A 56,951-nucleotide genomic window follows, 5' to 3' on the forward strand; every position below is an offset into this window, starting at 1 on the left:
TGGTCACCTCGATCAGCACCAATGTGGCCCGCGCCCATGAGGTGCCGCCAGCGTTCCTAAACCATGCGGAGGTTTACTGCGATTACCGCGCCACAACACCTGTGACCGCCGGTGAAATGGTGATCGCGGCTGAACAGGGCTGGGACGCCGGCGCCATTCGCGGTGATCTGGCGGAGCTGCAGTGTGAGCAATGCCCAAACCCCAGCGGCGACAGGCCGGTGTTTTTCCGTTCCATTGGCCTGGGGCTGGAGGATATCTTTATGGCCGAGGCGGTCTATCAGGCCGCCCGCAGCGCCGAGTGAACAACGACAGATAACAAACGACAGATAAGAAAAGGCAGAGATCAGATGGATATCAAACCCTTCGGTGTTGAGATGTGGATGAATGAGTTCGAAACCAAATGCGAACTCAATCTGGCGGAAACCTGCGTGGAATCGATCACGCTGGGCGAACTGGCCGATCTGTCGGGTACGGGCGCGGCGCTGTGGCAGGCGCTGGCCGATATGAAAATGACCTATGGCGCCATCGAAGGCTCGGATCGGCTGCGCGATGCAATTGCAGCGCTGTATGAAAAGCAGAACCGTGAAAACATCCTGACCACCCATGGCACAATCGGGGCAAACTCCCTCGTGCATCAGACGCTGGTCAGCCGCGGCGACCATGTCATTTCGGTCATCCCGACCTATCAACAGCACTATTCCATTCCCGAAAGCCTTGGCGCGGAGATTGAGCTGTTGCATCTGACGCCAGAGCTGGGCTTCCAGCCGGATCTGGATCAGCTGCGCCAGATGGTGCGGCCGGACACCAAGTTGATTGCAATCAATAACCCCAACAACCCTACCGGCGCCTTGATGGACCGTGCTTGCCTTGAAGCGATTGTGGAGATTGCGCGCGGCTGTGGCGCCTGGCTGCTGTGTGATGAGGTCTATCGCGGCACCGATCAGGTGGGGGATGGCATGACGGTTTCCGTGGCGGATCTTTATGAAAAGGGCATCAGCACCGCTGGCATGTCCAAGGCCTATTCGCTGGCCGGGTTGCGTCTGGGCTGGATTGCGGGGCCCGAGGAGCTGTTGCATCAGGTGATGATCCACCGTGATTACAACACAATCTCGGTGGGTATGGTGGATGAGTTTCTGGCCGCCATCTCGCTGGAGCATAAGGACAAGATCCTTGCACGCTCGCGCCAGATCACCCGGGACAATCTGCAGATTCTGGCAGACTGGGTGGATCAGGAACCGCTGATCAGTTGGATCAAACCGCGATCCGGCACAACGGCGCTGCTGCGCTATGATCTTCCGATCACCTCACGTGAGTTCTGTGTCACGCTGCTGCAGGAAGAGGGCGTGATGCTGACGCCTGGAAGCGCGATGGAAATGGAGGGGTGGCTGCGCATCGGCTACACCAATCCGCAAGCCGACCTGAAGGCAGGGCTAAAACGCCTGTCAGCCTTCCTCAACCGCCGCAGCTAAAGCAGGACGCGACGGGGCGGGCTATTGGCCCGCCTCCGCTTCAACCTTGATCGGCTCCGGCGGGTAAAGCCAATGCATGAACGGGCGTTTGTACCCTTCGCGCTGGGCCTCCTTGCGTCCGGGCCAGAGGCCGTATTCGCGACGGAAGTGTTCGATGCAGGCATTGTCCGCGGCAAGGCGCCCGTGATCGCGGTAGACAAATTTGCCCAGACGGTGAGTGTGATGGGCCCCGTAAGGTTTGCGCAGGATGCTGGCTGGCTGAACCAACCAGATCGGAATGCCGCGACGTGCCAGATGCCCAGACAGCCAGGGATCGTCCACCGTCCACAAAATGTCTGGAATATCAAAGACCGCAGCATCGAAAAACGAAGGTTTGACCATCACGCCACGATAGCCCTCCAGAATGTCGACATAGCCGCTTTGGATGTAGGGCTGGGGCTTGTAGGTGAAGAGCGACGCCAGACGTGAGAGCCGGTAGGCGAAACCCTTTTGCCGCCGCTCGGCCCGGGGCTGTTGTTCAAAATCGCGCAGATACCGGTGGCCGACGGGGCGGTCATCCAGATCATAGCCTTTGCCGACCAGACATTTATCCGGGTGGTCCTGACGAGCGGCCAGAAACTTGGCGGCCCAATCCGGTTCGTATTTCTGGTCATCATCGCAGAACAGGATATCGATATCCTGACCTTGCAGGTCTTTCACGGTGGGTAGGATTTTGGTTGCGGGGCCCAGATCCTCATCGCACCAATGAGCCGTGATGCCGTCCGGCAGGTGGCTGGTGTCAATTTTAGCCCCCGGAAACCGGCGGTAACTGTGGCAGAGGTTCAGCCGGATTTCTGTCGGTTTGGCTGTTTGCTTCAATAGATCCCGCAATGTCGGGGCGATCTTGTTGATCCGCGGCGGGGTGGTGGTCAAACTAATAATATAAGGCGTCATGGTAAAATAATCTGTGTAACTGGTTTGTAATGGAGCCTCCTATAACGGCGTGGCTTTGTGATCTCTTTTGTTTTCGGCGCGCAAGACTGATCATAGCGCTGGCTGTGGCAGCATAGCAGCATATTCGCTCTCTGCGTGTGGCGCTTTCGCGTATGGGGGGTGCTCTGTGGGGTTAACCCCTTTTCAGCCAGTCGATTAGTCGCGTCAAAGCTTCGCTCTGGTCGCCGGTTTTGGGCCAGACGAGGTAATAGGTGCCATCGGCCTCGGTGACGTCACCGCAGGCGGGCACAACGCGCCCGCGTGAGATTTCCGCCTCGGCCAGGTATTGCGGCAGCAAGGCCGCGCCGAAACCAGCGGCTACCGCTTCGGACATATTGGCGAATTGATCAAACAGCATGCCGCGCAGGCGGCTGGCGGTGAGGCCCTGTTGTGCAAACCAACCTTCCCAGGCGCCGGGGCGACTTTCGAGATGCAGCAATGGCATTTCCAGCAGCGCCTCTGGTGTCAGCGGCAGTTTGGGTGCAAAACCCGGGGCACAAACGGCCATCACCCGTTCCGTGGCCAGCGGCAGATAGTTTACGCCCGGCCAGTTCTGACTGCCAAAATGCAGCGCCGCGTCAAAGGGATCCTGCTGAAAATCAAACGGCAAAACGCGGGTCGATTGGTTGATCAGAATGCCCGGGTGTGCCTCATAAAACCCGCGCAATCGGGGTGTCAGCCAATACATCCCAAAAGACGGCAAAACCGCCAGGTTGAGGCTGCTGCGCGATCCGGTAGCCTTTACCTTGAGGCTGGCCTGGGCGAGGTTTTTCAGCACCTCACGGACTGACTTTGCATAGGTTTCCCCGGCCAATGTCAGCTTCAGCCCTTTGCCGTCGCGTACAAACAGTGAGACGCCGATCTGTTCCTCCAGAACCTTCAACTGGCGGCTGACGGCCGAATGCGTAAGCGACAGATCCTGCGCCGCTGCAGTGGCGCTGCCAAGGCGGTCCACGGCCTCCAGCGCGGTCAGGGAATTGATCGAAGGAAGAAAGCGGCGCGAGGCGATCATGTGAGTTTTTCTCCAAGGTGTGCGATTTCTTACCGTTATTCATTCTGGATACGAAGTGTTAATTGCACAAAAACGACAAACAGCAAGGGACGTGCCGATGTCCGCATCTGCCCAAGGTTTTCGCCGCGCCAGCCGGATTTCAGCCATTCAGCTGTCAGAAATTGCGCAGTTGAGTGAGCGCGCCGCAGCCCTGCGCGCCGCCGGCAAAGATGTGGTGGCCCTGTCCACCGGGGAGCCTGATTTTCCAACCCCACCCCATGTAGTTGAGGCCGCGCATCAGGCGGCGCTGGCGGGGCAGACGGGCTACACCGCCACCCTGGGCACCCCGGCCCTGCGCGCGGCCATCGCGGCAGAGGCGGGCGTGTCCCCGGCTGAGGTCATCGTGTCCACCGGTGCAAAGCAGGTGCTGGCAAATGCGATGCTGGCCAGCCTTGATCCCGGGGATGAGGTCATCATGCCCGCGCCGTACTGGACTAGCTATTCCGATATTGTTGCAATGGCCGGCGGCAGCCCGGTGGTGGTGCCCTGTGACATGGCGCAGGGATTTAAACTGACGCCCGGCCAGCTTCAGGCGGCGATAACCCCGCGCAGCCGTTGGGTGATGCTGAACGCGCCCTCCAATCCCAGCGGCGCGATCTACACCCCGGCAGAGCAAGCAGCGCTGGCCGAGGTGCTGCGCGCCCATCCGCAGGTGATGGTTCTGGTTGATGAGATCTATGCCCATCTGAGCTACCAGCCTTTCACCTCTTTTGCGGAGGCGGCACCGGATCTGAAGGATCGGATGCTGATCGTAAACGGCGTGTCCAAAGCCTATGCGATGACGGGCTGGCGGATTGGGTGGGGGATTGGCCCTGCCGATATGATCCGTGCGATGGGGGCAGTGCAGGGGCAGGTGACCTCTGGCGCCTGTTCTGTTTCGCAGGCGGCGGCATTGGCGGCTTTGACTGGCGATCAGGCGCTGTTGATCACACGGCTGGAGGAAATGCGCCAGAGGCGAGACCGCGTCGTCGCAGCGCTCAATGCGATTGAGGGTATCCGCTGTCCGGCGCCGGATGGGGCGTTCTACGTCTTCCCGGATATCCGTGGGGCTATGGCCAAAGGTGGTTTTGACACGGATGCTGATTTCTGCGCCGCCTTGCTGGATCAGCAGGGGCTGGCGATTGTGCCGGGGCGTGCCTTTGGCCTGCCGGGGCATGCACGGCTATCCTTCGCCTATGCCAAGGAAGAGATCGAAGCGGGCCTTGCCCGTATCGCAGCCTTTGTGGCGGCGTTCTGAGCCAGCCCACTGCGACAAGACATTTAGGAGAAGACCATGGATCGCGCCGCGATTGTGCATAAGAACTTCATCACCCGGGTGGCCGCGGCGGATCTGCCTGAGGGCAATGCGCCCAGCGGGCCATTGGCGGCGCCGGAAGCGGTTTCGATTTTCCGCTCGGGCTGTCTGTCGCGGGCGATGGATCTGAAAAGCCGCGCGATGCAGAAGGCGGGGCAAGGGTTTTACACCATCGGCTCCTCCGGGCATGAAGGTCTGGCGGCGGTTGCGGCGGCGCTGCGGCCCACTGACATGGCATTTCTGCATTACCGGGATGCGGCGTTTCAGATCCAGCGCGGTGAACAGGTGCCAGGCCAGACCATTGCGCGCGACATGATGCTGAGCTTTGCCTGCTCCAGCGAAGATCCCATTTCCGGCGGTCGCCATAAGGTGCTGGGCTCCAAAGCGCTGAACATTCCGCCGCAGACTTCAACCATTGCCAGTCACCTGCCGAAAGCTGTGGGCGCGGCCTACTCCATTGGTGCCGCCAAACGGCACCGTCCGGAACATGCGGTGTTGCCGGATGATGCCATTGTCTACTGCAGCTTTGGCGATGCCTCGGCCAACCACTCCACCGCGCAGGGGGCGTTCAATACCGCCGGTTGGACTGCGTTCCAGTCGGTGCCCATGCCGCTGTTGTTCTGTTGTGAGGACAACGGGATCGGCATTTCGACCAAAACCCCGAGAGGCTGGATCACGGCCAATTTTCAGAACCGTCCCGGCATCAAGTATTTCGCCTGCGATGGTCTGGACATCTATGACACCTATGCCACCGCGCAAGAGGCCGCGCGCTATGTGCGGGAACGCAAGAAACCGGCCTTCCTGCATGTGCGCACCGTGCGGCTCTACGGTCACGCAGGGGCGGATGTGGCCACCAGCTATCTGCCCAAGGCTGAGGTTGAGCAGGATGAGGCCAATGATCCGCTGCTGCATTCGGTCCGTCTGATGCAACAGGCGGGCGCGCTGCAACCGGCTGAGGCGCTGAAGATCTACCAGGATACAATGGACCGGGTCGAACGGATCGGGGATGAGGCCGCGACGCGCCCACATCTGGAAACGGCCAGCGATGTGATGGCCTCCCTGATCCCGCCGAAACGGACCTGCGCGCCCAGCAATGGCCCCTCGGCCACCGCGCGGCAGGCGGCGTTTGGCTCTGATCTGCGCGCGATGGAGGAACCGCAGATCATGTCACGTCTGATCAACTGGGCGCTGACAGATCTGATGTTGGAGCATGGTGAGATCGTCATGATGGGCGAAGACGTTGGCCTGAAGGGCGGCGTTTACGGCGTGACGCAAAAACTGCGCCAGCGCTTTGTTCCGGATCGGATGATCGATACGCTGTTGGATGAACAATCCATTCTGGGGCTTGCCATCGGTATGGCGCAGAACGGCTATACTCCGATGCCGGAAATCCAGTTCCTGGCCTATCTGCATAATGCTGAGGATCAGATCCGCGGTGAGGCGGCGACGTTGTCGTTCTTCTCAGAAGGGCAATACACCAATCCGATGGTGATGCGGATTGCTGGCCTTGGTTACCAGAAGGGGTTCGGTGGCCATTTCCACAATGATAACTCGGTCGCCGTTCTGCGCGACATTCCCGGTGTCATCCTGGCCTGTCCGTCTAACGGTGCAGATGCCGCGATGATGTTGCGGGAATCTGTGCGTCTTGCGCGGGAAGAACAGCGCGTTGTCGCCTTCCTTGAGCCGATTGCGCTTTACCCGATGCGGGACCTGCACGCGTCCAAAGATGGCGGCTGGATGCAGCGCTACCCGGACCCGTCTCAGACCATCGCGTTGGGCGAGGTGGGCGTGCATGGCGCAGGAAAGGAACTGGCGATCGTGACCTTCGGCAATGGCACCTACCTTAGTCAGCAGGCCCTGCCCGCGATTGAGGCCGCAGGGATCAAGACGCGCATCATCGATATGCGCTGGCTGTCGCCGCTGCCGAAAGACGCGCTGACCAAGGCGGTCGCGGGCTGTGACAACATTCTGGTGGTGGATGAAACCCGCCATTCCGGCGGTGTGGCCGAAGCCTTGATGGCGCATTTCCATGAGGTGTCAGAGGCCAAGCTGACCCGGCTGACCGCCGAGGACAGTTTTATCGCCACCGGCCCGGCCTATGCGGCCACCATGCCGTCCAAGGACAGCATCACTGCTGCGGCCCTGAACCTTGTGGGGAAACCATCATGAGCAGCAAGAAAACAGCCGTAGTCATCTGCCCCGGTCGGGGCACTTACAATGCAGCGGAGCTGGGCTATCTCAGCCGCCACTTCCGCGATGCAGACCTGATGGCGCGCTTTGACGCGGAACGCACCCGTATGGGGCAGGACAGTCTGGCGGCGCTGGATGGCGCTGAACGGTTTTCGCTGGCCCGTCACAGCCGGGGCGATAATGCCTCGGCCCTGATCTATGCCGCCACGCTGGGCGATTTCATGGCGATTAACCGCGATGAGGTTGAGGTGGTTGCGGTCACCGGCAACTCGATGGGTTGGTATTCAGCGCTGGCCTGCGGCGGTGCGCTCAGTGCGGAGGAGGGCTTCAAGGTTTCCAACACCATGGGTAGCCTGATGCAGGCGGCGCTGATTGGTGGGCAGGTGATTTACCCTTGGGTCGATGAGGATTGGCGCCCGCAGCCCACCCGCCGCGCCGCCCTGCTGTCGGTTGTAGATGAGATCAACGCGCGCGCCGGTCATGTGCTGACCCTGTCCATTGATCTGGGCGGCATGCTGGTCTTGGCGGGGGATGAACCCGGTCTGGCCGCCTTTGAGGCTGCGGTGGAACCAACACAGGGACGCTTCCCGATGCGGCTGGGCAATCACGCGGCGTTCCACAGCCATCTGCAGGCGCCTGTTGCCCAGCAGGGGCGCGATCAATTGCCCGCCAGCCTGTTTCAGCAGCCGGATCTGCCAATGATCGACGGGCGCGGCGCCATCTGGTGGCCGGGCGCCTGCGATCTGGGGGCACTCTGGTCCTATACGCTGGGCCATCAGGTCACGGAAACCTATGACTTCACCCATGCCATCACAGTGGCGGCGCGTGAGTTTGCCCCGGATATGTTCATCGTCACCGGCCCCGGCACCACGCTGGGCGGCGCGGTGGCGCAATCGCTGATCCGCGCGGGGTGGCGCGGCATCGAAGATAAGTCCTCTTTCAAACAACAACAGGACCAGCATCCGCGCCTGATCTCCATGGGGAGAGAAGACCAGCGCGCTGTGGTGTCCAAGTAACCTCACACCAACACTCAGTAGGAAGATAAGATGTCTCATTCCGAAATCCTGGCCGCTTCGGGCCTGACCGAGGCCGAGCTGACCGGCGGAACGCTGGCGGTACACACCCCCGTTGATGGCTCCGAGATTGCGCGCCTTGCCATGCACAGCGTGGCAGAGGCGGACGAGATGATTGCCACCGCGCATGAGGCGTTTTTGCAGTGGCGGACGGTGCCCGCGCCGCGCCGGGGCGAATTTGTGCGCCTGCTGGGTGAAGAGCTGCGCCGCGAGAAAGAGGCGCTGGGCGCGCTGGTGACGCTGGAATGCGGCAAGATCTATCAGGAAGGTCTGGGCGAAGTGCAGGAGATGATCGACATCTGCGATTTCGCTGTGGGTCTGTCGCGTCAGCTTTATGGTCTGACCATTGCCTCGGAACGCCCCGGTCATGCGATGCGGGAAACTTGGCACCCGATGGGCGTCTGCGGCGTCATCACCGCCTTCAACTTCCCGGTCGCCCCCTGGTGCTGGAACGCGGCGCTGGCGCTGGTTTGCGGTGATCCGGTTATCTGGAAACCGTCTGAAAAGACCCCGCTAACCGCCCTTGCCGTGCAGAAAATCTGTGACCGGGTGTGCGAACAGTTTGGCGACGATGCCCCGAAAGGGCTGACACAGGTTCTGATCGGGGAACGCGATCTGGGTGAGGCGCTGACCGCCAACCCCAAGGTGGCGCTGATCTCGGCCACCGGATCGGTCCCGATGGGCCGCGCTGTTGCTGCGGATATGTCGAAACGTCTGGGCCGCACCATTCTGGAACTGGGCGGCAACAACGCGATGATCGTGGCGCCCTCGGCGGATCTAGAAATGGCGCTGCGGGCGATTGTCTTCTCAGCTGTTGGCACCGCCGGTCAGCGCTGCACCACCCTGCGCCGCCTGATTGTGCACGAAGATGTCTATGACGCGCTGGTGCCGCGTCTGGTCAAGGCCTACGCCGGCCTGCCGATTGGCGATCCCCTGGCCGAGGGCACGCTGGTTGGACCGCTGATCGATCAGGACGCCCTGTCGGCAATGGACAAGGCGCTGGTTCAGGCGCAGGCCGAAGGGGGCACCGTCCATGGCGGCGGGCAGGCTTTGGCCGAAAGCCATGGCGCAGCGGCCTATGTGAACCCGGCGATTGTGGAAATGCCCGGTCAAAGCGCGATCATGCATCATGAAACCTTCGCGCCGATCCTCTATGTGGTGAAATATCAATCGCTTGAACAGGCGATCGACATGCAAAACGCAGTGCCTCAGGGCCTCTCCTCTTGCATCTTCTCGACAGACGTGCGTGAAACCGAGCTGTTCTTGTCGGCGGCGGGGTCCGATTGCGGGATCGCCAATGTCAACATCGGCCCTTCGGGGGCTGAGATTGGCGGGGCCTTCGGCGGTGAGAAAGAGACCGGCGGCGGACGTGAAAGCGGATCGGATGCGTGGAAAGGCTACATGCGGCGCCAGACCAACACCGTGAACTACTCGCGTGAGCTGCCTCTGGCGCAGGGGATCAAGTTTGACATCTAAACAGGCACAGAGTGATCTGTCGCGCGGCCTTTGGGCCGCCAGTCTGAAACAGCGGGCCGACTGTGGCCCGCTGACCCAGGAAATCAGCGTCGATCTGGCGGTGATCGGCGGCGGCTTCACCGGCTGTTCAGCCGCTTACGATGCGGCACGCAGCGGTGCCTCCGTCGCCCTGCTGGAGGCCCATGACATCGGCGAAGGCGGATCAGGCCGCAACGTCGGGCTGGTCAATGCCGGTCTATGGCTGCCCCCTGATGTGATCCTGACCCAAATGGGTGAGGCACCGGGGCGTCATCTGATCGATGTGCTGGGCCGCGCGCCCGATCTGGTCTTTGACCTCATCAACCACGAAGGCATTGAGTGCGAAGCCACCCGCGCCGGCACGCTGCATCTGGCCCATGCGGCCAGCGGTCTGAAAGATCTGCAAAACCGGCACCGTCAGGGCAATCAGTTTGGGGCCTCGCTGCAATTGCTGGACGCTGCCGAAACCCAACGACGCACAGGCAGTGATGCGTTTCACGGGGCGCTGCTTAACCCCGCGGCAGGCACGGTGCAGCCGCTGGCTTATTGTCACGGGCTGGCGCAGGCGGCGCAACGCGCCGGGGCGCAGCTGTTTGCCAATTCACCGGTGGAGGCACTGCGCCATGAGGCGGGGCAATGGCAGTTGATGACGCCGCAGGGCATCGTGCGGGCCGGGGCGCTCCTGGTGGCGACAAACGCCTATGCGGAGGCTGCGGCCCTGCCAGACCGCCCGCAATATGTGACGGTGAACTACTGCCAGTTTGCCACCATCCCCATGTCGACGGAGCAGCAGGCGCGGATCCTGCCCGCGGGGGAAGGCTGCTGGGATACGGCGCAGGTGATGTCCTCGATCCGCCGGGATGCGGCGGGGCGGATGATTGTGGGTGGCATGGGCAACAGCCGTGGTCTGGGCGCGGCGCTGCACGCGGGCTGGGCCCGGCACAAGCTGAGGTCGCTCTACCCGGAACTGGGGGATCTGCCGTTTGAACATCACTGGTCGGGCCGCATTGCGATGACCAGCGATCATATCCCCAAGGTGCAGATCTTTGGACCCAACGCCTATGCGATTTTTGGCTATTCGGGGCGTGGCATTGCGCCGGGCACTGTTTTTGGCACCGCAGCGGCCAAGACCCTGTTGAGTGGCGACGACAGCTATCTGCCGCTGCCAGTGGTTGAAGCCTATGCCGAACGGTTCACCGCCGCCAAAGGCGCGTTTTTTGAATTTGGCGCCACCATGGTCCACACCCTGAATCGGCTGCCGTTCACCGCCCGTTAAGGGCTGGCAGCCGTGTTCGGGCGGGGCGGATTACCCCTCAGCCAGACCATAGGCGATGCCGGCGGCCAGTCCGCGCAGTTCTGCCAGGCCCCGCAGGCGCCCCACCAGCGGATAACCGGGGTGGGCATCGCCGCCGATGTCGCTGACCAATTCATGGCCATGATCCGGGCGCACCGGGATCGCGGCATCGCTGCGCCCTTCGGCGCGGCGACGGGCCTCTTCGCGCAGGATCACCGCCATCAGTGCCGCCATATCGGTGTCACCCGCCAGATGGGCATCTTCCTGAAACGAACCATCCGCCTCTTTGCGCACATTGCGCAGATGGGCAAAGTGGATCCGGTCGGCAAAGCGTTTGGCGATGGCCGGAACGTCATTGATCGGGTTCGCTCCCAGAGACCCTGAGCAGAGCGTCAGACCATTGGCCGGGCTGTCCACAGCCCCCAGGATGAAGGCGATGTCCGCCTCATTTGACACGATGCGCGGCAGGCCCAGCAAGGGGCGCGGCGGATCGTCGGGATGCACACAAAGGCGCATGCCCAGATCTTCGGCGGCAGGCACAACCTCTTCCAAGAAACGTTTGAAATTGGCCCGCAGATCCTCCGCAGTGAAGCCCTGCCAGGGGGCAAGGGCAGCGCGCAGGCTGTTCACGTCATAGCGAGCATAGGCCCCGGGCAGGCCGGACATGATGGATTTCACCAGCTCCACCTGCTGCGCCTCGCTGGAACTTGCATACCAGTCTTTGGCTTGGGCGACGACATCCGCCGGGAAGTCATCTGCAGCGCCATCCCGGCCCAGCATGAAGACGTCAAAAGCCGCCATTTCAACAGCGTCATAGCGCAGTGCATTGCCCCCTTCGGGCAGCGGCGCGTGCAGGCTGGTGCGGGTCCAGTCCAGCAGCGGCATGAAGTTGTAACAGATCGTCTGCACACCCTCGGCTGCCAGATTGGCCATCGATTGACGGTAGTTGGCAAAGAGCTGTGTCAGATCGCCAGCGCCGCGTTTGATGTCTTCGTGTACCGGCAGGCTTTCGACCACGGCCCAGTGCATGTTGCCGGGCGCGGCCTCGATCATGGCTTTGCGTTCGGCGATAACCTCGCGCGGCCAGACCTCACCGTAGGGGAGTTCGTGCAGGGCCGTCACCACACCCGTGGCCCCGGTCTGGGCAACCTCGGGCAGGGTGATGTGGTCAAGTGGGCCGAACCATCTCCAACTTTCGATCATGCGTCGGTCCTTTCTGCCGTGGTCAATCTGGCGACCATGGCGCGGGCGCCATATTGGCAAAGGCCTTGGTAGGCCTCGGTCACGGCCTGTGAAACCCTCGGATTGCAGGCCAGCGCGCTTGGAAAGACCTCCTCTATGCTGAGGAGGTCGGCCACCTTGACAGCAGGGGCCTTGGCACTGTCAGAGGCTGCGCGCAGGCGCTCAGCCAGTGGATCGCGCACATCGATCGCGTTGCCTGCCTCATCCACGCCACCGACGTAGCGCATCCACCCCGCAACCGCGAGGGCAAGGCCATCGATGCGGCCACCCCGCGCCAGTTGATCGGCGATCGTGCCCAGCAGGCGCTGCGGTAGTTTCTGACTGCCATCCATCGCGATTTGCCAGGTGCGGTGGCGGATCGCCGGGTTGCGATAGCGCGCCAGCAAGGCATCGGCATAGGCTGGCAGGTCTTCACCTTCGGGGCGGATCAGGGTCGGCTGGATCTCATCACGCCACAGATGCTGGCACAGCGCAGCAAAGGGGGCATCCGCTATGGTCTCGGCAATTGTTTCGTGTCCGGCCAGATAGCCCAGATAGGCCAGCGTTGAATGGGTGCCATTGAGGCAGCGCAGCTTCATCAACTCATGCGCTTCGACAGATTTGACCAGCTGCGCCCCTGCCGTTTCCCAAGCCGGGCGGTCGCCGTTGACGAAGTCATCTTCGATGACCCACTGGCGGAAGGGCTCATGCATCACCGCACCGGGATCATAGTAGCCCGTGGTGGCTTGCAGCTGTGCCACATCGGCTTCAGTCGTTGCGGGGGTGATCCGGTCGACCATGGTCGAGGGGAAACGTCCCTTGGCCGCGATCCAATCGGCCAGATCCGCATCGCGGGCGCAGGCAAACTCCAGCACAAAGCCCCGCGCCAGAACGCCGTTGGACGGCAGGTTGTCACAGGACAGAACGGTAAAGGGCGGCAGCCCAGCGGCGCGACGGCGTGCCAGCGCTTCAACGATGAAGCCAGGGGCAGTTTGCGGCGCGGCCGGGTTGGCAAGATCGGCCTTGATGCCCGGATCATCCAGCCGCAACTGCCCTGTCGCGGGTTCATGGCAGTATCCCTTTTCGGTGATCGTCAGTGACACGATCTTGACCGCGGGGTCAGCCATTGCGGTGAGCACCGCTTCGGGGTCTTCGGGGGCGACAAGAACGTCGCGGATTGCCGTGATGACCTGGGTCTCTGGCCCCTCTGGGGACAGGGTGACGGAGGTGTAAGCGCCGCCCTGCGGTTGCAGCTGATCCCGCGCCGCCGTGCTGCGCAGGCTGACCGCCAGAATGCCCCAATCACCGCCTTGGGCGGCAAGGGCCTCATGCGTGTAAACGGCATTGAACGCACGGAAAAACGCGCCGGGGCCAAGATGGACGATGCCAACCTTGGGGGCGGGGCCGTCTGGGCGGGTTAAGCGGGGGGCTTTATCGGGCAAGCCAACCTCCATCAACGTTGATCACCGCACCATGAATGTAGCGCGCGGCGGGGGAGCATAGGAAAGCGGCGGTGCCGCCGATGTCTTGGGGATCGCCCCAGCGGCCGGCTGGGATGCGGTCCAAAATCGCTTGGTTCCGGTCCGGGTCAGCGCGCAGGGCGTCGGTGTTGTTGGTGGCGATATAACCCGGTGCGATGGCATTCACATTGATGCCACGGGCGGCCCATTCATTGGCCAGGATCTTGGTCAGACCCGCCACGCCGTGTTTTGACGCGGTGTAGGATGGCACCCGGATGCCGCCCTGAAACGACAGCAGTGAGGCGATGTTGACAACATTGGCCTCTGTGCCGGTCGCCAGTGCTTCTTTGGCAAAGGCCTGCGTGGTGAAAAACAGCGCCTTCAGGTTCACATCCATCACTGCGTCCCAATCCGCCTCGGAGAAGGAGGCGGAGTCTTCGCGGCGGATGATGCCGGCGTTGTTGATCAGGATCGAATAGCCCGCACCGGCAAAGCTATCCTGCGCGGCCATCGGATCGGCAAAATCCAACAGCAGTGTCTCGGCCTGACCACCTGCGGCTTCAATCTCGGCAACGGTATCGTCACAGGCGCGCCGGCCTGCGCAGGTGACCTGTGCCCCCTGCGCGGCCAGCGCTACCGCAATGGCACGGCCAATGCCGGTGTTCGCGCCAGTGACCAGCGCGCGCCGCCCGTTGAGGGAAAAGGTGGTCATTTCATCTCTCCGGGTTGGATGAAGTCCATGTCGGTGTAATCGACGTTGTCTCCGGCCATCGCCCAGATGAACGTGTAAGACCCGATGCCGGCACCGGAATGGATCGACCACGGCGGGCTGATCGCCGCCTCTTCATTGGCGATGACCATATGGCGGGTTTCCTGCGGCTCCCCCATCAGGTGCAACACGCGCGATGCCTCATCCATGCCCCAGTAGAGGTAAGCCTCCATCCGGCGGTCATGGATGTGGCTGGGCATGGTGTTCCAGACCGATCCTTCCAACAGTTGCGTATAGCCCAGCACCAACTGGCAGCTTTCCATTACCAGAGGGTGGATAAACTGATAGATCGCCCGTTTGTTTGAGGTCGCAGCTTCCCCCATTTCAACTTTCTTTGCATTTTCAATTTTGACCAGCTTGTTCGGGAAGGTCTGATGCGCGGGGGCAGAGGTGATATAAAACCGCCCTTGACCGCCGAAGGTCACAGCGCCGGTTCCTTTCCCAAGATAGAGCACATCGCCGCGGGCCAGCTCATAGGTCGTATCGCCAGTGCTGACCGTGCCTGCGTCGCCGATGTTGACGATGCCCATTTCGCGCCGTTCCAAAAAGGTTTCGGTGCGGGTCTCTTTCACGTGATCCAGCGTCAGGGGATTGCCGTTTGGTACGGCAGCGCCCAGCACGAACCGGTCGTAGTGCGTATAAATAAGCCGGATTTCCCCTGCAGCAAACAGGCCTTCCCCTAGGAAGTGCTGGCGCAGGGTGTCCGTGTCCATGCCTTTGGCATGTTCGGGGTGAATGGCGTGGCGGGTTTCTACGGTCAGCATCGGAACCTCATTGGGGTTACAAAATTGGGATTACAGGAAATCGTCGCGGCGGGGGGTGAAACAGTCGATCAGCTCACCCGCCTCAAGGCAGACACAGCCGTGTTCGATGCCCGATGGGATCAGGAAGCTGTCACCCGCTTTGATGTCGAAAGTGTCACTGCCCAACGTGAAACGAAAGCGGCCGCTGCGGCAGTGGGTGGATTGCACATGGGGGTGGCTGTGCAGGGCCCCCTCCGCCCCGGTATCGAAGCGGAAGGAGACCATCATCATCTCAGGGAGCTCGGCCAGCACCTGGCGGGTGACACCTTGGTCAGGCTGTGCAAGCGGCAGGCCGGGGCTGTTGATTGGGTTGTTTGCTGGCATGGTCGCGACCTCAGTGGAACAGGGATGGCAGCCAGAGCGACAGCGCAGGCACATAGGTGACCAGCATCAGCGTCGCGACAGCGGCGAAGTAAAATGGCCAGATCGAGCGCACAACATCCCAAATCGGCACGCGGCCCACGGCGCAGCCGACAAACAGCACGGCCCCAACGGGCGGTGTGCACAGGCCAATTCCAAGGTTCAGCACCAGGATGACCCCGAACTGCACCGGATCGATGCCATAGGCCGTGGCCACCGGCAGGAAGATCGGCGTGGTGATCACGATCAGCGGCGACATGTCCATGAAGGTGCCCAAGAGAAGCAGCGCCACGTTGATCAACAGGATGATCACAAAGGGGTTGTCCGAGAGCGACTTCAGAAAATCCACCACATTGGCGGGCACCTTGAGGAAGGCCAGCAGCCAGCCAAATGCAGCGGCGGAGCCGATCACCATCAGAACCATGGCCGTGGTGCGCACGGCGCCTTTGGTGGCGGCAACAAATTCGCTGAAGCTGAGGGTGCGATAGACCAGCAGGGTCACAAACAGCGCATAGACCACCGCGATGTTGGAGCTTTCCGAGGCGGTGAAAATGCCGGAACGCACGCCGCCGAAAATGATCGCAACCAGAATGAGGCCAGGCACGGCTGAAGCAAAGAGCACCCCCAGCATTTTGCGACCCGGGAAAGCCTCCACCGGGTAGCCGCGGCGGCTGGCGACGATATAGGCGGTGATCATCAGCGCAAGCGCCAGCATGAAGCCGGGGATGATGCCCGCAGTGAACAGATCCGCGATGGAGATTTTGCCGCCTGCTGAGATCGAATAGATGATCATGTTGTGGCTGGGCGGCAGCATCAGCGCGATGATGGAGGAGACGACGGTGATATTGACCGCATAGTCGGTGCCATAGCCGCGTTCCTTCATCTGCGGCACCATCAGACCACCCACGGCCGAGGCATCTGCCGCAGCGGAGCCTGAGACGCCGCCAAACATGACGGAGGCCAGAATGTTGACCTGCCCCAGCCCACCTTTGAAATGGCCCACCATGGCGCCTGCCAGGGCGACAAGGCGACGGGCAATGTCACCCCGTACCATCAGGTCACCGGCGTAGATGAAGAAGGGGATCGCCATCAGCGCATAGACCGACACGCCCGAGTTCAGGCGCTGGAACACCACCACGGGCGGCAGGCCCAGATAGGCAACCGTCGCAAAGGACGAGGCGCCAAGGCAGAAGGCGACGGGTGTGCCGATCAGCAGCAAGAAGCTGAAGGTGCCAAAGAGAATCCAGAGTTCCATTATTGTGCCTCCACCGGGCGCATCGCGCCGGGGCCTCCGTTCGGGTCGTCGTCGGTGCCGAAACGCGCTGTGGGCAGGCCCGCGGCACGGCGCAGCAGCCGTTCAAGTGAGAAGAGAATGATCAGCGCGCCACCCACGACCAGCGGGGCAAAGTCAAAGGCGCCTGAAACACCAAGGGAGGGCAGTTTGTTGCCCGCAGTTTTGACCGCCAGTTGGATGCCGTACCAGACCATGCCCCCGGCAAAGGCCATGACCACAAGGTCCGAGATTGAGAAGAACACCAGCTTCAGCCGCTCCGGGATGAAGTAGAGCACCACGTCAAAGGCCAGATGGTAGCCTTCGCGCACGCCCACGGCCGCGCCAAGGAAGATGAACCAGCCCATGACCATGACGGCCCCCGGTTCTGTCCAGGGCAGGGATGAGTTCAGCACGTAGCGTACAAAAACCTGCAAAAAGATGATGATAGTCATAAAGACCACACCCAACCCCGCCAGCCACAGTGCTGTCTGGCCGATCAGGTTGGTGAAATGCGCCGCGCGCATCAGGAAGCGTTGCATCCTGCCCCTCCGCCTTGATGGTGGGTCGCGCGGGATGGCCCGCACGACCCGATCTGCTTATTCTACCGCTTGAATGCGGGCGACCAGTGACTGCAGGGCCGGGTCGGTGACGTATTTGTCATAAACCGGCTGCATCGCGGCCACGAAGGGGGCTTTGTCGATGTCGGTGATGATCTCATTGCCGGCAGCGCGCACCTTCTCCTCAGAGGCGGCTTCGCGGGCGGCCCAAAGTTCACGGTTGACCGGGGTCGAATCCTTGGCGGCCTGCAGGATGATCGCCTGATCCTCCGCCGACAGTTTGTCGAAGGACATTTTCGACATCACCAGAACCTCTGGCACCATCAGGTGCTGGTCCAGGGTGTAGTAGCCGGCAACCTCAAAATGGCCCGAGCTTTCGTAGGACGGCCAGTTGTTTTCCGCACCGTCGATCACGCCGGTTTGGATGGAGCTGTAGACCTCACCATAGGGCATCGGGGTTGCGTTGGCGCCCAGTGCGGCGACCATGTCCACAAACAGATCCGACTGCATTACGCGGAACTTCATGCCGGCCAGATCGTCCATCGAAGTGATCGGCTTCTGGCTGTTGTAGAAGCTGCGCGAGCCCGCATCATAATAGGTCAGGCCAACCAGATCATGGTTGCTGAATGCGGCCAGAATGTCGGCGCCAACATCACCGTCCAGCACCTTGTGCATATGGTCGGTTGAGCGGAAAATATAGGGCAGCGAGGGCACCTGAGTTTCCGGAATGATGTTGTTGAACGGGCCCATCGAGACGCGGTTGAGGTCGATCACCCCGAATTGTGTCTGTTCGATGGTGTCTTTCTCTTCGCCCAGCTGCGCCGAGTGGAACACCTCAATACAGATGCGCCCGCCCGAGCGTTCTTTGACCAGATCGCCCATGTGGTTCACAGCGGCGACGGTTGGATAGCCGTCGGCATGTGTGTCCGACGAGCGCAGCGTGATTTCACATTCTGCCAAAGCACTGCCGGCCATGGCCACCGTGCAGGCGGCTGCGGCAAAGGACATAGTTCCCAGTTTCATGTCTTCCTCCCAGTTTGTTGACCGGATCAGAGGCGATAGCCCTCTTTCACCAGACGATATGTAAGGTCGTAAGCGACCTCGGTTGCCTCACCTTCACTCAGGCGGCCTGTGCCGACCAGTTGGGCAAGAAATGCACAATCGGACCGCCGCGACACATCGTGCCGGGCAGGGATCGAGCAAAAGGCGCGGGTGTCGTCGTTGAAGCCGACGGTGTTGTAGAACCCGCATGTTTCGGTTGTTGTTTCGCGGAAGCGGCGAATGCCTTCGGCGCTATCAAAGAACCACCAAGGCGGGCCGAGGCGCAGGGCGGGGTAGGCGCCCGCCAATGGTGCCAGTTCGCGTCCGTATGTGGTTTCATCCAATGTAAACAGGATGATTGTCAGGTCTTTCTCCATCCCGACGGCATCCAGCATCGGTTTCAGCGCTGCGACGTAATCGGTGCGGCCGGGGATATCGAAGCCTTTGTCACGGCCATAACCGGCAAAGACTTGCGCCGAATGGTTGCGGCGGGAACCGGGGTGGATTTGCAGAACCAGCCCGTCCTCAAGGCTCATCCGGGCCATTTCGGTCAGCATCTGGCCACGAAACGCCTCAGCCTCCTCAGCGGTGGCCTGACCGGTGCGCACCATCTGAAAAAGGGCGGCCGCTTCCAGCTGGGGCAGGTTTTCGGTGCGGGCGGTGGGGTGGCCGTGATCGCTGGCGGTGGCGCCGAAGTCTTTGAAATAGGCACGGCGCTTGCGGTGGGCGTTCAGATAGCCCTCCCAGGTGGTGATATCCTCGCCGGTCAATGCGCCGAACGCCTCAAGGTTTTCAAGGAAACCTTCAAAATCGGGGTCCACCACGGCATCAGGGCGGTAAGTGGTGATGACGCGTCCCTGCCAGTCACTGTCCCGAATGGCGCGGTGCCATTGCAGATCATCCAAGGCGCCTTCGGTGGTGGCCAGCGCTTCGATGTTGAACTGGTCAAACAGCGCGCGGGGACGGAAGGCCGGTTCCGCCAGCTTGGCGTCAATATGATCGTAATAGGCATCCGCTGTGTCCGCGTTCAGCGGCTCTGTCAGGCCAAAGACGGTTTCAAAAGCGTGGTTCAGCCAGATCGCAGAAGGCGTGCCGCGGAACAGATGCATATGCGCGGCAAACCGGCGCCAGATGGCACGTGGATCGGTTTCGACTGCGCCACCATCACTGCGCGGCACACCCAGATCCGCCAGATCTACCCCTTGGGACACTAACATGCGGAACACATAGTGGTCGGGCACCACAAACAGCTCCGCCGGGTTGGGGAACCGCGTGTTTTCGGCAAACCAGCGGGGATCACAATGCCCGTGCGGGCTGACAATCGGCAGGTCGCGCACCCCGTCATAAAGGTGTTGCGCGATGGCGCGAAGGCCCGGTTCAGCAGGGAAAAGGCGGTTGGGATCAAGCAGGCCCATAGGAATCCTTGTGGTGATTCGTTGCTGTTCTGGTAAACTAATATGCTAGATTAGTAGTTGAGTCAAAATCCAGATTGCGCCATAGTGACTCGGGAGAATTTACTGGCCTTACAAAAGGGGCATGGATGACACCCGCATGGCCAAAGTGACGGACGTTTAGAATGACCGAATTGCCTTTCGCGGCGCTGCAATCGCGGCCCGCTACCACCACCACGGATCTGGTGTATCGCAAGCTGCATGACGCGATTGTTGCGCTGGAGCTGCCACCGGGCACCAAAATGTCTGAGGCGGATGTTGCCCGGCAGCTGGATGTGTCACGCCAGCCGGTGCGCGATGCTTTCTTTCGGCTCAGCGAGCGGGGCTTCCTGCTGATCCGGCCGCAGCGTGCCACCTTGGTTTCCAAAATCTCAGAGGTTGCAGTGCACCAGGCAGCCTTTGTTCGGACCGCGCTGGAACTGGCCTGCCTGCGGGAAGCGATTAAACGGGCAACAGACAGCGATCTGGCTGCGTTGGATGATCTGCTGGACCGGCAGAAAGGTGCGATTGAGCGCGATGCCTCGGCTGAGTTCCACGATCTGGACGACGCGTTTCACCGCAAGATTTGCGAAATTTCGGGCCAGGGCTTTGCCTGGTCGCTGATCCGCGAGCAAAAGGCCCATATGGACCGGGTTCGCCGTCTGTCGTTGCCGGCCAATGGTCCACGCGCCTATGGCGAACATTTGGACATTATGGCCGCCTTTCGCAAAGGGGATGTGGTCAGCGCTGAGGAACATCTGACCCGCCATCTGAGCCATGTGTTTGAAATGGTAGGCATCATTCGCGGCCGCCATCCTGAGCTGTTCGAGGATGCCGGCGCATGACCATGACAGAACGGATGACGGCTGTGCGTCGCTGCATTGCGATTGGCGAATGCATGGTTGAGCTGGCCCCGGCGCAGGATGGCCTCTACCGGTTGGGCTATGCTGGCGATACGTTCAACACGGCGTGGTATCTGCAGGCGTCTTTGGCTGCGGGCGAGGTGTGTTATGCCTCCGCCATCGGAAGTGATGCGGCCTCAGCCAAATTGCGCAGTTTTGTGGCGGACAGCGGCATCACGCCCGCCCTGCAAGAGGTGGCTGAAACTAGTGTTGGCCTTTACCTGATCGAAACCAAGGACGGCGAACGTTCGTTTTCCTATTGGCGCAGCGCCTCGGCGGCGCGGCAGCTGGCAGCGGATCCTGATCGCCTGCCGGTGGCAGGGCAGGGCGATCTGTTGTTTTTCAGCGGCATCACAATGGCGATCCTGTTGGGGCAGGGGCGGCAGAACCTGCTGGAGTATCTGAGTGCAGCCCGTGATCGGGGTGCGATTGTGGTGTTTGACCCGAACCTGCGGCCGCGCCTGTGGCAGAGCGGCGATGACATGCGCCAATGGATCACCGAAGCGGCGCGGGTCAGCGATGTGGTGCTGCCCTCCCACGAAGATGAGGCCGAGCACTTTGGTGACGCGGACCCGGCTGCCACAGGGGCACGTTATCAGGCCCAGGGCTGCGCGGTGGTGATCGTCAAGGACGGGCCCGGCGCGGTACGGATCCTGACGCCGGAAGGGGTGGAAGAGGTGAGCCCGCAGAAGGTGACGCATTTGGTCGACACAACAGCAGCAGGTGATGCCTTCAACGCGGGGATGCTGGCGGCGTGGATCGGGGGGGCGGATCTGGCGGCATCGGTTTCGGCAGGCTGTGCCCTGTCGGCCCGGGTGATCCAGGCGCCGGGCGCTTTGGTTCAGCTGTAATCACGGCAAGGAAAAGGCCCGCTGGGATGGCGGGCCTTGCATCGATCTTATCCGACGATCAGCTGTTTCAGCTGCAGCGCCTCATGTTCCAGAGATCGCAGGCGATATTGGATCACGTCACCGATGGTGATCATCCCGCAAAGCTTGCCATGATCGATCACCGGCATGTGGCGGAACCGCCCGTCTGTCATGCGGCGCAGCACCGAGATCAGCGCATCCTCCGGCGCGCAGGTCTGCACCTCACGGGTCATGTTTTCGGCCACTTGCTGGGGCAGGGTCTGGCCCGGCGTTTCGGCCAGTTTACGCACGATGTCGCGTTCGGACAGGATGCCGCGCAGGTCACCGGCATCATCCGTGACAACCAAAGCACCGATCCGCTTCTCGCTCAGGATCTCCACCGCCTGACGCAGCGTGTCTTCGGGGCGCACTGAAATCACATCGGTGTTCTTATCGGCCAGCAGCTGACCTACAGTTGCAATATCTTCAGAGGTGTTGCTCGTTAGGGTCTGGCTTGCCGTGCGTTGACTGTCACTGCTGTCGCCGCGGGTTGGTGGCTGGTATGATGTTGGCATCTTTCCTCTCCTCCAGGCTTGATTGCACCCGTTGTGTTATGTCAGTGAAGCCCAGCTGAGACCCATCGTGCAAGGAAAATCAAATTGTTGCCCCTGAATGACCTGTCTTTGACACCGGCGATTGCGACCGTTTTGTTCTTTGTCGCGGTGGTGGCTGGCTATCGCTATCGGCGTACATGGAAGGCTGAGGGGCCGCGCTGGCAGCTGTGGCTGTTTGGGGTGATTGCCGCTGTGTGCCTGTTGATCCTGGGGTTCACGCCGATGGCCAACTGATCGAAGGGCGGAACGCCAGACATGAAAAAACGCGGCACCTGAGGGGCCGCGTTTTTCGCATGAACTGTAGGAAGCTTTCGCTTACTGGCCGTCTTCGGCATCCATCTGCTCCAGCATCTTGCGGGCGCGTGGGCAGGCCAGGCGTTCGCGCAGCGGGCTGTCAGGATCGATCTCTTTCTTGCAGACCAGACATTGATCCGCATCCGAGATTGCATTCAACCCACCGCAGCTGCCCTTGATCCGCTTGCCCATCAGCATGACGCCCAGCGACATGCCGAGCATAACCACGCAGAAAAAACCAAAGGTGAACAGGAATGTTTCCACGGTGTTCGGTCCTGATTAGGCTTGCAACGCGTCGAAACGCGGGCTCGCAGTGGTGACGAAGTCGTTGGTGCCGCGTTCAATGAAGAGAACGGCAAGGTTCTGTTCTTTGGCGATTTCCATGCCGCGGTCCTTGCCCAGAACCAGCATCGCAGTGGCCCAAGCGTCTGCCAGCATGGCGTTTTCTGCCAGCACGGTAGCCGAGGTGGTGCGGTGGGTCACGGGACGGCCGGTTTTGGCGTCCAGAATATGCGAGAAGCGCTTACCGTCCTGCTCAAAGTAGTTGCGGTAGTCACCCGAGGTGGCCAGACCCATGTTCGACAGACCTACAACCTGCTGCAGCGCGGGCGATGCGGCCAGCGGGGTCTCAACACCGATGCGCCAGTCCATGCCATCTGGGTTTTTGCCAGCGGTGACGATGTCGCCGCCGACTTCGACCATGTAGTCTTGCAGACCTAGTGCCGCCAGCGCTTTGCCTGCGGCGTCTACACCGAAGCCTTTGCCGATCGCAGAGAGATACACAGTCGCATCCGCGTTGCGTTTTGCGACTTGATTTCCGCGAATCTCCAGCACGTTTTTCTGACCGGTCGCGGCTGCGATGCGGGTGATTTCCGCCTCAGCAGGGGCTGCGTTGGTTGCGCCATTGGCCCCAAAGCCCCACAGATCGATCAGCGGACCGAGAGTGACGTCAAATTGGCCGTCGCTCAGCGCGTTGATGTCCTGGGCGGCGTTCAAAACCTCGGCCAGCTCAGCCGAAACGGTCATCGGCGCGGTGCTGTTCGAAGCGTTCAGGCGCGACACTTCCGAGCCGGAATCCCAGTTGGACATCAGGGTGTTAACACGGGCGAAGGCCATGTTGACGGCATCCTGAGCCTGAGCTTCGGTTACGGCGTTTTTGTGGTCAACTGCGGTAATCTTATACGTCGTGCCCATGGTTACACCCGACAGCTCAATCACGCGCGAGCGCGATTGGCAGGCGGCCAGCGCCAGGGGGAGCCACAGAACGGTACGGCGGGAGAATTTGATGCTTTGGGTCACGAGGAGACTCTCTTGTTTGCTGGGCAGACGTATACGCACCCGCGCGGGCAGTGACTTGCGACATATTGACGCAATCTGTGTTTGGCCCGTGTTTACCCCTTTGACATCGACTATCCGGTGCCCCGAAATGGGCGGCGAACCCCCTCGCGCGCCCGTGTCAGCGAAAGCGTAGTGGACGTGCAGCAGTTTATACTGAAAAAAGGCCTCGCCCTCCCTGTGACCGGAGCACCGGATCAGGGGGATGTTACCCCAATCGATGTGAAGAACGTCGCCGTGCTTGGCGCCGACTACATCGGTCTCAAACCTCGTTTGGCAGTGCAGGAAGGCGACGTTGTTGCCACTGGCGCGCCAATCTTTGCCCATAAGGACACGCCTGACGTCAAAGTCGTGGCACCGGTGTCTGGTCGGGTGAAGGCGGTCAACCGTGGCGCCCGCCGCGCCCTGATCAGCGTTGAGATCGAAGTGGACGCCGATGCGGCCGCGCCGGTGGACTTCTCCGCCGTTGGTGACATCGCAACCGCAGAGGGGCTGGCTGAACGGCTCTGTGCTGCGGGTCTGTGGACGTCCTTCCGCACCCGGCCCTATTCCAAGGTGCCTGATCCGGCGTCGCGTCCGGCTGCCCTTTATGTGACGGCAATGGATTCGGAACCGCTGGCGGGGGATGCTGCCAAGATCATCGCGCTGGCACCGGATGCGTTCCGCAAAGGTCTGGAGGCGATCGCGGGTCTGAGCGAAGGCAAAACCTACCTCTGTCAGGAAATCGGGGCCGATGTGCCCGGTGGTGATCTGAACGGGGTTGAGGCCGTTGGCTTTTCTGGGCCGCACCCGGCGGGACTTGCAGGTACACACATGCACTTCCTTGAGCCGCCGACTGCTGCAAAAACCGTTTGGACCATTGGCTATCAGGATGTGATTGCCATCGGCCGCCTGCTGGAAACCGGCACCTATGACGCGACCCGCGTTGTGGCGCTGACCGGCCCGCTGATGAAACAGCCCCGTCTGGTGCAGACCGTTGCCGGTGCATCCATGGTTGAGCTGCTGGCCGAGGATCTGGAAACCGACGTGCCCGTGCGCATGATTTCGGGGTCGATCCTGTCAGGCCGCGCCGGCGAAGGCCCCAGCGCCTATCTGGGCCGCTATGCGCGCCAGATCACCCTGATCGAAGAAGACCAGAAACAGATCCCGATGGGTTGGATCCGCCCGATGGCGTCGAAATACGCGGTGCAGCCGGTTCTGGGCTCTGCCTTCTCGAAGAAGCTTTACGCTTTGACCTCTAACCTGAACGGTGGCCGCCGCGCCATGGTGCCGCTGGGCACCTTCGAAGAGCTGATGCCGCAGGACTTCCTGCCAACGCAGCTGGTGCGCTCCATGCTGATCATGGACACCGACCAGGCACAGGCCCTCGGGGCCCTGGAACTCGACGAAGAGGATCTGGGTCTCATTGGGTTTGCCTGTCCCGCGAAATATGAATACGGCGATGCGCTCCGCGATTGCCTCACCAAGATCGAGAAGGAGGGCTAACGCTTGGGCGTCCGTAGTTTCTTTGATCGCATCGAGCCCCATTTCGTAAAGGGTGGCCGCTATGAGCGGTACTTCCCCATGTACGAGATGGTCGAGAGCTTTCTTTTCACCCCGAAAACTGTCACCACCGCTGCCCCGCATGCGCGCTCCTACGTCGATATGAAGCGGATCATGACCTATGTGGTCATCGCGACGATCCCTTGTATCCTGATGGGCCTTTACAATGTGGGTCTGCAGGCCAACACGGCGCTGGCTGATTTCCCGGCCACCGGCTGGCGTGCAGCCATCATCGAGTTTTTCGGCATCGGCTTTAACCCGCAGAACCCGCTGGCAAACTTCATGCACGGGTTGCTGTACTTCCTGCCGATCTACATCACCACGCTGGTTGTGGGCGGTATCTGGGAAGTGCTGTTCGCCACCGTGCGTCGTCACGAAGTGAACGAAGGTTTCCTGGTTTCTTCGATGCTTTATGCATTGATCTTGCCGGCCTCGACCCCGTTGTGGCAGGTGGCTCTGGGCATTTCCTTCGGTGTTGTCATCGGCAAAGAAGTCTTTGGCGGTACTGGCAAAAACTTCTTGAACCCGGCGCTGACCGGTCGTGCATTCCTGTACTTTGCCTATCCGGCGCAGATGTCGGGTGATGCGATCTGGGTGCCTGTGGATGGCTTCACCGGTGCAACCGCGCTGGCCGTGACCGCCTCGGACGGTGTTCAGGCACTGGCCGCACAGGGCATGAGCTGGTCGTCGTCCTTCATCGGCACCATTCCGGGCTCGATCGGGGAAACCTCAACGCTGGCCTGTCTGATCGGTCTGGCCTTCCTGCTGATCACCAAGATCGCCAACTACCGTCTGGTGCTGGGCTGTCTGGCAGGGATGATCGGCTTCTCCTATCTGCTGAACGTCATCGGTTCGGACAGCAACCCGATGTTCGCGATGCCGTGGTACTGGCATCTGGTCATCGGCGGCTACGCCTTTGGTCTGGTCTTCATGGTGACGGAGCCGGTATCGGCCAGTCACACCAACATGGGCCGCTATATCTACGGTGCGCTGATCGGTGTCATGGTTGTGATGATCCGTGTGATCAACCCGGCCTTCCCCGAAGGTATGATGCTGGCGATCCTGTTCGGCAACGTCTTCGCACCGCTGATCGACCACTTCGTCGTACAGGCCAACATCAAGCGGAGGGCCCGTCGCAATGTCTGAGGATCAGAACGTGCAAAACACCGCCCCGAAAGGCGCTATCGGCCGTTTCCTGGCAATGCCCGCGGATTCGCTGCCCAAGACGCTGTTTGTTGCCGTTACCCTGTGTTTGATCGCCTCGATGATCGTGTCGGCCGTGGCTGTTGCGCTGCGCCCGATGCAAGAGGTCAACAAGCTGAAGGACAAGCAGGTCAACATTCTGCAGGTTGCAGGCGTCTATGATCCAAACGTCGACGTGGTTGAGGCTTTTGCCGCCTTCGAACCGCATGTGCTGGAACTGGAAACCGGTGAGTTCACCGATCAGTTTGACGCCAAGACCTTTGACGACCGCGCCGCTGCGGATGATCCGGCAACCTCGGTTGCACTGACCGACGATCCCGCAGGTATCGCTCGCAAGTCGAAGTTCGTGACCGTCTATCTGCTGCGTGACGATGCAGGCGCCATCGACAAGGTGATCCTGCCGATCCACGGCTACGGTCTGTGGTCGACGCTTTACGGTTTCATCGCGCTGGAAGAGAACGGCAACGACATCTACGGTCTGCAGTTCTACAGCCACGCCGAGACCCCCGGTCTGGGCGCCGAGGTCGACAACCCCCGTTGGAAAGCGCTGTGGCGTGACAAGAAACTGGCCGATGAAGATGGCCTTTTGCAGATCACCGTCGCCAAAGCTGCCCCGGCAGCAGGTGCTGAGTTCCACGTAGATGCGCTGGCAGGGGCCACCCTGACATCGCGCGGCGTCGACAACCTGGTGAAATTCTGGATGGGCGAAGCCGGCTTTGCTCCGTTCCTGACCAACCTCAAAGCAGGAGAAATCTGATGGCACAGACCAAAAGAGAACTGCTGGTCGACCCGATGGTCGACAACAACCCGATCACTCTGCAGGTTCTGGGCATTTGTTCGGCGCTGGCGGTGACCTCGTCGTTGCAGGTGGCCTTTGTTATGTCCATCGCGGTGACCCTGGTGACGGCGTTTTCGTCGATGTTCATCTCGATGATCCGTAACCAGATCCCCAGCTCGATTCGGATCATCGTGCAGATGGTCATCATCGCCTCGCTGGTGATCATGGTTGATCAGGTGTTGAAGGCCTATGCCTTTGAAATCTCGAAAACCCTGTCGGTCTTCGTGGGTCTGATCATCACCAACTGTATCGTGATGGGCCGCGCCGAAGCTTTCGCCATGAAAAACCCGCCGGTCGCCTCCTTCCTTGACGGTGTGGGCAACGGTCTGGGCTATGGCCTGATCCTGATGATGGTTGGCGTGATCCGCGAACTGTTTGGCGCCGGCACCCTGTTCGGTGTGACCATTCTGGAAACCGTGAACAACGGTGGCTGGTATGTGCCGAACGGTATGCTGCTGCTGCCGCCCTCTGCCTTCTTCATCATCGGCCTGATCATCTGGGCATTCCGCACGATCAAGCCTGAACAGGTGGAAGAGCGCGAATATAAAATTCAAACCGTGGAGGCCCACTGATGGAAGGTCTGCTTTCCCTCGCCGTCAAGGCCATCTTCGTTGAAAACCTTGCCCTGGCCTTCTTCCTGGGCATGTGTACCTTCATCGCGGTGTCCAAAAAGATCTCGACGGCGATTGGCCTTGGGATCTCGGTGATGATCGTGCAATCGATCACCGTCCCCGCAAACAACCTGATCCTGACCTATCTGCTGGCTCCGGGTGCGCTGGCTTGGGCTGGTTTCCCTGATGTTGATCTGACCTTCCTGGGGCTGATTTCCTACATCGGTGTGATCGCCGCGCTGGTGCAGATCCTGGAGATGGTCCTCGATAAGTATTTCCCGCCGCTCTACAACGCGCTGGGTGTGTTCCTGCCGCTGATCACGGTGAACTGCGCGATCCTGGGTGGCTCGCTGTTCATGGTGGAACGTGGCTATGACCTGGCCGAATCGGTCACCTATGGTGTCTCCTCTGGCTTTGGCTGGGCATTGGCAATCACCGCAATGGCCGGTGTGCGCGAGAAGCTGAAATACTCGGATATCCCCGACGGGCTGCAAGGCATCGGGATCACCTTTATCACTGCCGGCCTCATGGCCCTGGCCTTCATGTCGTTCAGCGGCGTGAAACTCTGATAGGAGATCTGGCATGGCAACCTTTGGACTTGGAATCCTCCTGTTCACGCTGATCGTTTTGGCTCTGGTGATCGTCATTATGGCGGCCCGTTCCAAACTGGTTTCGACCGGCGATGTTCAGATCACCATCAACGGTGAGAAAACCGTATCGGTTCCTGCGGGCGGCAAGCTGCTGCAGACGCTGGCCGATCAGAAACTCTTCGTGCCCTCCGCCTGTGGTGGCGGTGGCACCTGTGCGCAGTGTCGTGTGCGCGTGCATTCGGGCGGCGGGTCGATCCTGCCGACCGAAGAAAGCCACATCACCAAGCGTGAAGCCGCCTGTGGCGACCGCCTGTCCTGTCAGGTGGCCGTGAAGCAGGATATGGACATCGAAGTGCCCGAAGAAGTGTTCGGCGTGAAGAAGTGGGAATGCACCGTGCGTTCCAACGACAACGTGGCGACCTTCATTAAAAACCTGGTGCTGGAACTGCCCGAGGGTGAGGATGTGAACTTCCGCGCAGGTGGCTACATCCAGATCGAAGCCCCGGCGCATAAACTGTCCTACAAAGAGTTCGACATTGGTGAAGAATACCATGAGGACTGGGATAAGTTTAACCTGTGGCAGTATGAATCCACTGTGACCGAGCCGATTGAGCGCGCCTATTCGATGGCGAACTACCCTGATGAAAAGGGTCTGATCATGCTCAACGTGCGGGTGGCGTCGCCGCCTCCGGGTTCGCAGGGTATTCCGCCCGGTCAGATGTCGTCTTACATCTTCAACCTCAAACCCGGTGATAAGGTCACCATTTCGGGTCCGTTTGGTGAGTTCTTCGCCCGCGACACCCAGAAAGAAATGGTCTTCATCGGCGGTGGTGCCGGTATGGCGCCGATGCGCAGCCACATCTTTGACCAGCTGAAGCGTCTTGAGAACCGCGATCGCAAGATCACCTTCTGGTACGGCGCGCGGTCGAAGAAAGAGATGTTCTTTGTCGAAGACTTCGACACGCTGGCGGCTGAGTTTGACAATTTCGATTGGCACGTCGCCCTGTCCGACGCCCTGCCTGAGGATGAGTGGAAAGGCTACACCGGCTTCATCCACAACGTTCTGTTCGAAGAATACCTGAAGAACCACCCCGCGCCTGAGGACTGCGAGTTCTACATGTGTGGTCCGCCGATCATGAACCAGTCGGTGATCAACATGCTCCTCGATCTGGGTGTGGACCGCGAAGACATTATGCTCGACGACTTTGGTGGTTGATCAGAGCTGAAACAAAAAGCGCCGCAGGAGACTGCGGCGCTTTTCTTTTGTCTGTTGCCCCGCCGCCTTACTGGCGGACCCGTTCGGATTTTGGATCATAAAACGGTTTCAGGGAGGCCTCGGCCACGAACCGTTCGCCGGCGATTTCAATCTCGTAAGACGAGGCCAGCAGCTCAGCCGCAGTTTCGCCTTCACAGGGCACATAGCCCATGCTCATCGCCGCGCCGAGGTGATGGCCGTAGCTGCCAGAGGTGATGTAGCCCACCACCTGACCGTCGCGCAGGATCGGTTCCGCGTGATAGAGCAGGGGGGCAGGATCGCGCAGCTTGAATTGCACCAGACGTTTGCTCAAGCCCGCCTCACGTTTGCGCAGAACAGCGTCGCGGCCAATGAAATCCACCTTGTCGGTCTTCACCGCAAAGCCAAGGCCTGCCTCCAGCACATGATCTTCGCAGGTGATGTCATGTCCGAAGTGGCGGAAGCCTTTTTCCATCCGGCAGCTGTCCATCACATGCAGACCGCAGAGACGCCCGCCCATCTCAACCCGGGCGGTGTTCAGTGCGTCAAAGACATGCAGCGCCATATCGGTGCTGACATAGACCTCCCAGCCCAGCTCGCCCACGTAAGACACCCGGTGCACCCGCGCCAGCGCCATGCCGATCTCAACCTGCTGGGCGGTGCCAAAGGGGTTGTTGGCATTGCTGAAATCGTTTGGGGACACTCGCTGCATCAGGTCCCGCGCTTTGGGGCCCATGACCGCGATGACGGTTTCGGCGGCGGTCATATCCGTGATCACCGCGCGTGCGTCGCGCAGATGGCGGCGCATCCATGTTTCATCGGCCAGACGGGTCAGGGCAGGGGTGACCACCAGATAGGCTGTTTCTGACAGCCGGGTCACGGTCACATCGGCCTCAATCCCGCCGCCTGCGTTCAGGAATTGGGTATAGACGATCCGGCCAGGTGCAACGTCCATCTCCGCGCCGCAGATGTGGTTCAGGAAGGCGCAGGCCTCGGGCCCTTCGACCCGCAGCTTGCCGAAGGATGACATATCATAAAGGCCGACGTTTTCACGGATTGCACGATGTTCCTGTGCGGCGTTTTCGAACCAGTTCTGCCGTTTCCAGCTGTAGCGGTAATCGGCGGTTTGGCCGGGGTTGGCGAACCAATTCGCGCGCTCCCAGCCAGCCAGTTCACCAAACACAGCGCCTTCATCCGCCAATCGATCATGCAGCACAGACCGGCGCACCCCGCGCGCTGTGGCTTTCTGGCGGAACGGGTAGTGATCGGCGTAAAGTAGACCCAGGCTTTCCTTCGCGCGTTCCACCAGATAGTGGCGATTGCCCTGAAACGGATGCATCCGCGCAATGTCGACATCGCCCAGATCAAATGGCTTTTCACCGCTGTCCATCCATTCGGCCAGCGCCATGCCTGCGCCACCGGCCGACTGGATCCCGATCGAATTGAACCCGGCGGCGACCCAGACATTGTCCATCTCAGGCGCCTGACCCAGGTGGTAGGCATCATCCGGTGTGAAGCTTTCGGGACCGTTGAAGAAGGTGTGAATGCCAGTCTGCGCCAGCACCGGCATGCGGTTCACCGCCTTTTCAAGGATCGGCTCAAAGTGGTCGAAATCCTCGGGCAGCTGATCAAACTCAAAATCCTTGGGGATGCCACCCATCCCCCAGGGTTTGGCATTGGGTTCAAAGGCCCCGATCAGCAGCTTGCCGGCATCCTCTTTGTAATAGGCGCATTCGTCGGTCACCCGCAGGACCGGCAATTGGCCCAGATCGGGGATCGTTTCGGTCACGATGTAAAAATGTTCACAGGCCTGCAGCGGTACGTTGCTGCCCAGCATACGGCCCAGCTGGTGGCCCCACATGCCAGCGCAGTTCACCACGTGGTCACAAGTGATGCTGCCGCTTTCCTCCCCGCGCTGCCAATGCACCGCCTCAACCCGGCGGCCGTTGCGGGTCACATCGGTGACCTCTGTCTGTTCAAAGATCTGCACGCCCTTCTGCCGCGCCCCTTTGGCCATCGCCAGCGCGATGTTGGAGGGATCGCCCTGTCCATCGCTGGCCAGATAGACACCGCCCAGCATGTCCGATGTGTTAAGGTGCGGATAGCGCGCCTTGATGTCCGACGTACTGATCGGCTCAGCCTCTACCCCAAAGGCCCGCGCCATGGAGGCCTGGCGCAACAACTCCTCATGCCGGTCAGCCGTCAGCGCGGTGGAGATGGATCCGGTGCGCCGGAACCCGGTCTGCAGCCCGGTTTCCTGTTCCAGCGCCTGATACAGCTCCGCCGAATAAGCGGCGAGCCGGGTCATGTTCTGGCTCGCCCGCAGCTGACCGATCAGCCCGGCGGCATGCCATGTGGTGCCAGAGGTCAGCTGTTTGCGTTCCAGCAGCACCACATCACGCCAGCCTTTCTGCGCCAGATGATAGGCAAGGGAACAGCCAATAACGCCACCGCCAATAATCACAGCGCGGGCGTGGGTGGGAAGGTTGGGCATCAGGTGATCCTTTCGGGAGTGGCTCAGTAAACCGGCGGTGCAACGATCCAGACGGCGCACGCGGGCTGGTCATAGGGGTTGGCCCAGCGGTAGCTGTGACCCCGCAGGCGAAAACTGTCGCCCGCCTGAATGGTGAAGGGCTGCTCATCGATCCAGATATCCAACGTGCCGGAGATCAGATAGATCACCTCCTGCGTGCCGCGCCGCTGCTGCGCGCTGCGCTGGCTGCCGGGGGCAAAGGTGGAATGGATCACCTCAAAGTCATCGGTCAGATCGGGCGATAGCAGCATTTCCTGCAGACCATCCTCGGCACCGCCCACCACGCGGCGATTGTCAGAGCGCACGATCAGCCCACGCTCAGCCTCATCGGCGGGGGCGGTGCCGAAAAACAACGACAGGGGGGCGTCCAGCGCTTTGGCAATCAGCTGCAGATCCTCCACCCGCGGGGTGGAAATGTCGCGTTCGATCTGGCTGAGCCAGCCTACAGAACGGTCCAGCCGCTGAGCCAGATCCGTCAGGGTGACACCGCGTGATTTGCGCAATGCGCGCAGATCCGCGCCTAGGGTGGTGCTGTTGGACATTGGGGCCTCATGAAATTGTGGGTGAAATTTTCATGGATTCGGTGAAAAAATCAATCTATTTTTCATGAATCGTATTGAGCAAGCACCGCGCAACCCGCAGCGACCGACCCTTGCGCCAGCTACGTACTACTACAGCACGGGGCGTCATGGCGTTGTTCTTTGCCAAGTGGTTCGTAAGATGCGCACCAATGTCGCGGGCCACCCCCCGCATCCAAATGAAGCGAGGCGCCATCATGATCTATTCGAAAATTGCAGTATTGGGGGCGGGCACCATCGGGATGAGCTGGGCCGCGCTGTTTGCGGCCACTGGCCGTGACGTGGTGATCTTTGACCCGGCCCCTGATGTTATGGCGCGCGGAACAGCTTTGATTGAACAGTCGGCGCCAACTTTGCGCGAACTGGGCTGGGATCACGCCGGGGATATGTCGCGGATCCGCTTCACCGATGATCCGGTGGAGGCTGTGACCGGCGCTGATTTCGTGCAGGAAAGCGTGCCGGAACGGCTGGAGATCAAACATGAGCTTTATGCCAAGATCGAACCACACCTGGGCCGCGGCGTGTTGATCGGCACCTCGACCTCCGGTCTGACGCTGACCGCCTTGCAGGAGGGGCTGAAAGACCCGGGCGGGCTGCTGCTGGCGCATCCGTTTAACCCGCCGCACCTGATCCCGCTGGTCGAGTTGATGGACAATGCCCAGACCCGCCAAGGCGCGCTGGCCGAGGCGCAGGCGTTTTACGAAAGCATCGGCAAAAGCTGCATCCGCCTCAACAAAGAGGTGCCGGGCCACGTTGCAAACCGCCTGCAAGCCGCTGTCTGGCGCGAAGCGATCCATCTGGCGATGGAAGGCGTCGCCTCGGTCAAGGATATCGACACCGCGATTTCTCACGGGCCGGGCCTGCGGTGGGCGGCGATGGGGCCAACCACCACCTTCCATCTGGGCGGCGGCGCGGGCGGCATCAGGGCGTTCTGCGATCACCTGACCGGTCCCTTCGAAAGCTGGTGGGCCGATCTGGGCGCGCCGCATCTGACCCCTGAGGTGGTTGACGTTCTGGCCAAGGGGCTGGAAGAGGCCACCGCGGGGCAGGAGATGCAAGACCTCGTGCAGCGCCGCGACGATCTGGTGCTGACCTATGTGAAGGCCGCAATGGCGCGCGAATAACGGCTAGGCGGCTGCGCCCTTCGTCGCTGGCGGGCGTATCAGCTTTGATCTGCCCGCCCTGTTTTTTCTGTTACAGTTCGCCAGCTTCCTCCAGTACTTTGCGCGCTGCGCGGAAGCATTCCAGCGACTGGGGCACGCCGCAGTAGATGCCAACCACATGGATGATGGCGCGGATTTCTTCTTTGGTGACGCCATTGTTCAGCGCGCCGCGGCAGTGCAACTCCCATTCATGCATCTTGCCCAACGCGCCGATCATGGCGAGGTTCATCATCGAGCGTGTCTTCGGCTCAATCACGTCATCACCCCAGCCAAAGCCCCAACACCAAGCAGTCATCGCTTCCTGAAAGGGGCGGGTGAACTCATCCGCGGCGGCGAGGTTCTTTTCGACATATTCCGCCCCCAGCGTGCCCTTGCGCTGTTCCAGCCCCTTCAGGAACAGGTCCTCATCAAAAATGCTCATCATGCTGTCCTTTGATTGATCGTGATGTTTGGTTTGCCCCGCGCGCGATTGGCGACGGGCGTTGGCCGCGACCATAAACTGATTTGCCGGCCCTATCGAAGCGGGATTTGGTCTGGGGCGGTTATTGAGGGCGGACCGTGCGGCGTGGGAAAACGACGAATGTGGTGATTTTTTCCTGACCGGTGTTGGTTTCGAGGTGGAAATAGCCGCGTTGGCAATGTGTCAGTAGAAACAAAAATGCACGCGCGGGTTCAGTCTGAAATATTCGCCTTAAGCGTGAAAAATTCTCTAGATGTCTGTTAATTATGTATTTTCGCCCCAGTCGAAATGGCCAGGATATCCAATTCCACCGACAAGCGGCTCCTACGAAAAAGTCGCGTTCTGCAATAAATTTCACCTACTGAGAAAATTTGCTTCGTCGATTGCACGAGTCGCTGTTTCCTCACTAACTCAGGGTCAGTGCAAGAAACTGCATCGGATGAAATTTCTTGCGGCGGGCAAGAGGAGATGCCGCGCCACAAGGTCACTGACCGTGGGAGGAACAAAATGGTTAAGATGAAACAGATGGCTCTGTGTGCAGGTCTGTCGCTGGCAGCAGCCACCGGCGCGGCACAGGCGGATACGCTGAAATGTGAGCCGGGCGAAACCTACATCATGAACGTGATGGTCTCAGGCCACCCGTATTGGGTGCCGGTCTATCAGGGCTTCAAGCAGGCGGCAGCGGCCTTTGGCTGTGAAACCGTTTTCTCGGGCACCCCGGATTACGACATCACCAAACAGATCGCCTCCTTTGAACAGGACATGGTGAAAGCACCGGCGGGTGTTCTGTTGCACCCGATGCAGGCGGATCCCTTCATTGAGCCGATCAACCGCGCAATTGACAATGGGACAGAAATTGTCACCTTCGCCGCGGACTCGCCCAAGTCAAAGCGCACCGGTTACATCACCTCGGACAACCTGGCCGAAGCCAAGTTCGCTGCCGAGGAATTTGTGAAGGAACTGGGCGACAGCTTTGAGTTTGCCGTGTTGGAAAACCCCGGCCAATCGAACCATGACCTGCGCGTCACCGCCTTCCTTGACTATATGGGGCAGCACTATCCCAACGCCAAACTGGTCGGGCGTCAGGCCACCAACCAGGACAGCAATGCCGCCTATCGCGCTACGGCGTCGATCATTCAGGCCAATCCGAACCTCAAAGCCATGTGGATCCCCGAAGCGGGCTCAGCCGAAGGTGCCGTTGCCGCGATGCTGGAAGCTGAGGCTGAGGTCATGGTGATGCACGCCGATGTGACCCCCACCACGCTGGAGCATATCAAGGCAGGCAACATCTATGCAGCGCTGAACCCGAACCAGGGCATGCAGGGCTTCATGGGGTTCATGGGCGTCTTCCTGGCGGCCAAGTCCGACGTGTTTGACCCGTTCAATGACTATAAGGTTTCGGGCTACAACCCGGTGCAAATTCCCTTTGTTGACAATGGCTTTGCCGTCATCACCAAGGAGAACGCCGACAGCTTTGACCTGAACGTCTACATGGAAGGCCGCGATCCCAGCTGATCGGTCTGATGTGACACCGGGCTGCCCTGCGACGGTGCGGGGCGGCCCACCTCCAACACAAGATTTCAAAGACAAGTGGGCGCCATGACTGCCGATGTGATCCTGCAAATTTCCAAGCTCTCCAAATCCTTTGGGCCGGTGAAAGCCCTGAAGGGCGTGGATTTTGAGCTGCGCAAAGGGGAAATCCATGCGATCGCCGGGGAAAACGGCGCTGGCAAGTCAACCTTGATGAACATCATCGACGGGATCTTGCAGCCAGACAGCGGTGAGATCCGGCTCGATGGCAAAAAGGTCCGCATCCCGTCGCCGGCTGAGGCGCAGAAAATGGGCATTGGGTTTGTGCATCAGGAGATTGCGCTGTGCCCGGACGTCTCGGTGGCAGAAAACATCTTTATGGCCACCACCAATGCCAGCCGGTCCTTCCTGATGGATTACAAAGGCATCGAAGCCAAGGCGCGGCAGGTATTTGCCCAGCTGTCCAATATCGATCCGGCCGTTTTGGTGCGGGATCTGTCGATCTCGAACCAGCAGCTGGTGGAAATTGCCAAGGCGCTGACCTTGGACTGCCGTGTGTTGATCCTGGATGAGCCTACCGCCGCCCTGACCGAGGCAGAGGCGCAGGTGCTTTTTGGGATCATGCGGCAACTGGCGGATCGGGGGATCTCGATCATCTATATCTCGCACCGGATGGTGGAGATTTTTGAGAATTGTGACCGTGTTTCGGTCTTTCGGGATGGCCGCTACGTCACAACCGAAAACGTGGCGGATATCACCCCGGGCGACGTTGTGAACGCGATGGTTGGCCGTGAAATTGGCGATCTTTATCCTGAAAAGCAGCGCCCGGATGAGCGCAGCGATGCCGAGGTTCTAAGGGTCCAGAACCTGACCGAGCCAACGCGGTTCCGCGATGTCTCCTTTGCCCTGAAGAAAGGTGAGATCCTAGGCTTTGCCGGTCTGATCGGGGCCGGGCGCAGTGAGATTGCCAAAGGGGTCTGCGCGCTGGAGGGGGATGTTTCCGGCGATGTCTGGCTGAACGGCACGTCGCTGAAACTGCGGGATTATCAAGACAGTATTGAGGCCGGGATGGTCTACCTGTCTGAGGATCGCAAAGGTGACGGCGTGTTTCTGGATATGTCGATTGCCAGCAATGTTTCGGCCTTGAAGGTTGAACAGGTCGCCAGCGGCTTGGGTTTGATCCAATCCCGGAAAGAGGTCGATCAGGCTGATCGTTTGGGGCGCAAGCTGAATCTGAAATGCGGCGGATTGAACGATCCTGTGTCCTCACTGTCCGGCGGTAACCAGCAGAAGGTGGCGATTGCAAAGATGCTGTCGGTCAATCCGCGGCTGATTTTCCTGGATGAACCCACCCGCGGTGTCGACGTCGGGGCCAAGGTCGAAATCCACCGTATCCTGCGCGACCTGGCCAATGAGGGCGTCGGCATCGTGGTGATTTCATCCGAACTGCCCGAGCTGATCGGGGTCTGTGACCGGGTGCTGGTCATCCACGAAGGCCGGATCAGCGGTGAGGTGACGGGCGATCAAATGACTGAAGAAAACATTATGCATCTGGCCTCGGGCACGGATGTTGCGCCGGCAGCGGCGGAATGAAGGGGGAGACAATGGAGCAATCTGTGAACATGGGGGCCGCTGAGGCGGGCAAGGGCCAGTCGCTGTTGGGGCGGTTGATCCGGATGCGCGAAACCGGGCTGATCGTCATCATCCTAGCGCTGTTTATCGGCATGTCCTTTGCCTCACCCTATTTTCTGACCTGGGTGAATATCCGCGCGATGACCATGGCCTTTGCGGTTGAGGGCATCGTGGTGGTCGGCATGACGGTTTTGCTGATCTCAGGCGGGATTGACCTGTCGGTGGGATCGGTCACGGCCCTTGCCGGGGTGATTGCCGGCTGGCTGTTCCTGCAGGGCATTGACCCTTGGGTGGCTTCAGCCATCGCGATCTTTGCCTGTACCGCCATCGGGTCCTTCATGGGGTTCTTTACCACCCGCGTTGGATTGCATCATTTCATCGTCTCGCTGGCGATCATGGTGATTGCCCGTGGCATCTGCCTGCTGGGCACCGGGGGACGTCCCATCGGCCTTTACACCCTGCCGCCGGAGTTCAAGTTCATCGGTCAGGGTTCCATAGGGCCGATCCCGGTTGTGATCATCATCTTCTTTGTAGTGGTGATTGCAGCGGACTTCTTGCTGCGCCGCACCACCATGTTCCGCAAGGTGTTCTACACCGGCTCCAACGAAAAGGCGGCGGCCTATTCCGGGATCCGCACCAAGAAGGTGGTGTTCCTGACCACCACACTGTGTTCGGCGCTCTGCGGCTTTGCGGGCATCATCTACATGGCACGTTTTGGCTCCGCGCAGCCGACCTTTGGTCTGGGGATGGAATTGAACGTGATCGCCGCTGCCGTGATTGGCGGGGCCAGTCTGAACGGCGGATCCGGGTCCATCTTCGGCGCGATCCTTGGCACGGTGCTGCTGTCTGTTGTGTCCTCATCTTTGGCGCTGCTGGATGTGTCAGTCTACTGGCAGGACATCATTCGCGGTTCCATCCTTTTGGCGGCGGTGACCATCGATCACTACCTCAACAAGAAGCGGCGCTGAGGGGGCAGGGATGGCAGAACGTAGACAGGATTTTGAGACGGTTCGTCAGATCCACGCGGTGCTGGTCTTGCACTTCATCGAAGGCAAGAAACAGTCCGAGATCGCGGCAGAGCTGAACCTTTCCACTTCGAAGGTGAACCGGTTGATCACCCAGGGGCGCAAGCTGGGCATGCTTAAGATTGAGATCGAGAGCCCGTTCCAGCGGTTGATGGATCTGGAGGAGGCGCTGAACCGGTTCGCCCGGCTGGGCAACACGGTGGTGACCCCCACGGTGGAAGGCAGCGAAAAGGCGACGTTGCAACAGGTGGGCCGTGCGGCGGCCAGCCATCTGACCGAGACCCTGCGCGATGGCGATGTGATTGCCATCACCGGCGGCAAAGCGGTCAGCGCTTTGGTCGACAGTCTGGAGGTGGAACGTGCCTGGGACGTGACCGTGGTGCCGCTGACCGGCGGGGTGCAGGGCAAGTATTTCACCGATGTGAACCACCTGGCCACCCGTCTGGCGGAACGGCTGGGCGGCAAAACCATGCTGCTGCATGCGCCGCTCTTTGCCGAAAGCCAGGCGCAGCGGGATATGCTGATGGAGGTCTCCTCGATCAAAGAGGTGCTGGATCTGGCGCGCCGCGCCAATGTGGCGCTGGTTGGCGTAGGCTCGGTGCAGCCGGCGGAGTCGAGTTATTACGATCTGCACCCGGTGCCCGAGGCGGATCGCAAGATGCTGGTCGGCACCGGCGTGGTGGGGGAGTTCATGGCCCATCTCATTCGCGATACAGGCGCGGTGGCCAACTTTGCGCTGAATTCGCGGCTGGTCGCGCTGTCGCCACAGGAACTCAGCCAATGCGAGCGGGTGATCGGCATTGCCGCCGGCACCGGCAAGGTGCGCCCGATCCAGGCGGCGCTGAACGGTGGGTTTCTTGATTCACTGATCGTCGATGAAGACACGGCCGCAGCGGTGCTGCAGCAATATGAAGGAAAAGAACATGTCGCATGAAATGCTGAAACGCGAGATTGGCCGTTCAGGCATTGAGGCTTCGGCCATTGGGCTAGGCACCTGGGCGATTGGTGGCTGGATGTGGGGCGGCACGGATGAAGCGCGCTCAATCAAGGCCATTCAGGCCTCCATCGATGCGGGCGTGAGCCTGATTGATACCGCCCCGGCCTACGGTCAGGGTGTGGCTGAGGAAATTGTTGGCAAGGCGATCAAGAGCCGCCGTGATGAGGTTGTGCTGGCCACCAAATGCGGGCTGGTCTGGCATGTGCAGAAGGGCAATCATTTCTTCGACTACGATGGCGCGCCGGTGCATCGCTATCTGGGCAAAGACGCCATTGTCTATGAGGTCGAACAAAGCCTCAAACGCCTCGGCACCGATTACATCGACCACTACATCACCCATTGGCAGGATCCGACAACGCCCGTGGCCGAAACGATGGAGGCGCTGGAACTGCTGAAAACGCAGGGCAAGATCCGCTCCATTGGGGCCAGCAACACCACGCCTGCCGATGTGCGGGCCTATCTGGCGGCCGGGCAGCTGGATGCGGTGCAGGAAGAATATTCCATGGTGCAGCGCACGGTCGAGGCTGAGATGGCGCCGCTGTGTCAGGACAACGGGGTGTCGATCCTCAGCTATTCGTCGCTGGCGCTGGGCCTTTTGACCGGCAAAGTAGGCCCTGACCGGGTGTTTGAAGGGGATGACCAGCGCAAGGACAATCCGCGGTTTTCCATTTCAAACCGGGAAAAAGTGGCCCGGCTGATGGGGGCGATTGACCCGATCGCCGCAGCGCATTCCGCCACCAGAGCGCAGGTGGTGATCGCCTGGACGCTGCAACAGCCCGGCATCACCTTCTCCCTCTGTGGCGCGCGGGATGCGGCGCAGGCGGTGGAAAACGCCAAGGCCGGGCAGATCCGGCTGAGCGATGATGACATCGCAGCGATCAGCGCGGCGGCCCGCACCCATCTGACAGATCTAGACAGCTAAGCCCCGCATAAACCCCGGCGGCGGACCCAACCGCCGCCCCGCGGGGCCTTGCCCTAAAAACAGACCCAAAGAACGCTGCGGCCCCCGTCAGCGCACGGAGAAGATATGCCCGATCAACGGACAAAAATCTGGCAAGACCTGAATGATGACAGCGCCTTTGACGTTGTGGTCGTCGGCGGTGGCGTCAACGGGATCGGCACCTACCGCGAGCTGGCTTTGCAGGGGCTGCGGGTGCTGCTGGTCGAACGCGGGGATTTCGCCAGCGGCTGCAGCGCGGCACCGTCCCGGATGATCCACGGCGGGCTGCGCTATCTGGAAAACGGTGAATTTGATCTGGTCCGCGAAAGCCTGCAGGAGCGGGATGCGCTGTTGCTGAACGCGCCGCATATGGTGCATCCGCTGCCGACAGTGATCCCGATCACCTCAACCTTTTCGGGCCTGTTCAATGCGGCGGCGTCCTTTCTGGGGCGCAGTGGCAAACCGGCGCGCCGCGGTGCCCTGCCGATCAAACTGGGGCTGGGCCTATATGATTGGGTGACGCGCAAACGTCGTCTGATGCCCAAGCACAGCTTTGCCGGCCGTCGCCAGACCCGGGAAAACTGGCCGGGCCTGATGGCTGAGGCGCGTTATACCGCCACCTATCATGATGCCTGGATCGGTTTTCCGGAACGGCTGTGTGTAGAGATGCTGCAAGATGTGGCGCAGGCTGCGCCGCGCTGTCTGGCGCTGAATTACGCTGAGATCCGCAAAGAGGTTGGGGGACACACCGTCACCTGCCAGCGTAGTGGCCAGTCGGCGCAGGTGGCGCCACGGCTGATCATCAACGCAACCGGGGCCTGGCTGGATGAAACCGTGACGCAGCTGGGCGGGGCGGCACAGAAACGCATGGTCGAGGGCACCAAAGGATCGCATTTGATCCTTGATCACCCGGAGCTGCACGCGGCGCTGAAGGGCAGCATGGTGTTCTTTGAAAACGATGATGGCCGGGTTTGCATCGTCTTCCCGTTTCATGATCGCGTCTTGGCAGGTTCGACCGACATTCGGGTCAGCCATCCCGGCCGGGTGCGCTGTGAGCCGGAGGAGCAGGAATATATCCTGACCTCATTGCGCAACGTGTTTCCGGGGCTGGTGATTGCGGCGGATCAGATTGTGTTCAGCTATTCCGGCATTCGCCCGCTGCCGCAAAGCGATCAGGATTTCACCGGTCGTATTTCGCGTGGGCATGACATTCGCCTGCTGGAAGGCACGGTGCCACAGCTTTGCATGATTGGCGGCAAGTGGACCACTTTCCGTGCCTTTGCGGCGCAGGCCGCTGATGAGGCGATGGAGCTGCTGGGGGTGACCCGTCGGACGGAGACGCTGCAGCTGCCCATCGGTGGCGGCGCGGATTTTGCGGGGGCTGACGAGGTGGCGCAGTCGCTTCAGGCGACCCATGGCCTGACACCAGACCGCGCAGCACATCTGGCACAACGCTATGGCAGCAAGGCGGCAGAGGTTGCGGCGGCCTGTGGTCCCACTGATCAGCCGCTGGCCGCTGCCACCCAGTACAGCCGGGCCGAGATGGCCCATCTGATCCGAACTGAATTTGTGCAGAACCTCTCAGACCTGGCGCTGAGGCGCACGGATTTGGCGATCTCTGGCGACTTGTCGATGCAGATCATTGAGGCCTTGGCGGATGTCATGGCTGAGGTGACATCCCTTTCCGCTGATCAGGTCGCAGCGCAGAAAACCGCGCTGATTGATGAGCTGACAACCTATCACGGCGTTGACGCCGCAACTTTGAACACTCGAAATACCGAAAGGACAGCGCAATGCGCATGAGCATGAAAGCCCGTATGAACCGGATGTTTAGCAACGGGGGCTGCCTGGATGTGGCCATCGATCACGGCGTCTGCAATGAGCCGAGCTTTATGGTGGGGCTGGAGGATATGCCTGCGGTGATGGACACGCTGATTGGCGCCAAGCCAGATGCGATCCAATGTGCCTATGGTCAGGCCGATCTGCTGCAAAGCCGCCTGGAAAAGGACAAGCCGGCGCTGGTCATGCGGATCGACATGGGCAACCCCTATAACGATCAGCGCCACCGGGTGATGTGGTCGATGCTGCAAAACGCCGAAGAGCCGATAATCGGCGCGTTGGAAATGGATGCGGCGGCGGTGGTTGTGAACCTGTTTATGCTGCCTGATGAGCCGGAGCTGTTCCGCCAATGTGTGGAAAACATCAGCCGGGTGCGCGCTTCCTGTGAGAAATATGGCATGCCTTTGATGATTGAACCCTTGGTGATGCTGCCCAATGACGTGCGCGGGGGCTATCAGGTCGATGGCAATGCTGAAAAGATCGTTACCCTAACCCGGCTGGCCAGCGAAATGGGCGCGGATATCATTAAGGCAGATCCCACCGATGATCCTGAAGAGTTCCACCGCGTGGTCGAGGCAGCCCGGGTACCCGTTCTTGTGCGGGGCGGCGGTAAGGACGATCTGCGTGCGGTTCTGAACAAATCGGCCGCGTTGATGCAGCAGGGTGCAAAAGGCATGGTCTATGGCCGCAATATCTATCAGCATGACAACCCGAAGGCCGTGGTCAACGCCTTGATGGCGATGATCCACAATGGCGCGGGCGGCGAAGAAGCATGGGACATCTATAACCGTGGCTGAGGAACAGAAATATCTGCTGGGTCTGGATGCGGGCAACACGGTGATCAAGGCCGTGTTGTTCGATCTGGACGGGCGACAGGTGGCGATGCAAGCGCTGGATGGTCAGACCGCAACCCCTGCGCCGGGCCATGTGGAACGTGACCTTTCGGAACTGTGGCGCAACGCAGGTCAGGTGATCCGCGACTGCATTGCAGAAGCTGGGATTGCGCCCTCGCAAATCGCGGGCGTGGGCTGCGCAGGCCATGGCAACGGGCTCTATGCGCTCGACCAATCAGGCGCGCCCCTTCTGGGCATCCAGTCCCTGGACACCCGCGCCGCCGCAGTGGCTGAGGAGCTTTCGTCCGCAAATGGCGCGGCGCTGCATGACATCTGCCTGCAACGCCCCTGGCCATCGCAGACGCCGGTTCTTCTGGCCTGGGTCAAACGCCACCAGCCAGAGGTCTATGCCCAGATCGGCACGGTGCTGCTATGCAAGGATTTCATCACCTATCAGCTGACCGGCGCCCGAGTGACGGAGATTTCTGACATGTCGGGCTGCGGTCTGACGCGGATGCCGGATTGCCGCTATGACGCCGACCTCATGGCGCACTACGGGTTGTCAGATGCGATGGATCTGCTGCCGCCAATGGTGCAGCCGGCTGACATTGCGGGCCATGTGACGGCAGAGGCTGCCGCCGCTACGGGATTGGCCGAAGGCACCCCGGTCATTGGCGGCTATTTCGATGTCATCTCCTCAGCGCTGGGATCCGGGGTGTGCCGTGACGGTGAGGCCTCGATCATCGCAGGCACTTGGTCGATCAATCAGGTCTTCTCGGCCCAGCCGGTGCGAGACGGTGATGTTTTCATGGCCTCAGGCTTCGCGCCGGGACGCTTCGTGAACATCGAAGCCTCGGCCACCTCGGCGGCCAATCTGGAATGGTATGTCCGCGAACTGGTGGAACGTGGCGCCCATCACGATGATCCCTTTGGATTTTGCAACGATTTGGTTCGCCAGGTCACCCCGGCGCTGGATGATCCGATCTGTCAGCCGTTCCTTTATGGATCGGGGCAGGGGGCCGATTATCGCGGGGGCTACTTCGGACTGGCCGGTTGGCACGGCGAAGCCCACATGCTGCGCGCCCTGTTCGAAGGGGTGGTGTTCGAACACCGCCGCCATATTGAGGTGCTGCGCCGCGCGGGCGTACGGTTTGACAGTGCTGTTCTGTCGGGTGGCGGATCACGTAGTCCGCACTGGCCGCAGATCTTTGCTGATTGTCTGGGCCTGCCAATCCGGGTGGCGGAGGCGCGCGAAACCGGGGCGCTGGGCGCGGCCATTGGTGTGGCCGTGGCCGTTGGTCTGGCCGAGGATTATGAGGCTGCCGTGGGGCGCATGACCCGCGCCAAGGCGGATTTCACCCCTGATCCGGCGATGCAGGCACATTACGATCAGCGCTATCAGCTTTATTGCGATCTGAATGCGGCGATGCAGCCCCTTTGGGCCCGGCTGAACCAGATGCGGGACGCGTAAGATGGCCCAATTGGATGGAGAGTATGACTACGTCATCGTTGGCGCGGGCACGGCGGGCTGCGTGCTGGCCAACCGGCTGAGCGCGGATCCCAAAAACAAGGTGCTGCTGCTGGAGGCGGGGAAAAGCGACAACTATCACTGGGTGCATATCCCGGTGGGTTATCTTTACTGCATCGGCAATCCACGCACCGACTGGATGATGAAAACCGCCGCGGAGCCCGGGCTCAACGGGCGTTCCCTGACCTACCCGCGTGGCAAGGTGCTGGGCGGTTGCACCTCGGTCAACGGGATGATCTACATGCGCGGGCAGGCGGCGGACTATGACCTGTGGCGCCAGATGGGCAATCCCGGCTGGGGCTGGGACGATGTGTTGCCCTACTTCCTGCGGTCCGAGGATCACTACGGCGGTGACAGTGCGATGCATCGCGGTGGCGGCGAGTGGAAGGTCAGCAAACAGCGGCTTAACTGGGATATCCTCAGCGCGGTGCAGGAAGGAGCCAAGGAGTTTGGCATTCACCCGCGTGCAGATTTCAACGACGGCAACAACGAAGGCTCCGGCTATTTCGAAGTGAACCAACGTAACGGTGTGCGCTGGAACACCGCCAAAGGGTTCCTGCGTCCGGCGATGAAACGGGGCAACCTGCGGGTTGTGACCGAGGCTGAGACCAAACGGCTGACGATGGACGGCACCCGCATCACCGGGGTTGAGTTTCTGCGCGGTGGTCAGGTGACCACGGTCAAGGCACGGCGTGAGGTGTTGCTGGCAGCCGGCGCGATCAATTCGCCTAAAGTGTTGGAGCTATCCGGCATCGGCCGGCCGGAGGTGCTGGCAGAGCATGGCATTGAACCCCGGCATGAACTGTCAGGGGTGGGCGAAAACTTGCAAGATCACCTGCAGATCCGCACGGTCTACAAGGTGCAGGATGCCAAGACACTGAACACCATGGCAAATTCGCTGTTCGGCAAGGCCAAGATCGCGCTGCAATACGGGCTGACGCAAAGCGGTCCGATGTCGATGGCGCCCAGCCAGTTTGGCATGTTCACCAAATCGCGCCCCGATCTGGAGATGCCGGATCTGGAATATCACGTGCAGCCGCTGTCGACCGACAAGCTGGGCGACCCACTGCATCCTTTCCCGGCGATCACGGTTTCGGTCTGTAATTTGCGCCCCGACAGTCTGGGCTCATGTCATATCCAAAGCGCCAATCTAAACCAGCAGCCGGACATCCGGTTGAACTACCTGTCGGCCGAAAGTGACAAGGCGGTTGCCGTTGCATCGATCAAACAGGTGCGTCAGGTGATGACGGCGACGGCTTTGGAAAAACACAAGCCGCAGGAGGTTTTGCCGGGCCCTGGATGTGACACGGATCATGACATTCTAAGCGCCGTTGGCGATATTGCGACGACCATTTTCCATCCCGTTGGGACCTGTAAAATGGGCACGGATGAGGGCGCCGTGGTTGATCCGCAATTGCGGGTTCACGGATTGCAGGGGCTGCGGGTGGTCGATGCCTCGATCATGCCCAAGATCGTTTCGGGCAACACGGCCTCGCCCGTGGTGATGATTGCGGAAAAGGCGGCGGATATGATCCTGAAGGGCGCGTAAGATGACAGTGATGGTCATCGCAGAGCTGACGCCCGTACCGGGACAGGGGGAGGTGCTGCGCCGCGCAGTGCAGACCCTGACCGTGGCCAGCCGGGGCGAAGAGGGCTGCCTGTCCTACCGTCCGCTGCTTGATCCGGCGCGGCCGGGCACAATTGTGATCCTGGAAACCTGGCGCGATGCCGAGGCTTTGGCCAGCCATGGCAAGACCGAGGCAATGGCGCAGTTCAAGGCGGCGATCAAAGGTGCCGAGGTGGTGGTTACACGGCACCGGATTTCCCCCGCTTAGTCACGTCACGCCGCGCGTTTACGGGTGAAAAACCTACAGAGAAGCGTCGCCGAATCCGGCGGCGCTTTTGCGTTGTTGGGGGCTTTCAGGGGAAACTTGGCGTTTTTGCAATCCTGTGCATTTGGCTTTGGTTTGCACTCTCCAAAATTCTGGAATGGCTTTCTGAGCTTTGCTTAAATAATTGTTTTTGTTTGCGTATCTACAGCTTGCACAGCTGTGCAAGAATCCGTTGACAATGAGGCCCCCCGTGCCGCAGGCTGGTATGCAGGCCGGGAGGCATCGCGGGCGGCTGGCATTCGGCTTGCTTGCGGTCAGAAGACAAAAGACGGGAGGGGCACGTCGTGGGAGGACGAGCGCTGCGCAGCCAAAGTGAGGGCGCGCTGACATGAGCAATCCAGAAATGCTGGGCGGCAAAGAAAGCCGCCGTTTGTAGCGGTTGAAGTACCGTTTGCGTATTGGCTGGCGCGAACCAACAGCGTTGATCGGTGTGCTGCTGACGGTGCTGTTTGCCTATCTGATCGTCGTGCCGATCATCTCGCTACTGTATGACTCGATCGAAATTCAGTTTGGCGATGGCCGTCGGGCCGGTGGCCAGATGGGGGATCTGACCACCTATTATTTTGACCGGGCTCTGTTTTCGCCGGTGGCCAGTGATCTGTTCTGGGAACCACTTTCGCATACGCTGTCGGTGTCTGCCGGGGCGATCACCCTGTCGCTGAGCATCGGGGGCATGTTGGCCTGGCTCTTGGCGCGGACGGATATGTTTGCGCGCCGCTGGTTCGCCACCGCGTTGATCGTGCCCTATATGCTGCCCAGCTGGACCTTTGCGCTGGCCTGGCGCACCCTGTTCAAGAACCGCGAGGTTGGGGGGCAGCCGGGGTGGCTGGAATCGATGGGCTACACGCCGCCGGATTGGCTGGCCTATGGGCAGGTGCCGATCACGGTTATTCTGGCCCTGCATTACACCCCTTTTGTGATCCTGCTCTTTGGCAATGCCCTGCGCCGTTTTGACAGCCAGCTGGAAGATTCCGCGCGTATTTTGGGCGCCAAACCGGGCACCGTGGCGCGCCAGATCATCCTGCCACTGATGCTGCCGGCGCTGATGTCGGCGACCGTGCTGATCTTTGCCAAATGTCTGGGGGAGTTCGGTGTGTCTTACGTGCTGGGCCTGCCGGTGGACTATGATGTGCTGGCGACCTCGCTCTATCGTTCGATCAGTTCACGTCAGCCCGGTGTGGCGGCGGTGATTGCCATGGCGATCCTGTTGATCGGTGTGGTGTCGCTGCTGATTGATGCAAGGCTGGTGCGCGAAAGCCGCCGCTTTGTCACCGTGGGCGGCAAAGGATCGATGAACCGCAAAACCCGGCTGGGGATCTACCGTCTGCCAGCCACGGCGATTGCCGCGATCATCTTTGTGCTGTCGGTCTGCCTGCCGCTGTTTGTGCTGATGGCATCGACCGTCATGAAGGTGCCGGGCCTCTTTGCCTGGGATAACTTCACGCTGGATTACTGGATCGGCGAAAACCTCGACACCGTCGCCTATACCACCGGCATTCTCTATACGTCCGACCTTTGGAATGCGATGTGGAGCACATTGCGCATCGTGGGCTTTGCCTCACTTTGCAGCGGCCTCCTGGGCCTGTTGGTCGGCTATGTTGTCGTGCGCTCCCCCGTGCGACCGGTGGGCAGTTTCCTGCGCCAGGTTACGTTCTTCCCATACCTGGTACCTGGGATCGCTTTTGCGGCTGCCTACCTTTCTTTGTTTGCGGTGCCACGTGGACCAATCCCGGCCCTTTATGGCACCGCAGCGATCCTGATCCTGGCGCTGATGGCGGATCAGATGCCCTATGCCAGCCGGGCCGGGATCTCGGCGATGATGCAGCTGGGCAAAGACCCTGAGGAGGCCGCGCAGGTGGCCGGCGCCGGGTGGTTCCGCCGGATGATCGCAGTGGTTATCCCGATCCAGAAGGGGGCGCTGGTCGCAGGTGTGATCCTGCCGTTCATTTCGGGGATCCGCGGCCTCAGCCTGTTTGTGATCCTCGCGGTGCCGGGCACCGATGTGCTGACCACGTTTTCGCTGCGCCTGTTGGATTACAACTACACACAAGCCGCCAATGCGATTGTGCTGATCATCTCGGCCATTGCCTACTTCGGCACGCTGGCGGCGCAGAAAATCACCAAAACAAACCTCGCTGACGGATTGGGGGGATAACCGATGCCGACGATCAAGCTGACTTCGGTCGACAAACAATATGACAAGAGCAGCCCCGTAAAAGCGGTGGATGATCTGAACCTTGAAATCGGTGATGGCGAGTTCATGTGCCTGCTTGGCCCATCGGGCTGCGGCAAGACCAACACGCTGCGGATGATTGCGGGTCTGGAAAACCTGTCCGAGGGCGCGATCCAGGTGGGGGAGCGTCTGGTCGACAGCGCGAATGACGGGGTGTTTGTGCCACCTGAAAAACGTGGCATGGGGCTGGTGTTTCAGTCTTACGCGCTGTGGCCGCATCTGACGATTGAGCGCAACACCGACTTTGGTTTGCGCCTGCGCAAAGTGCCGAAAGCTGAGCGGGAAGAGCGTGTGAACCACGTGATGAAGACGCTGGGGATTGAGCAATATCGCGATCGCTACCCCTCACAGCTGTCGGGTGGACAACAGCAGCGGGTTGCCTTGGCGCGGATGCTGGCGGTGAACCCTGAGGTGCTGCTACTGGATGAGCCGCTGTCGAACCTTGATGCCCGGTTGCGTCTGGAAATGCGGGCGGAGCTGAAGCGCATTCACAGCGCCTTTGGCACCACCATCGTCTGTGTGACCCACGACCAGTGGGAGGCGATGACACTGGCGACCCAGATCGCTGTGATGAACCAGGGCACCCTGCAGCAGGTGGGCACGCCCGAAGATATTTATGACCGCCCCGCCAACCGTTTTGTGGCCGAGTTTGTCGGCAGCCCGCCGATCAACATCGTTGAGATGCATGATGGCGGTGACGCTGGGTTGCGTCAGGCGCTGCGAGCGCATTTGCAGGGGGATTATGCCCATGGGGCCGAGATTGCCTCGGTCGGGATGCGGCCTGAGAACATCCAGATTGCAGCTTCGCCTGCGGCGGTTTCGGACAGCGATTTCCAGCGTCCGATGGTCGTCACCGCGGTGCTGCCAACTGGGGGCAGCTGGATTGTCGAGATGGAGGATAACGGCAGCCAGCTTTTTGCAACCACCAACCAGCCGCCAGTGCTGAACGCGGGGGATAAAGGCGTCTACAGCCTGGCCCCCGGGGCGATGCACAGCTTTGACGGCAAGGGCGCGCGGTTGCAGCCGCTGGCAGAGGAGGCCAGAGCAACACAAAACATCCGAGTGGCGGGTTAACCGCCACCGGGCACCAACGTGGAGGAGAAGACTATGAAAAAGATGACCAAAAATCTGTTAAAAAACAGTTGCCTGGCTGGTGTAGCCCTGGGCGCGATGGTTGGGGCCGCTCAGGCTGAGGAGTTCAACATCGATGCCTTGATCGAAGCCGCCAAAGCCGAGCCGGGGATCACCATCTACGCCAGCACCGGCAAAATCAAAAAGGCCGCTGCCGCCTTCACCGAGCTTTACGGGATTGAGGCGACAGGCACCAAGGTGAAGGGCGCCGCGCAGATCGAACTGGTGGTGCGTGAGGCGCAGGCCCGCAACATCGTCGGTGATGTGATCATCTCCTCGGACGCGGGTGCCGCGCTGGCACAGCTGCTGCCGTCGGGCATCGTGGCCAGCTGGACCCCGCCGGATCTGGCGGGCGATATTCGTGACGACAGCAAAGACCCGCTTGTGGTCTGGCGTGATCCGTCGCTTTGGACCTACAACAACGAAGACGGCGGCGCCTGCCCGGTTTCCAACATCTGGGAGCTGACCGGCGAGGAGTGGGCCCGTCGTGTCACCATGGAAGATCCGCTGAACAAGCCGTCGTTCATTGACTGGTTCAACCAGATGGAAATGCATGGCGATGATAAGATGGCCGCGGCCTATGAGGCGCATTTTGGCAAGGCGCTGGACACCTCTGGCCAAAGCGCAACCAAAACATGGGTGCAGATGATCGCGGCCAACGCCCCTTTGCTGACCGACAGCTCATCCGGCGCGGCCGAGGCGATTGGCACCCGGGGGCAGGATAAGCCGTTCTTTGGTTTGGTGGCTTCGGCCAAGTACCGTGATGTCAGCCCCGAAGGTCTGGCCATGGCCCCCTGTGAGGGCATTGAGCCTTCGATCGGGTTCGCCAAACCGGGCTACGGTCTGATCGCAGATGGCACCGACAGCCCCAATGCGGCGAAACTGTTCCTGCACTATATGATGACGTAGGACGGCGTGATGCCGATGACTTCGGATGGCAAACTGTCGGGTAATGGCGCCGTGCCTGCCAACCCCAAGGATATTTCCAACGCCGCCGCTTTGGTGGATGACCTGACCCCACATATCGCGGCCACGGGCATGGATGACTTCGACCTGCGGCAGGACTGGCAGGGTTTCTGGCGCATCCACTACAAGCGCTAAGTGAAATGGGGTGGCTGCCAATGTGGCGGCCACCTGACCCAGTGATTGAGAATGACATGAGCCAAGCCACCCCTGAAACCAGTGTTGAGATGCCTGCCGGGTTTGACCCTGAAGAAAGTGCGCAGCTGCGCGCGGTGGCGATTGCTGCGGCGATGGCCGTGGCACCGGGGCTTAAGGCGGCGTTCCGGTCCAAGATGGTGGTCGATTTCAAAAATGACCTGCGTGACATTGTCACCGAACACGACCGCGCTGCCGAAGTGGCAATCACCGAACACCTGTTGGCTGCAGTGCCGCAGTCCGAGGTTCTGGGCGAAGAAGGGGGCCTGCGTGGCAGCGGGCCGGTGCGCTGGTATGTCGATCCCATTGACGGCACGGCAAATTTTGCCCGAGGGCTGCCGAACTGGTGCATCTCCATCGGGGCGGTTGTGGACGGTCAAATCGTGGCGGGTGTGATCGTTGACCCGATGGGCGGCAATGTGTTTAGCGCGGATCTGCGGGGGGCTTACCTGAATGACGCCCCGATGCGGTCCAATGCAGCGCAGGAGGCGCGGTTCGCCACGCTGATTTCCAGCTACCCGGCGGCCCGCGATTTCGCTGCGGACGGCAAAGCGGCCGCGCTGGAGGACTTTGGCCAGTTGGTTGAGGGGTTTTCCTCCGTGCGTCGCAACGGCAGCGCTGCTTTGGGGCTGGCTCATGTGGCGGCGGGCTGGGCGGATGCCGCGGCTGGGTTTGGCATCAATGCCTGGGATGTGACCGCGGCCGTGTTGATTTTACGCCAGTCTGGCGGGCGCTATCTGCCTTTTGCCTATGGCCAGACCCCGGCGGCAGAGCCGGCCTTTGTACATCCCGGCTACATCGCCATCGGGGGAGGCGGCGACTATCCGTTTTTGTCCCAAACCTGGGCCCGTATCGCGGCGTCGCGATCCTAAGGCGGCGCAATAACGCGCATTGAAGATCTAAGAGACAAGACAACATGACCCATCCATCGGCGACTAACACCCTGACGCAAGTGAGCGAAGCGCGGCTTTCAGATGCCGAAGCGCTGGATCTGCGCGCGGACTTCTGTCTGCAGCTGATCCGGCAGGCGGGCGATGTGGCGTTGGACGGTTTTGCGCGCCAGGTTCAGGGGCAGGCCGCAGGGCAGGCGGGCCAACCACTGGCGACCAAAGGCCCGCAGGATTTCTTGACCGAGACCGATTTGGCTGTCGAAGAGTTTATCCGCGCGCAGGTGGCAGAGGCCTTTCCTGCTGATGGGTTCTTTGGGGAAGAAACAGGCCAAGCCGCGGGGGACGCTATCTGGATCGTTGACCCGATCGATGGCACCGCAAATTTTGCCCGCGCCATCCCACATTATTGCATCGCAATCGCGCTGGTGCTGCGCGGTCAGCTGGAATTTGGCGCGATCTACGCCCCCAGCACGGATGAGATTTACTGGGCACGGCGCGGGGCTGGGGCCTACCGCAATCAAACCCGGCTGAGCGTGGCCGCAACGCAGGATGTGGCGCAGGCGACCTATGAGCTGGGCTGGTCAAATCGGCAAAGCAATCAGGCATATTTGGATATTCTCGCCCAACTGCTGGACGGCGGCGTCAACGTGCGCCGCGCTGCATCCGGGGCCTTGGCGCTGGCCTATGTGGCGGACGGGCGCTCAGATGGCTATGCCGAATTGGATATGAACGCCTGGGACTGTCTGGCGGGATTGCTGATGGTGGCTGAGGCCGGCGGCATCGTTGGCGGCACAGCGCTGAGCGGCGATTTGACCAGCGGGGGGGCCGTTTTGGCGGTGGCGCCGGGGGTTTCAGACCTGTTGATCCGCGCCAGTGGCATTGCGCCGCAAGACGCCTGATCACTGTATTTACCGCGGTCTGACAGACCCGCGCCAAACCGGGTGGGCGACAAACCGCGTGGGGGGCGGCACTGTCTCAAGCGCAGGCTGCGGTTCGTTGATCAACTGGGTGATATGCTGCGTGATCTCATCCAGCGGCTGGCGGAAGGTGGTCAGGTTATAACTGCTCCAGCCGGCCTGTTCGATGTCATCAAAGCCGATCACACACAGCTCCTCGGGCACTTTTAAGCCAAACTCATTGCGGGCCACATCCATGAAGCCGCAGGCCAGAAGATCGGTGATGCAAAAGGCGCCATCGGGGTGGTTTTGCCCACTAAACAGCCGCCGCGCCACTTCGGCCCCAGAGGCATAGGTTGAGGCACCGCTGCGGGTCACGGTGACATCGACGCCCTGTGCATTGGCTTCCTCCACAAAGGCGGTTTCCCGTGCCAAGAGGCTGGGCGTGCCCACGTCCGAGGCCACCAGCGCGATGGTCTGACAGCCCACCCGGTGTAACATGTGAAAGGCTTCCCGCGCCGACGCCCGGTTGGAGATCATGATGTTTTCGGTGCCTGAAACGCTCTGGTCTCGGTTGGCAACGATCACTCGCTGGCCACTGCGCACACAGGTTTCAATCAAGGCCTCATCAGGCTGGCCCGACAGAACTACCGAGGCATCCGCCCGATAATAAAGCGTTTGACGCAGCGCACGGTTTACCCCGCTGTCGCCCGAGGCATTGACGATCATCACCACCTTGTTGGCGGCCTGCAAATCGCGGGTCAGGATTTCAATGAACTTCGACTGATAGGGCGATGCCATATCGGCGGCGACCAGACAGACAATATTGCTGTTTTCCTGGATCAAACCGCGGGCCAGATGATTGACGTGGTAGCCCAGCGTATCGGCCGCTGCCATGACCTTGTCGCGTGTCGCCTTGGAGACCGAGGCCCCTTCGGTAAAGGTGCGCGACACCGCCGATCTGGATACGCCAGCCAGCTCTGCAACCTGCTGGGCGCTGACAAAAGACTTGCCTGATTTGTCTTTCATGCGGCTTCTCTGGTTTGACCAATTATGTGCACGGCTGTGCAGGGAGGGTGGTGCCTTGCGGGTCACCACCAGGGTTGGGCCAAGCATAGCCGTAGGAATGTAACGATTCAATGACGATGGCAGCACTTGCGCCGGTCGAAATTGTTGTTGTTTCCCTTCAATTCAGTGAGAAAATACTGGCGTCAAAGGTTGCGACGGGCTAATTTGCACAGGTGTGCAAAATTCGAAATCGGATCTGTCGCGCGGCAGGACATCAGCAGGAAGCCAAATGACCAAACAGCAAACTGAAGTGACAGACCCCAGCGCAAAAGCTGCGGCGCAAAAGGCAAATGTGCCCTTTATAGAACGCCCCCCGCTGACCTTGATTGCGCAGGGCGTGGGGCCGGAGAAGGTTGACCTCTATATCGGGGGGACCGAGGGCGCGCGGGATGTTGGCCAATTGCAGGACCTCGGGATCACCACGGTGATCAACTGCGCGGTTAATCTGGACATCAACTATGTCACCGAACCCAAGTTGCAGGCCGACGGGGACAAGCGTGCCACCGGCATGGCGCCCATTCGCTGCTACAAAATCGGCTTGGTCGATGGCCCGGGCAATCCGCGCGACATGTTGCTGGGCGGTTATTTCATTCTGGAAAGCGCGCTGAGCCAGCAGATTCCGGAAAAAGCCTCATACCCTGTGCGGGATCGCGGTCACGTGTTGGTGCATTGTCGCGGTGGGCGCAGCCGGTCGGTTGCGCTGGTGGCATTGTTCCTGCACAAAGATCAGCCTGAGCGCTTCGCAACTTTGGACGATGCAATCGCCCATATACGTGACAAACGCGACTTGCATCCGGATGAATGGTTTGAAACCCCGAAACAGGTGCTGATCGACGCCGCCGAACATGCGGCAAACGCAATAGACCTGCTGCGTGCCCCCACTGCGGGGTAGTGGCTGACAGAAGGATACCCTATGCTGCGCTATTTTGCCTGGCCGTTTCTCTTTACCGCCATTGGGCTTGTGCTATGTTTCTGGCTGGGCTGGTTCTACAGCGGCACGCTGGGCGGGGCGCTGGCGTTTCTGCTGACCGGTGCAATCCTTGCGGTGCTGGAAATCTCGCTGTCCTTCGACAATGCGGTGGTGAATGCGCACAAGCTGAAAACGATGCGGCCCGAATGGCAGCGCAGGTTCCTGACTTGGGGTATTTTGATCGCGGTGTTCGGCATGCGGATCGTCTTCCCGCTGGTGATAGTTGTGATCGCTGCCAAGATCGGGCCTGTGTCAGCGGTGGTTTTGGCCGCCTCTGATCCTGATGCCTATGCAGCCATTATCAGTGACGCCCATCTGCCGATTGCGGCTTTTGGCGGATCCTTCCTGATGATGGTGGCGCTGACCTATTTTGTGGATGACGGCAAAGAGGTCGACTGGATCCGGGCATTGGAGTGCAAATTGCGGGCCTGTGCCTCAATCCGGGGGCTGGAAATTGCGTTTGTGCTGGCAATTGCAGTTGGGTTCACGCTGGTGCTGCCTGGGCCAAAAGGGGCGCAGTTCCTGTTTGCCGCGGTCTGTGGCCTGCTGACCTTCCTTGTGGTCGAATTTGCCAGCCACTTTCTGGACAATGAATCAAAGTCCACCACAGGGGCTGCAACAGGGGGCTTTGGCGCCTTCATGTATCTGGAGGTGCTGGATGCCTCCTTCAGTTTTGATGGGGTGATTGGGGCCTTTGCCTTGACGCAGAACCTGTTTTTGATCGCCATTGGTCTGGGGATCGGGGCGTTTTATGTGCGTGCGATGACCATCATGCTGGTGGAAAAGCAAACGCTGGCAGAGTTGCGGTATCTCGAACATGGTGCCTTTTATGCGATCCTGTCGTTGTCGATCATCATGTATGTGCAGGTTCTGGTGCATATTCCTGAGGTGATCACTGGGCTGATTGGCGCGGCTTTCATTGGTCTGTCGCTCTGGTCATCCCTGCGCCACAACAAGTTGGAGCGTGCGCAGGGGGTGATCTGAGCTGCAACGTCGCCTCTCTCAGGTGAAGCAGTTCAATCTACCACAGTTTCGGCGGGGTTACGCCCCCGGCCGTATCGCAACCGGGTTGATTGACAACGGTTGACCAGCGCCTTTATGGGGCAGCTTTCTCATTCTTGAACAAGAGGCTTCTGTGTCCAAGTCACCTTCGCGAAGTGAAGGCCCGATGGTCCTTCCCCGTGCATTTGCGCTCCTCCGGCTTTTGGCTGACACCCAGCAGGGTCTGACCCTTTCAGCCATCGCGACCAGCCTCGATGTGCCGAAGAGCTCGCTGTCATCTACGTTGAAAGCACTGACAGATCAGGGATTTCTCAGCCGTAAGGGGACGCTCTATTATCTGGGCGGCGAAGCCTATGCGCTGGCCTCAACCATTTTGGCAGGTCGCACGATCCGGCAAATTGCACGGCCATATCTGCAACAGACTATGGCGTTGACCGGCGAAACCGTCCTGCTGGCACAGCTGGATGAGGATGAGAAACATGTGACCTATATAGATACGGTCGAGTCCGGTAAATCGATCCGCTTTTCTGCGCCGATTGCCGCGCGCCGCGGTCTTTTTTGTTCGGCACCAGGGCATGTCTTCTTGGCGCATATGGGGGACCGTCAACGCGAGGCATATTACCGCGACATCCGGCTGGAAAAGATGACAGCGGCCACCCCAACGGACCGGATAGAGCTTGAGCGGATCGTGAACGACACCCGAAACCAGGGGGTATCGGTTACAATGGGGGTGTATTCAGAAGACGCCGCCGGTTTTGCTGCACCGATTTATAACTCAGACGGCAATTTGGTGGCTGCGGTCACGATTGGAATGCCCCTGGCACGCGCGGCGCGTGAGCCGGAAAAATACGCCGAGGCCGCCCGAAAGGCTGGCAATGATATTTCCAAGGT

At 60.5% G+C, this 56,951-nt stretch carries 54 protein-coding genes (2 of these 54 cut by a window edge); 36 read left to right on the forward strand and 18 right to left on the reverse strand.

Going from position 1 to position 56,951, the window contains the following annotated elements; all coding sequences use genetic code 11:
- Together TL5118_RS13885 and TL5118_RS13890 are read left to right on the forward strand one after the other, a co-directional pair.
- Window positions 1–302, forward strand: partial view of an ornithine cyclodeaminase family protein gene (locus tag TL5118_RS13885; RefSeq protein ID WP_058242703.1) — the 3' portion only. 661 nt of this gene lie to the left of the window's left edge; only the last 302 of its 963 coding nucleotides appear in the window; its start codon lies off the left edge, out of view; it ends in the stop codon at window positions 300–302.
- 45 nt (window positions 303–347) lie between these two features.
- Window positions 348–1,469, forward strand: coding sequence for an aminotransferase (locus TL5118_RS13890; RefSeq protein WP_058242704.1), 1,122 nt, complete (start codon window positions 348–350; stop codon window positions 1,467–1,469).
- A gap of 21 nt (window positions 1,470–1,490) precedes the next feature.
- Here the strand turns inward: TL5118_RS13890 and TL5118_RS13895 are convergent, their stop codons facing one another.
- Window positions 1,491–2,402 (reverse strand): glycosyltransferase family A protein, encoded by a 912-nt coding sequence (locus TL5118_RS13895; RefSeq protein WP_058242705.1) that lies wholly within the window; start codon window positions 2,400–2,402, stop codon window positions 1,491–1,493.
- A 172-nt stretch (window positions 2,403–2,574) separates the two neighbouring features.
- On the reverse strand, window positions 2,575–3,453 hold the full coding sequence (locus TL5118_RS13900) for a LysR family transcriptional regulator (RefSeq protein ID WP_058242706.1): 879 nt from the start codon (window positions 3,451–3,453) through the stop codon (window positions 2,575–2,577).
- Between the two features lie 97 nt (window positions 3,454–3,550).
- Here TL5118_RS13900 and TL5118_RS13905 point away from each other — a divergent pair, with 97 nt between their 5' ends.
- From TL5118_RS13905 to TL5118_RS13925, 5 genes are read left to right on the forward strand one after another with little or no spacing between them, the layout of a single operon-like run.
- Entirely contained in the window at window positions 3,551–4,729 is a 1,179-nt protein-coding gene (locus TL5118_RS13905) for a pyridoxal phosphate-dependent aminotransferase (RefSeq protein ID WP_058242707.1), read from the forward strand.
- Window positions 4,730–4,765: 36 nt separating this feature from the next.
- Complete coding sequence (locus TL5118_RS13910) at window positions 4,766–6,955, forward strand: dehydrogenase E1 component subunit alpha/beta (protein WP_058242708.1); 2,190 nt, start codon at window positions 4,766–4,768, stop codon at window positions 6,953–6,955.
- A complete protein-coding gene (locus TL5118_RS13915; protein ID WP_058242709.1) occupies window positions 6,952–7,992 on the forward strand; it encodes an ACP S-malonyltransferase in 1,041 nt (346 codons plus the stop codon). The genes TL5118_RS13910 and TL5118_RS13915 overlap by 4 nt, the downstream gene beginning before the upstream one ends.
- Before the next feature lie 30 nt (window positions 7,993–8,022).
- On the forward strand, window positions 8,023–9,525 hold the full coding sequence (gene amaB, locus TL5118_RS13920) for an L-piperidine-6-carboxylate dehydrogenase (protein WP_058242710.1): 1,503 nt from the start codon (window positions 8,023–8,025) through the stop codon (window positions 9,523–9,525).
- Window positions 9,515–10,819 carry an NAD(P)/FAD-dependent oxidoreductase gene (locus TL5118_RS13925; RefSeq protein WP_242601782.1) on the forward strand — a complete coding sequence of 435 codons (1,305 nt, stop codon included), beginning with the start codon at window positions 9,515–9,517 and terminating at the stop codon, window positions 10,817–10,819. The genes amaB and TL5118_RS13925 overlap by 11 nt, the downstream gene beginning before the upstream one ends.
- 30 nt (window positions 10,820–10,849) lie before the next feature.
- Here the strand turns inward: TL5118_RS13925 and uxuA are convergent, their stop codons facing one another.
- From uxuA to uxaC, 9 genes are read right to left on the reverse strand one after another with little or no spacing between them, the layout of a single operon-like run.
- A complete protein-coding gene (gene uxuA, locus TL5118_RS13930) occupies window positions 10,850–12,040 on the reverse strand; it encodes a mannonate dehydratase (protein ID WP_058242711.1) in 1,191 nt (396 codons plus the stop codon).
- Window positions 12,037–13,512 (reverse strand): mannitol dehydrogenase family protein, encoded by a 1,476-nt coding sequence (locus tag TL5118_RS13935; protein WP_058242712.1) that lies wholly within the window; start codon window positions 13,510–13,512, stop codon window positions 12,037–12,039. Before TL5118_RS13935 ends, uxuA begins: the two co-directional genes overlap by 4 nt.
- Window positions 13,490–14,230 (reverse strand): 2-dehydro-3-deoxy-D-gluconate 5-dehydrogenase KduD, encoded by a 741-nt coding sequence (gene kduD / locus TL5118_RS13940; RefSeq protein WP_058242713.1) that lies wholly within the window; start codon window positions 14,228–14,230, stop codon window positions 13,490–13,492. The genes TL5118_RS13935 and kduD overlap by 23 nt, the downstream gene beginning before the upstream one ends.
- Window positions 14,227–15,051, reverse strand: coding sequence for a 5-dehydro-4-deoxy-D-glucuronate isomerase (gene kduI / locus TL5118_RS13945; RefSeq protein WP_058242714.1), 825 nt, complete (start codon window positions 15,049–15,051; stop codon window positions 14,227–14,229). Before kduI ends, kduD begins: the two co-directional genes overlap by 4 nt.
- A 30-nt stretch (window positions 15,052–15,081) precedes the next feature.
- Window positions 15,082–15,414 carry a cupin domain-containing protein gene (locus TL5118_RS13950; RefSeq protein WP_058242715.1) on the reverse strand — a complete coding sequence of 111 codons (333 nt, stop codon included), beginning with the start codon at window positions 15,412–15,414 and terminating at the stop codon, window positions 15,082–15,084.
- Between the two features lie 10 nt (window positions 15,415–15,424).
- On the reverse strand, window positions 15,425–16,705 hold the full coding sequence (locus tag TL5118_RS13955; RefSeq protein ID WP_058242716.1) for a TRAP transporter large permease: 1,281 nt from the start codon (window positions 16,703–16,705) through the stop codon (window positions 15,425–15,427).
- Window positions 16,705–17,262 carry a TRAP transporter small permease gene (locus TL5118_RS13960; protein ID WP_058242717.1) on the reverse strand — a complete coding sequence of 186 codons (558 nt, stop codon included), beginning with the start codon at window positions 17,260–17,262 and terminating at the stop codon, window positions 16,705–16,707. Before TL5118_RS13960 ends, TL5118_RS13955 begins: the two co-directional genes overlap by 1 nt.
- A gap of 57 nt (window positions 17,263–17,319) precedes the next feature.
- Complete coding sequence (locus TL5118_RS13965; RefSeq protein ID WP_058242718.1) at window positions 17,320–18,303, reverse strand: TRAP transporter substrate-binding protein; 984 nt, start codon at window positions 18,301–18,303, stop codon at window positions 17,320–17,322.
- Between the two features lie 26 nt (window positions 18,304–18,329).
- Window positions 18,330–19,736 (reverse strand): glucuronate isomerase, encoded by a 1,407-nt coding sequence (gene uxaC, locus TL5118_RS13970; RefSeq protein ID WP_058260800.1) that lies wholly within the window; start codon window positions 19,734–19,736, stop codon window positions 18,330–18,332.
- Between the two features lie 161 nt (window positions 19,737–19,897).
- Here uxaC and TL5118_RS13975 point away from each other — a divergent pair, with 161 nt between their 5' ends.
- Both TL5118_RS13975 and TL5118_RS13980 read left to right on the forward strand, forming a co-directional pair.
- Window positions 19,898–20,596, forward strand: coding sequence for a GntR family transcriptional regulator (locus tag TL5118_RS13975; RefSeq protein WP_058242720.1), 699 nt, complete (start codon window positions 19,898–19,900; stop codon window positions 20,594–20,596).
- Window positions 20,593–21,504 (forward strand): sugar kinase, encoded by a 912-nt coding sequence (locus TL5118_RS13980; RefSeq protein WP_306345405.1) that lies wholly within the window; start codon window positions 20,593–20,595, stop codon window positions 21,502–21,504. Before TL5118_RS13975 ends, TL5118_RS13980 begins: the two co-directional genes overlap by 4 nt.
- A gap of 47 nt (window positions 21,505–21,551) precedes the next feature.
- Here the strand turns inward: TL5118_RS13980 and TL5118_RS13985 are convergent, their stop codons facing one another.
- Window positions 21,552–22,076: a CBS domain-containing protein gene (locus TL5118_RS13985; protein ID WP_058242721.1), complete on the reverse strand. Its 525-nt coding sequence runs from the start codon at window positions 22,074–22,076 to the stop codon at window positions 21,552–21,554.
- A gap of 87 nt (window positions 22,077–22,163) precedes the next feature.
- On the opposite strand from TL5118_RS13985, the gene TL5118_RS13990 reads away from it, so the two are divergent.
- Window positions 22,164–22,349 (forward strand): hypothetical protein, encoded by a 186-nt coding sequence (locus TL5118_RS13990; protein WP_370701681.1) that lies wholly within the window; start codon window positions 22,164–22,166, stop codon window positions 22,347–22,349.
- 81 nt (window positions 22,350–22,430) lie between these two features.
- Here TL5118_RS13990 and nqrM read toward each other — a convergent pair whose 3' ends face one another.
- Together nqrM and TL5118_RS14000 are read right to left on the reverse strand one after the other, a co-directional pair.
- Window positions 22,431–22,673: a (Na+)-NQR maturation NqrM gene (nqrM, locus tag TL5118_RS13995; RefSeq protein WP_058242722.1), complete on the reverse strand. Its 243-nt coding sequence runs from the start codon at window positions 22,671–22,673 to the stop codon at window positions 22,431–22,433.
- Window positions 22,674–22,688: 15 nt separating this feature from the next.
- On the reverse strand, window positions 22,689–23,708 hold the full coding sequence (locus TL5118_RS14000; protein WP_058242723.1) for an FAD:protein FMN transferase: 1,020 nt from the start codon (window positions 23,706–23,708) through the stop codon (window positions 22,689–22,691).
- 177 nt (window positions 23,709–23,885) lie between these two features.
- Between TL5118_RS14000 and TL5118_RS14005 the strand changes: the two genes are divergently transcribed.
- Genes TL5118_RS14005 through nqrF form a run of 6 tightly spaced genes read left to right on the forward strand, consistent with a single transcriptional unit; the run spans window position 23,886 to window position 29,744 of the window.
- Entirely contained in the window at window positions 23,886–25,229 is a 1,344-nt protein-coding gene (locus tag TL5118_RS14005; protein WP_058242724.1) for a Na(+)-translocating NADH-quinone reductase subunit A, read from the forward strand.
- Window positions 25,230–25,232: 3 nt separating this feature from the next.
- Window positions 25,233–26,432, forward strand: coding sequence for an NADH:ubiquinone reductase (Na(+)-transporting) subunit B (locus TL5118_RS14010; protein ID WP_058242725.1), 1,200 nt, complete (start codon window positions 25,233–25,235; stop codon window positions 26,430–26,432).
- Window positions 26,425–27,246: a Na(+)-translocating NADH-quinone reductase subunit C gene (locus TL5118_RS14015; protein ID WP_058242726.1), complete on the forward strand. Its 822-nt coding sequence runs from the start codon at window positions 26,425–26,427 to the stop codon at window positions 27,244–27,246. Before TL5118_RS14010 ends, TL5118_RS14015 begins: the two co-directional genes overlap by 8 nt.
- Window positions 27,246–27,899: an NADH:ubiquinone reductase (Na(+)-transporting) subunit D gene (locus TL5118_RS14020; protein WP_058242727.1), complete on the forward strand. Its 654-nt coding sequence runs from the start codon at window positions 27,246–27,248 to the stop codon at window positions 27,897–27,899. The genes TL5118_RS14015 and TL5118_RS14020 overlap by 1 nt, the downstream gene beginning before the upstream one ends.
- Window positions 27,899–28,507 carry an NADH:ubiquinone reductase (Na(+)-transporting) subunit E gene (gene nqrE / locus TL5118_RS14025; protein WP_058242728.1) on the forward strand — a complete coding sequence of 203 codons (609 nt, stop codon included), beginning with the start codon at window positions 27,899–27,901 and terminating at the stop codon, window positions 28,505–28,507. The genes TL5118_RS14020 and nqrE overlap by 1 nt, the downstream gene beginning before the upstream one ends.
- Before the next feature lie 13 nt (window positions 28,508–28,520).
- Window positions 28,521–29,744, forward strand: coding sequence for an NADH:ubiquinone reductase (Na(+)-transporting) subunit F (nqrF, locus tag TL5118_RS14030; RefSeq protein ID WP_058242729.1), 1,224 nt, complete (start codon window positions 28,521–28,523; stop codon window positions 29,742–29,744).
- Between the two features lie 67 nt (window positions 29,745–29,811).
- Here nqrF and TL5118_RS14035 read toward each other — a convergent pair whose 3' ends face one another.
- Both TL5118_RS14035 and TL5118_RS14040 read right to left on the reverse strand, forming a co-directional pair.
- A complete protein-coding gene (locus TL5118_RS14035) occupies window positions 29,812–32,256 on the reverse strand; it encodes a GcvT family protein (protein WP_058242730.1) in 2,445 nt (814 codons plus the stop codon).
- A 23-nt stretch (window positions 32,257–32,279) separates the two neighbouring features.
- On the reverse strand, window positions 32,280–32,837 hold the full coding sequence (locus TL5118_RS14040; RefSeq protein WP_058242731.1) for a helix-turn-helix domain-containing protein: 558 nt from the start codon (window positions 32,835–32,837) through the stop codon (window positions 32,280–32,282).
- 233 nt (window positions 32,838–33,070) lie between these two features.
- Here TL5118_RS14040 and TL5118_RS14045 point away from each other — a divergent pair, with 233 nt between their 5' ends.
- A complete protein-coding gene (locus TL5118_RS14045) occupies window positions 33,071–33,997 on the forward strand; it encodes a 3-hydroxyacyl-CoA dehydrogenase family protein (protein ID WP_106404225.1) in 927 nt (308 codons plus the stop codon).
- 70 nt (window positions 33,998–34,067) lie between these two features.
- Here TL5118_RS14045 and TL5118_RS14050 read toward each other — a convergent pair whose 3' ends face one another.
- Entirely contained in the window at window positions 34,068–34,457 is a 390-nt protein-coding gene (locus TL5118_RS14050) for a carboxymuconolactone decarboxylase family protein (protein ID WP_058242778.1), read from the reverse strand.
- Window positions 34,458–35,003: 546 nt separating this feature from the next.
- Between TL5118_RS14050 and TL5118_RS14055 the strand changes: the two genes are divergently transcribed.
- From TL5118_RS14055 to TL5118_RS14125, 16 genes are all read left to right on the forward strand, one after another.
- A complete protein-coding gene (locus TL5118_RS14055) occupies window positions 35,004–36,011 on the forward strand; it encodes a substrate-binding domain-containing protein (RefSeq protein WP_082626200.1) in 1,008 nt (335 codons plus the stop codon).
- 84 nt (window positions 36,012–36,095) lie between these two features.
- On the forward strand, window positions 36,096–37,619 hold the full coding sequence (locus tag TL5118_RS14060; protein WP_058242733.1) for a sugar ABC transporter ATP-binding protein: 1,524 nt from the start codon (window positions 36,096–36,098) through the stop codon (window positions 37,617–37,619).
- 11 nt (window positions 37,620–37,630) lie between these two features.
- Entirely contained in the window at window positions 37,631–38,626 is a 996-nt protein-coding gene (locus TL5118_RS14065; protein WP_106404221.1) for an ABC transporter permease, read from the forward strand.
- 10 nt (window positions 38,627–38,636) lie between these two features.
- The gene (locus TL5118_RS14070; RefSeq protein ID WP_058242734.1) at window positions 38,637–39,617 is read left to right on the forward strand and encodes a sugar-binding transcriptional regulator; all 981 of its coding nucleotides are present in this window, start codon (window positions 38,637–38,639) and stop codon (window positions 39,615–39,617) included.
- Complete coding sequence (locus TL5118_RS14075) at window positions 39,607–40,602, forward strand: aldo/keto reductase (protein ID WP_058242735.1); 996 nt, start codon at window positions 39,607–39,609, stop codon at window positions 40,600–40,602. The genes TL5118_RS14070 and TL5118_RS14075 overlap by 11 nt, the downstream gene beginning before the upstream one ends.
- 105 nt (window positions 40,603–40,707) lie before the next feature.
- Entirely contained in the window at window positions 40,708–42,423 is a 1,716-nt protein-coding gene (locus TL5118_RS14080; RefSeq protein WP_058242736.1) for a glycerol-3-phosphate dehydrogenase/oxidase, read from the forward strand.
- Complete coding sequence (locus TL5118_RS14085; protein WP_242601783.1) at window positions 42,420–43,256, forward strand: class I fructose-bisphosphate aldolase; 837 nt, start codon at window positions 42,420–42,422, stop codon at window positions 43,254–43,256. Before TL5118_RS14080 ends, TL5118_RS14085 begins: the two co-directional genes overlap by 4 nt.
- The gene (locus TL5118_RS14090) at window positions 43,249–44,763 is read left to right on the forward strand and encodes an FGGY-family carbohydrate kinase (RefSeq protein ID WP_207383453.1); all 1,515 of its coding nucleotides are present in this window, start codon (window positions 43,249–43,251) and stop codon (window positions 44,761–44,763) included. Before TL5118_RS14085 ends, TL5118_RS14090 begins: the two co-directional genes overlap by 8 nt.
- A gap of 1 nt (window position 44,764) precedes the next feature.
- Entirely contained in the window at window positions 44,765–46,369 is a 1,605-nt protein-coding gene (locus tag TL5118_RS14095) for a GMC family oxidoreductase (protein ID WP_058242738.1), read from the forward strand.
- Between the two features lies 1 nt (window position 46,370).
- The gene (locus TL5118_RS14100; RefSeq protein WP_058242739.1) at window positions 46,371–46,655 is read left to right on the forward strand and encodes a putative quinol monooxygenase; all 285 of its coding nucleotides are present in this window, start codon (window positions 46,371–46,373) and stop codon (window positions 46,653–46,655) included.
- A gap of 448 nt (window positions 46,656–47,103) precedes the next feature.
- Window positions 47,104–48,867: an ABC transporter permease gene (locus TL5118_RS14105; RefSeq protein ID WP_242601784.1), complete on the forward strand. Its 1,764-nt coding sequence runs from the start codon at window positions 47,104–47,106 to the stop codon at window positions 48,865–48,867.
- A gap of 3 nt (window positions 48,868–48,870) precedes the next feature.
- Window positions 48,871–50,019: an ABC transporter ATP-binding protein gene (locus tag TL5118_RS14110; protein ID WP_058242741.1), complete on the forward strand. Its 1,149-nt coding sequence runs from the start codon at window positions 48,871–48,873 to the stop codon at window positions 50,017–50,019.
- Window positions 50,020–50,052: 33 nt separating this feature from the next.
- On the forward strand, window positions 50,053–50,985 hold the full coding sequence (locus TL5118_RS14115; RefSeq protein ID WP_242601785.1) for an ABC transporter substrate-binding protein: 933 nt from the start codon (window positions 50,053–50,055) through the stop codon (window positions 50,983–50,985).
- Window positions 50,986–50,994: 9 nt separating this feature from the next.
- A complete protein-coding gene (locus TL5118_RS21630) occupies window positions 50,995–51,177 on the forward strand; it encodes a hypothetical protein (RefSeq protein WP_242601786.1) in 183 nt (60 codons plus the stop codon).
- A 56-nt stretch (window positions 51,178–51,233) separates the two neighbouring features.
- Window positions 51,234–52,106, forward strand: a complete 873-nt coding sequence (locus TL5118_RS14120) for an inositol monophosphatase family protein (protein WP_082626206.1) — start codon at window positions 51,234–51,236, stop codon at window positions 52,104–52,106.
- A gap of 44 nt (window positions 52,107–52,150) precedes the next feature.
- Window positions 52,151–53,023, forward strand: a complete 873-nt coding sequence (locus TL5118_RS14125; RefSeq protein ID WP_058242742.1) for an inositol monophosphatase family protein — start codon at window positions 52,151–52,153, stop codon at window positions 53,021–53,023.
- A gap of 9 nt (window positions 53,024–53,032) precedes the next feature.
- Here TL5118_RS14125 and TL5118_RS14130 read toward each other — a convergent pair whose 3' ends face one another.
- A complete protein-coding gene (locus TL5118_RS14130) occupies window positions 53,033–54,049 on the reverse strand; it encodes a LacI family DNA-binding transcriptional regulator (RefSeq protein ID WP_058242743.1) in 1,017 nt (338 codons plus the stop codon).
- Between the two features lie 268 nt (window positions 54,050–54,317).
- Here TL5118_RS14130 and TL5118_RS14135 point away from each other — a divergent pair, with 268 nt between their 5' ends.
- From TL5118_RS14135 to TL5118_RS14145, 3 genes are all read left to right on the forward strand, one after another.
- A complete protein-coding gene (locus tag TL5118_RS14135) occupies window positions 54,318–54,980 on the forward strand; it encodes a protein-tyrosine phosphatase family protein (protein WP_082626202.1) in 663 nt (220 codons plus the stop codon).
- 21 nt (window positions 54,981–55,001) lie between these two features.
- Complete coding sequence (locus tag TL5118_RS14140) at window positions 55,002–56,042, forward strand: DUF475 domain-containing protein (RefSeq protein ID WP_058242744.1); 1,041 nt, start codon at window positions 55,002–55,004, stop codon at window positions 56,040–56,042.
- A 184-nt stretch (window positions 56,043–56,226) separates the two neighbouring features.
- Window positions 56,227–56,951, forward strand: the 5' portion of a protein-coding gene (locus TL5118_RS14145) for an IclR family transcriptional regulator (RefSeq protein ID WP_058242745.1). 22 nt of this gene lie beyond the right edge of the window; only the first 725 of its 747 coding nucleotides appear in the window; it begins with the start codon at window positions 56,227–56,229; the stop codon falls past the right edge of the window.

The sequence above is a fragment of the Thalassovita autumnalis genome, assembly GCF_001458255.1.
Taxonomy (GTDB): domain Bacteria; phylum Pseudomonadota; class Alphaproteobacteria; order Rhodobacterales; family Rhodobacteraceae; genus Thalassobius; species Thalassobius autumnalis.

What these genes read in the sequence shown, in the direction of transcription:
- TL5118_RS14020 (WP_058242727.1), top strand. Translation starts at nt 27,246, where the DNA reads ATGGCACAGACCAAAAGAGAACTGCTGGTCGACCCGATGGTCGACAAC.
- TL5118_RS14075 (WP_058242735.1), top strand. Translation starts at nt 39,607, where the DNA reads ATGTCGCATGAAATGCTGAAACGCGAGATTGGCCGTTCAGGCATTGAG.
- TL5118_RS13975 (WP_058242720.1), top strand. Translation starts at nt 19,898, where the DNA reads ATGACCGAATTGCCTTTCGCGGCGCTGCAATCGCGGCCCGCTACCACC.
- uxaC (WP_058260800.1), bottom strand. Translation starts at nt 19,736, where the DNA reads ATGGGCCTGCTTGATCCCAACCGCCTTTTCCCTGCTGAACCGGGCCTT.
- TL5118_RS14115 (WP_242601785.1), top strand. Translation starts at nt 50,053, where the DNA reads ATGAAAAAGATGACCAAAAATCTGTTAAAAAACAGTTGCCTGGCTGGT.
- TL5118_RS14060 (WP_058242733.1), top strand. Translation starts at nt 36,096, where the DNA reads ATGACTGCCGATGTGATCCTGCAAATTTCCAAGCTCTCCAAATCCTTT.
- uxuA (WP_058242711.1), bottom strand. Translation starts at nt 12,040, where the DNA reads ATGATCGAAAGTTGGAGATGGTTCGGCCCACTTGACCACATCACCCTG.
- TL5118_RS21630 (WP_242601786.1), top strand. Translation starts at nt 50,995, where the DNA reads ATGCCGATGACTTCGGATGGCAAACTGTCGGGTAATGGCGCCGTGCCT.
- TL5118_RS13935 (WP_058242712.1), bottom strand. Translation starts at nt 13,512, where the DNA reads ATGGAGGTTGGCTTGCCCGATAAAGCCCCCCGCTTAACCCGCCCAGAC.
- TL5118_RS13900 (WP_058242706.1), bottom strand. Translation starts at nt 3,453, where the DNA reads ATGATCGCCTCGCGCCGCTTTCTTCCTTCGATCAATTCCCTGACCGCG.
- TL5118_RS13960 (WP_058242717.1), bottom strand. Translation starts at nt 17,262, where the DNA reads ATGCAACGCTTCCTGATGCGCGCGGCGCATTTCACCAACCTGATCGGC.
- TL5118_RS14065 (WP_106404221.1), top strand. Translation starts at nt 37,631, where the DNA reads ATGGAGCAATCTGTGAACATGGGGGCCGCTGAGGCGGGCAAGGGCCAG.
- TL5118_RS13955 (WP_058242716.1), bottom strand. Translation starts at nt 16,705, where the DNA reads ATGGAACTCTGGATTCTCTTTGGCACCTTCAGCTTCTTGCTGCTGATC.
- TL5118_RS13965 (WP_058242718.1), bottom strand. Translation starts at nt 18,303, where the DNA reads ATGAAACTGGGAACTATGTCCTTTGCCGCAGCCGCCTGCACGGTGGCC.
- kduI (WP_058242714.1), bottom strand. Translation starts at nt 15,051, where the DNA reads ATGCTGACCGTAGAAACCCGCCACGCCATTCACCCCGAACATGCCAAA.
- TL5118_RS14140 (WP_058242744.1), top strand. Translation starts at nt 55,002, where the DNA reads ATGCTGCGCTATTTTGCCTGGCCGTTTCTCTTTACCGCCATTGGGCTT.
- TL5118_RS13910 (WP_058242708.1), top strand. Translation starts at nt 4,766, where the DNA reads ATGGATCGCGCCGCGATTGTGCATAAGAACTTCATCACCCGGGTGGCC.
- nqrF (WP_058242729.1), top strand. Translation starts at nt 28,521, where the DNA reads ATGGCAACCTTTGGACTTGGAATCCTCCTGTTCACGCTGATCGTTTTG.
- amaB (WP_058242710.1), top strand. Translation starts at nt 8,023, where the DNA reads ATGTCTCATTCCGAAATCCTGGCCGCTTCGGGCCTGACCGAGGCCGAG.
- TL5118_RS14055 (WP_082626200.1), top strand. Translation starts at nt 35,004, where the DNA reads ATGGTTAAGATGAAACAGATGGCTCTGTGTGCAGGTCTGTCGCTGGCA.
- nqrE (WP_058242728.1), top strand. Translation starts at nt 27,899, where the DNA reads ATGGAAGGTCTGCTTTCCCTCGCCGTCAAGGCCATCTTCGTTGAAAAC.
- TL5118_RS14050 (WP_058242778.1), bottom strand. Translation starts at nt 34,457, where the DNA reads ATGAGCATTTTTGATGAGGACCTGTTCCTGAAGGGGCTGGAACAGCGC.
- TL5118_RS14035 (WP_058242730.1), bottom strand. Translation starts at nt 32,256, where the DNA reads ATGCCCAACCTTCCCACCCACGCCCGCGCTGTGATTATTGGCGGTGGC.
- TL5118_RS13905 (WP_058242707.1), top strand. Translation starts at nt 3,551, where the DNA reads ATGTCCGCATCTGCCCAAGGTTTTCGCCGCGCCAGCCGGATTTCAGCC.
- TL5118_RS14135 (WP_082626202.1), top strand. Translation starts at nt 54,318, where the DNA reads ATGACCAAACAGCAAACTGAAGTGACAGACCCCAGCGCAAAAGCTGCG.
- TL5118_RS13915 (WP_058242709.1), top strand. Translation starts at nt 6,952, where the DNA reads ATGAGCAGCAAGAAAACAGCCGTAGTCATCTGCCCCGGTCGGGGCACT.
- TL5118_RS13985 (WP_058242721.1), bottom strand. Translation starts at nt 22,076, where the DNA reads ATGCCAACATCATACCAGCCACCAACCCGCGGCGACAGCAGTGACAGT.
- TL5118_RS14130 (WP_058242743.1), bottom strand. Translation starts at nt 54,049, where the DNA reads ATGAAAGACAAATCAGGCAAGTCTTTTGTCAGCGCCCAGCAGGTTGCA.
- TL5118_RS14110 (WP_058242741.1), top strand. Translation starts at nt 48,871, where the DNA reads ATGCCGACGATCAAGCTGACTTCGGTCGACAAACAATATGACAAGAGC.
- TL5118_RS13950 (WP_058242715.1), bottom strand. Translation starts at nt 15,414, where the DNA reads ATGCCAGCAAACAACCCAATCAACAGCCCCGGCCTGCCGCTTGCACAG.
- TL5118_RS13890 (WP_058242704.1), top strand. Translation starts at nt 348, where the DNA reads ATGGATATCAAACCCTTCGGTGTTGAGATGTGGATGAATGAGTTCGAA.
- TL5118_RS14040 (WP_058242731.1), bottom strand. Translation starts at nt 32,837, where the DNA reads ATGTCCAACAGCACCACCCTAGGCGCGGATCTGCGCGCATTGCGCAAA.
- TL5118_RS14095 (WP_058242738.1), top strand. Translation starts at nt 44,765, where the DNA reads ATGGCCCAATTGGATGGAGAGTATGACTACGTCATCGTTGGCGCGGGC.
- TL5118_RS14125 (WP_058242742.1), top strand. Translation starts at nt 52,151, where the DNA reads ATGACCCATCCATCGGCGACTAACACCCTGACGCAAGTGAGCGAAGCG.
- TL5118_RS14100 (WP_058242739.1), top strand. Translation starts at nt 46,371, where the DNA reads ATGACAGTGATGGTCATCGCAGAGCTGACGCCCGTACCGGGACAGGGG.
- TL5118_RS14045 (WP_106404225.1), top strand. Translation starts at nt 33,071, where the DNA reads ATGATCTATTCGAAAATTGCAGTATTGGGGGCGGGCACCATCGGGATG.
- TL5118_RS14080 (WP_058242736.1), top strand. Translation starts at nt 40,708, where the DNA reads ATGCCCGATCAACGGACAAAAATCTGGCAAGACCTGAATGATGACAGC.
- TL5118_RS14120 (WP_082626206.1), top strand. Translation starts at nt 51,234, where the DNA reads ATGAGCCAAGCCACCCCTGAAACCAGTGTTGAGATGCCTGCCGGGTTT.
- TL5118_RS13895 (WP_058242705.1), bottom strand. Translation starts at nt 2,402, where the DNA reads ATGACGCCTTATATTATTAGTTTGACCACCACCCCGCCGCGGATCAAC.
- TL5118_RS13980 (WP_306345405.1), top strand. Translation starts at nt 20,593, where the DNA reads ATGACCATGACAGAACGGATGACGGCTGTGCGTCGCTGCATTGCGATT.
- TL5118_RS14070 (WP_058242734.1), top strand. Translation starts at nt 38,637, where the DNA reads ATGGCAGAACGTAGACAGGATTTTGAGACGGTTCGTCAGATCCACGCG.
- TL5118_RS14085 (WP_242601783.1), top strand. Translation starts at nt 42,420, where the DNA reads ATGAGCATGAAAGCCCGTATGAACCGGATGTTTAGCAACGGGGGCTGC.
- TL5118_RS14015 (WP_058242726.1), top strand. Translation starts at nt 26,425, where the DNA reads ATGTCTGAGGATCAGAACGTGCAAAACACCGCCCCGAAAGGCGCTATC.
- kduD (WP_058242713.1), bottom strand. Translation starts at nt 14,230, where the DNA reads ATGACCACCTTTTCCCTCAACGGGCGGCGCGCGCTGGTCACTGGCGCG.